Source organism: Porphyrobacter sp. TH134 (assembly GCF_002855495.1).
In the GTDB taxonomy this organism is placed as follows: Bacteria; Pseudomonadota; Alphaproteobacteria; order Sphingomonadales; family Sphingomonadaceae; genus Erythrobacter.
Genome location: NZ_PKRO01000021.1, coordinates 1 through 49,010, shown reverse-complemented (window position 1 = coordinate 49,010; position 49,010 = coordinate 1). Strand labels below are relative to the sequence as shown.

Here is a 49,010-nt window from a genome sequence, read left to right as displayed (position 1 = left end):
GGAGCCACAATCGTCTGCCTCTCTCGGATCAGGCGCTACGCCTGTCGTTCTACATCACCCTCGCCGCCAGCGCCCCTCCCGCGAAGCGGGTTCGTGCACCGACCCCATTGTGGTCGTAAGGCATTGATCGCAGACTACCTCCAGAGGAGGTGAGATATAATGTTGCCAATGCCTTGCTATACGCCCAGATCATATCGTGATTTGTTGACCCGAAGCCTTGCCTTGGCGGCGGGTGTAGAGAAGATCACACCGTTGCTCCCGGACAGATCGAAATATAGCGATAGCCGACCGCCATGCGTCAAATGGATATTTTTACCTAATCGCCGTGGCGACCTCAACGACTGGGAAAACAACGTACAACATTCCTATTGGAAGTTTCGTGAAATTTATGAGGAACTTCAACCTCATCACGAATTTCTTCGAATGGGTTATACCCATATGGGTGAAAAGTACGGCGAGGCATTTTGGCTTTGGGAGGATATCAGGCCAACCGTATCTTGGGTGAGTGAACGGTTGCCTTTGATCTACGTCATGGCGCATGCCTGTGACTGTAATCTTGAAGGGTGGACTTTCGAAGACGATCACGCGTGGGCATTTGGTCTTGCGGACGTGATAAATGAGGCTGGTTTTGACCCGGAATACACTCGGCCAGGGCAAATGAGTTGATCCGGTGTCACCGAGCGCCGCTGCTGTATGAAAGCGGATCAAGCTTGCCTGCTGGCTTGCTCGCAACGGGTGTTTCCAGCGAATGGCAACTTTCCACCCACTTTCGGTCATTACCGCCACCCCCGCTATCTCCCGAAAGCGGTCATAGCGCACTCCAACCCTACTCGTTCAGCACATTGATCGCCGCATGGACCCGCGCCTCAACCTCAGCACGCGGCAGGCCGGCCGGGATCATCTCGCCCACCTTGTAGGTGATCCGGCCCGGGCGTTTCACCACATGGTGATAGGCCGCCCCGCTGTTCACCGCGATGGGCACGACCGGCAGGCGGAGCAGTTTGTACAGGCCCGCGAAACCTGCCTGAAGCGGCGGGGCGGCGCCGTGTTTGACGCGGGTGCCTTCGGGGAAAATCACCAGCGGGCGCCCCTCTGCCACGCGCTGCTTCGCCAGCGCCAGCATCGCCCGCAGCGTTTTGGCCCCGTCCTCGCGCGCGACCGGGATCAGGCCGTAAACCAGCGCCGAATAGCCCCAGCCGGGGATGCGGAACAGTTCCTGTTTGGCAAAGACGGCCGGGTCGGTGAACAGGCGCGGGGTATCGATCGCCTCGAAGAAGGCCTCATGCTTGACCGCGATGAGCACCGGGCCTTCGGGCAGAGTGCCGTCAAGCACCACCTCGATGCCCAGCAAGTTGCGCACACACCACAAGTGCCAATCGCCCCACTTGGCCACCACTGTGCGCAGCCACGCCTTGCGGGCCGTGACCGCAACCACCGAGGCCGCCACCAGCAGCGCCGACCCGCCGTAGAACAGCACATAAAAAGCGAGCGAACGCAGCAGCGCCAGCAGCCAGGTCAAAGCTCTGCCAATCCTGCTGCGCGGCTGGCGATCAGCTTGTGATATTCGAGGAACAAGGTGCCCAGATCGGGCTGCGAGGGCACCGCATCACGGATCACAGTGACGTGGGCCGGCAGCGTCCGGTCAAGCTCGCCCGCTGCGCGGCGCATGTGCCAGTCGGTCGTCACCAGCCGGAGCGAGCGGACCTCGTTCTGCGCCACCCACTTGGCGGTTTCGGCGGCGTTGGTGCGGGTGTCGACGGCGGTGAAACCCAGCGACAGGCAGCATGCCATCGTGCGCTGGGAGACGCCGAATTCCGCCGCAAACTCGCCGGGGCGCACTTCGGGATCGACCCCGCTGACCAGCAGCTTGTCCGCCTGCCCGGCATCCAGCACCGCAAGTCCGCGCGCGATCCGGCCCGGACCGCCGGTGAGCACAATCACGGCGTCGGTTTTCGCGCTGTCGGCTGGCTGCGGCAGCGCGACGATGAACCACAGAAAGCCCAGCGCCCACGCGAGGAACAGCAAGGATATGGCGCGCCTGATCATCAGTCAGAGCCTAAAGCATGTCGCGCAAGGCAAGCGCAATGGTGATCCGCGCGGTCAGCCATGCCAGCAGCACGCCCGCCAGCGGAATCGCCCCGATTATCAGCCAATCCGCCAGCACCAGACCGCCGCCGCCCACCATGCCGCTCCCCAGCGCGGCAAACTGCTGGCCCAGCAGCCAGATCGCCGCCACCCCCAGCGCGCCGCCCAGTACCGCGCCTGCGGCCGCTTCGCGCAGCACGTCCCGCAGGAAAACCGCGGAGATTTGCCGGTCGCTCGCGCCCAGCAAGTGCATGATCTCCACCGTGTCGCGCGCGCCCGCAAAGGCATTGCGCGCGGCCAGCCACACCGCCGCCGCGGTGGCCAGCGCAACCAGTGCCACCAGCCCCAGCGCGAGCCATTGCAACGCGGCCAGCGCATCATTGACCGGACGCAGGAAATCGCCCTGGGCATCCACCCGCAGACCCGGCACCCTGGCCGCCAGCGCGGCCTCGATCCGCGCGACGTCGGCGGGCCCCGCAGTTTGGCCAAGCTCGACATCGATCAGCGCCGGGATCGGTACGTCTTCGCTGGCCGCCCCTTCGCCCAGCCAGGGCTCCAGCATCGCGGCCAGTTCAGCCTCAGGCACCAGCCGCACCGCCGCGACGCCTTCGATGCCAGTCAGCAGCTTGACCGCTGCCGCCGCCTTGCTGGCGCGCAGATCCGGGGCTGGCTCGATCACTTGCACGCTGATCGCGCTCGACAGGCCTGCGCTCGCACTGGTTGCCAGATTGCGCAGCGCAAGGCCGCCAGCTGCCGCGATCACGACCAGCGCGATCAGGATGGCGATGACCCACGGGATCGGCCCGGTCAGACGCGCTGGCGGCAACAGGCGCGCCGCCGCACGCCCGCGCGGACGCTCGGGCTGGCTCTCGTCTCCATCATTCTGCGGAGCGGCCGAAAGCGGGGGCGGCGTGGTCATCCCGGCCCACCTGCGGCTGGCCCCGATGGACGCGGCGGATAGCGCAGCGCCCCGGTGGGATCGGACAGCTGGCCCTTGTGCAGCCGCATGATGAGCGAATCCGGCACCTTCTTGAGCAGGTGGACATCGTGGGTTGCCACCACCACCGTGGTGCCGACCCGGTTGTTCAAGGCTTCAAACAACCGCAGCAGCTTCAGCGCCATATCGGGATCGACATTGCCGGTCGGCTCGTCGGCAATCAGCATCTTGGGCCGCCCGATCACCGCCCGGGCAATCGCGACGCGCTGCTGTTCGCCGCCCGACATCGTCGGCGGCACGGCATGGGCGCGGTGCGACAGGCCCACCCAATCCAGCATGTCGCCGACCGCCTTCAGCACCTTCTTCTCGTCGGTCCCGGCCAGCCGCAGCGGCAGCGCGACATTATCGAAGGCGGTGAGATAAGGCACCAGCCGGAAGTCCTGAAACACCACCCCCAACCGCCGCCGCAGCTCCGGCAACCGACTTTGCGGCATGGTGACCAGATCCTGCCCGAACATGCGGATCGCCCCGCGCGAGGGGCGCTGGGCGAGGTACAGCATCTTGAGCAGACTGGTCTTGCCCGCACCGCTCGCCCCGGTCAGGAAATAGAAGCTGCCGGGGTAAAGCGTGAAGCTGAGATTGCTCAAAACCTCGGGATCGGTGCCGTAGCGCAGCCCGACATTGTCGAATTTCACGTGTCCGGCAAGGGTGTCGCTCATCCCGCGCACCTATCAGGGGGGCAGGCCAGCGAAAAGCCGAAGATCGCAAACGGGCCTCAGAATGCCCGATTTACACCCCTCAATGTGGAAAACAGCAGGTAAATGGGCCGATAAGGCGTGCTTGCTCTTGTGCGCAAAGGCGCGAAGCCTATTCCAATCATGACATGATCATCGCTTGCCCAGCCTGCGGCACCCGTTACGCCGTGCCTGACGCTGCCGTCGGCAGTGAGGGCCGCACCGTGCGCTGCGCCAAGTGCAAGCATAGCTGGTTTCAGGATCCGCCCGAACAGGCAGCGCCGAACAACCCCGTGCCAGTCGCGCCCCGCCCATCGGCGCCGCCCCCGCCCCAGTCAACCCCGGCGCCGCAAGCCGCCCCTCCCCCGGGACCGGCGGTTGCGCCGGCGCAGACCGCAGCCGCTGTAACCCTGCCTGCCCCCCAGCCGGCACCCGTTTCCGAACCGCAGCAGGACGGGCCATCGGTCAGCCATTGGCGGGCGCCCGAAACCCGGGATGCAAGCGGGGATACGGACGACACGGCCGCAATCGCGGTGCGCAGCCTGCGGCGCGGTTTGAATCAGCAAGGTGGTGGTGCGGCTGAGCCAGCCGCCCCTCCGGCCGCGCTGCCAGACACTGGCCTGACCGCAGCGGCCGGTGACGGGCCGTTCGATGACGATGAACCGGGCGACGATGAGGCAGACGGGTCGCAATTCGATTATCGTGCGCCGTTCACCCGGCCGCGCAACACCCTCAAGATGTGGACGCTGGCCGCCGTGCTCTTTGCAGCGCTGGCAACCGGCACAGCTGTCGCCGTCAATTATTATGGCCTGCCCGAATGGTTGCCGCTGCAACGCCCGACCTTCGGCGTCGGCCAGCCGGGGCTCGAACTTGATTTCCCCAAGTCCGAGCAACGCAAGGAGCCGCTCGAAAACGGTGAAGTGATTTTCCGCGTGCGCGGCACCATCACCAATTCTGCCAGCACCAGCCTTGATGTGCCCAACCTGCTGGTTGTGTTCAGCGACCAGCGTGAACGCAATATCGGGGATTGGGTGGTGGTGCCCTCCAAGCGCCGCCTGGCTCCGGGCGAAACCGTCACAGTGACCGAGGCGATCGCCAATATTCCGGCGGGCGCGGCGATGGCGGACCTTGGCTGGGCCCCCCGATAAGCGGCATTCGCGCCGGCACGTCAAAGGGCTTGCGCCTGCGCAAACCCCTTGCTAGGGGCCCGCTCCTACCGCGGGGCGAGCCATTGGGCAGCCTCGGCAGAACCTGAGTGCGGTCGTGGCGGAATTGGTAGACGCGCAACGTTGAGGTCGTTGTGGGCGAAAGCCCGTGGAAGTTCGAGTCTTCTCGACCGCACCAGCTGGGCTTTGCAGAAACGGCCCCCCCGCGATGCCCGATGCAATGGGCCGCCAAACGTGCGGGGCCAGGTCGAGCGTGGGCATTACCGGCCATGGCCCGCCGTGTGATTGCAAGCCCCCATCCGGGCAACCGCCCATCGCCCTTCACCCAATTACGCAGGCCGCGTAGCACGCTTTATTAAGAGCCAGCGGTGCATGGCAGTTATCGTGCAGGAAGCCGCCCGCCTTCATTCAATCCGCCGTCTCGGCCTTGATGCGATCCCCGATCGTGACCTGTTTTCGCGCATTACCCTGCTTGCCAGCATGATGCTGGACTGCCCCATTTCGCTCTTGTCGGTGGTGGAACAGGATCGGCAGTGGTTTCTGGGGCGGACCGGGACGGATCTGCTGGAAACGCCGGTCGACGATTCGTTCTGTGCGATCTGCGTCATGAGCGACAAGCCCTTGCTGATCGATGATGCGGCGCTGCATCCCAATTTGCACAGCAACACGCTGGTTACCGGCGCGCCGTTCATCCGATCCTATCTCGGCGTGCCGATTCGCGCGGACGACGGTATGTTGCTGGGGGCGCTATGCGTCATCTCGCCCGAACCGAACGCCTTTTGCGCGGCGCAGATTGACCGGCTGGCGATCCTTGCAGAACTGGCCGAGCAAAGCCTGGCCCTGCACACCCGCACCCGGGCTCTCAGCCTTGCGAATGCCGCGCTTCAGCAATCGAGCCAGATTTTCAAGCAAGCCGAACGCGCGGTCAATGTCGGCAGCTGGTGGGCGGATATGGCGACGCGGCAGCTGCGCTGGTCGGATCAGGTCTATGCCATCACCGGGCTTGAGCCGGGCCATTCGATCAATGTGCGCGATGTCGTGCAGCTCTATCAGCCGGAAGACCGCGCCATGGTCAGCAAGGCGATGGACGACACCATCGAGGGCGGCAAGCCGTTCATGTTCGAAACCACGATCCACCGCCGTGATGGCGAACAGCGCCGCATCCGCGTGGTCGGCGAGCGGGTCGATGTCGACGGGCGGCCCGATTGCGTCGCCGGCATCATCCTCGACTGCACCGAGGAACACCTGCGCAATGTCGCATTGAAGCGGGCAGCCGAGCGCGATCAGTTGACCGGGCTGTATAACCGCGCCAGCTTCGACCGGCGACTGGCGGCAGCGATGCAGCGGGTGGAGACCCAGCCTGTCACCGTCGCCCTGATCGATCTCGACGGGTTCAAGGACGTCAATGATTCGCTCGGACATCTGGTCGGCGACCGGGTGCTGGAAACCATTGCCCAGCAACTGCACAAGAAGGCGACCAGCGGGGCCTTTCTGGCGCGCTGGGGCGGGGATGAGTTTGCGCTGCTGTTCCCCAGCAGCATGACCCTCGATGCGGTCGTCCGGTTCCTTGATGGCTTGCTGGCCGACCTTGGCGATATCCCGCCGCTTGGCGCTGCACTGCTGCGGATCGGCGCAACTTGCGGCGTGGCGCGCATGACGACATCCGCCAGCAGCGAAGAAATCATGCGCCGCGCTGACCTCGCCCTTTACCGCGGCAAGGAAGCCGGCCGGGGGGCGGTGGTGTGCTGGGATCGCCAGATGGAGGCCCGCCAATCCGAACGGCAAACCGCCATGGCCCAGCTGCGCGGCGCGCTGAATGCGGGCCGGGTGATGGCCGCCTATCAGCCGATCGTCGAGCTGGAAACCGGCCGGGTGGTGTCGGTCGAGGCGCTGCTGCGGCTGCGCAGCGAGGATGGCCAGATCATCACCGCAAGCGACGTGTTTTCCGCTCTGCTCGATCCGGAATTGTCGCTGCGGGTTTCGCGGGTGATGCTGGATGCGGTCGTCGCCGATGGCCCGGCGATCATGGCGCTGTTTGGCCCCGACACGCGGATCGGCCTCAACCTGTCGGAAGCCGACCTGAGACGCGGCGATTTTATCCGCCACCTGATCGACGTGATCGACGACAGCGCGCTCAGCCCCCGGCACATTACCATCGAAGTGACCGAAACCATGCTGATCGACGCGAGCGGGCAACTGCGCGCATCGCTCGACCTGCTCAATGAATGCGGTTTCACCATCTGTCTGGATGACTTCGGCACCGGGTTTTCCTCGCTCACGCACCTGCGGGCCTTCCCGATCCACAAGGTCAAGATCGAGCGCGATTTCATCGCGGCCATCGGTGAGGATCACCAGTCGCGGCTCATTATTCAAGCCATTGTCCAGATGGGTCACAGCCTGGGCTTGCGGGTGGTGGTCGAAGGGGTCGAGACAGAAGAGCAGGAGATTTTCCTGCGCGCCATCGCCTGCTGCCATGTGCAAGGCTATCGTTATGGCAAGCCGGCCTTGTTGCCCGACCTGAAGGCGCACTTTGCCGGAGACAACGCCGCTACGCGCCGCCGCGCGTGATTACCGCGGCAGCGGCGCTGCCTGCGGCACATCCCCGGCGTGGAAGATGAAGGTTGTGACAGCAGTGCCGCCGCCGATGTTGACGCGGTTTTCCTGCCGCGCCCACACATCGGTCAGGATCTGGGAATTGAGCCGGACCAGCACCTCGCCTTCGGGCGCGGGCGTTTCCTGATAGACCCACAGGCTGCCCCCCGTGATCTCGCTTCCGACATAATCGGGGGTGATGATCGCGCCATTGACCATCAGCAGGAACCGCCGCCTGACATAGCGGGCAAAGGCCTCGCGGCTGTCCTCGCTGCCGATGATATCGGGCGTGTGGATGTTGGGATTGCCGGTCCGCTGCACCACCAGCGCATGTTCGGCATCATGAACCGGCACCTGATGCGCGATCTCGATCATGCCGGTGCGCGCGTTAAAGCTGACCGTGCTGATCGTGAACTTCTGCTGGTGCGCGCTCGCCGTGCCAGCCCCGATCGGGGCCAGCACCAGCGCGAGGCACACCAACAGACGGCGCAGCATTACTTTTTCTTCTTGTCCGGTTCGGCCCCGGCAGCTTCGCCCATCAGATCGCGGCTGACGCGGCTCTTGCTGGCTTCGTCCTTGAAGGCTTCGACCCGGCTGGGGATGATGCGGCGCGGATAGTGGTTGTTTTCAAGGTCAGCATCGCCCGTTTCCCAATCGGGATCGACCATGACTTCGACCAGTTCCTTGCCCTTGGGATAGACCAGCAGCTTGGCCACCTCGCGGCTGTTGCGCCGCCAGATTTCGGCCGGGATGTTGAGCTTTTCCTTCGACCCGTCCTTGAAGGTCAGACCAAGGATGACCGGCATCACCAGCCCGCCCTTGTTGGTGAAGTTGAGGACGTAGTAATTGGCGTCCTCCTTCACCGCGCGGTCAAAGGCGGCGCGTTCCCACGGCAGCAGACCGTCGAGGAACTCGGTATAACCCTTGCGGTCCTTGGGGGTGACGGTGAATTCGTCATTCTTGTCGTAGAAATCGGTCACGCCGGGGTTTTCCAGCACCCAGATCGGCAGGCCCTGCTGCTGGTTGAAGCCGATGCCGACCGGATCGGGTTCCTCGGCACGTTCGGCCCGGCGGCGGGGCAGATCGATGTCGGGGTTCTTGCTGTCCATCTTGAGGCGGTAGATCGAATCAAGGCTGATATCGACGTGGTCGGTGGTGTAGAACCACCCGCGCCAGAACCAGTCGAGATCGGTGCCCGAAGCCTCTTCCATCGTGCGGAAGAAGTCGGCCGGGGTGGGCCGCTTGAACTTCCAGCGGCGGGCATATTCCTTCAGCGCAAAATCGAACCGTTCGCGCCCGATCACGGTATCGCGCAGCACGTGATAGGCGGCGGACGGCTTGCCATAGGCGTTGGAGCCGAGGTCGGTGACCGAATCCGACTGCGTCATGATCGGCTGCTGGTTGTTCGACACCATGTAGGGCACCAGATCGCGCGCCAGGCTGCGGGTCCAGGGCATGTTCGGATCCCATTCGTAGCCTGCGACCGAATCGAGGAAGGAGTTCAACCCCTCGTCCATCCAGGTCCACTGGCGTTCATCCGAGTTCACCGTCATCGGGAAATAGATGTGCCCGATCTCGTGGATCACCACGCCGACCAGGAACATCTTCTCAGCCAGCGAATAGGTGCGGCTGCCGTCCTTGTTGAGGGTGGTGCGGGGTCCGTTGAAGGTGATCATCGGATATTCCATCCCGCCGACCGGCCCGTTGACGGACTGCGCGGTGGGATAGGGATAATCGAAGCTGAAGCGCGAATAGACCTTCAGCGTGTGCACCACCGCAGCGGTGGAATACTTCTTCCACAAGTCGCCGCCTTCCTTGGGCCAGAAGCTCATGGCGAGCACGGTTTCGTTTTCCGCACCGGGCTGCTTCACGCCTTGCGCGTCCCACATGAACTTGCGGCTGGAACCCCAGGCAAAATCGCGCACGTTGGTGGCGGCAAACTTCCAGGTCTTCGTGCCCCTGGGATTGCCGGCTTCGGCAGCGGCGGCTTCCTGCGGGGTGACGATGAACACCGGCGCGTCCGCGTTCTTCGCAGTCTCAAGCCGCTGGCGCTGGGCGGCGGTCAGCACCTCGTCCGGATTCTGGATCGTGCCCGTGGCGGCGACGATGTGATCGCTCGGCACGGTCAGATCGACCGTGTAATCGCCGAATTCCAGCGTGAATTCACCGCGCCCCAGAAACTCCTTGTTGTGCCAGCCTTCGTAGTCCGAATAGACCACCATACGCGGGAACCACTGCGCGAGCAGGAAGATGTCGTTGCCGCCCTTGCGCGGATCATCGGGGAAATGCTCGTAACCCGACCGCGCGTTGACCGCGTCTTCCTCGACGATGTTGAACGCCCATTCGATCGCGAATTCGGTGGTCTGCCCGGGCGCCAGCGGCGCGGGCAGATCGATCCGCATCAGCGTGCCGACGATGGTGTGCGGCAGCTTGGCGCCGTCGATGCTGGTCACAGCGGAGATATCATAGCCGTAGGTGTTGTCGGCCATCGCCTGTTGGCGGCGCAGTTCATCGAAGGAAAGCTTGGTCGGCTCGCTCCCGCTCCCCAGCTGGACCTTGGGCCCGCGCCGGCCGGGACCACCGAAAGCATCGGTCAGTTCCGCCATCGAATCGGTCTTGAAGATGTTCTGATCGAGCTGCATCCACAACCACGGCAGCGCGTCGGGCGAGTTGTTGGTGTAACGCACCGTGGCGCGCGCGGTGATGCGGCGCTTGGTTTCGTCGAGCGTGGCGGTGATGTTGTAGTCGACTTTCTGCTGCCAATATTCATGCCCCGGCGCACCGCTGGCGTTGCGGTACGTGTTGGCGTCGGGCAGCACTTCATCGAGCTGGCGGAACTTGTCTTCGAAATTGCCCTTGGTCTGCTGGATGCCCTGAGCAGAGGCGGGGGCGGCGATGAACAGGGCGGCAATAAGCAGAACGAAACGCAAGGGCGCTCTCCGGCAAGAATGGCAGACCCGTGAGAGAGCGTAAAAGCGTGAGGCGCGCAAGCCGCTATACTGCCCATCGCGGCAATTTTGTTTCGTGCATGGCATCGCGGACACTTTCGCTTTATCGCGCTTCGCCATGACGCAGCCCGCCAAAGACACCGATGTCCACACCCTGCACGAAGCCGCCTGCGCCCGCGGCGAGGCGACCTATCGCGATCCTGCCACCGGCTACACCGTGTTCACCCGGCTCGCGCATCTCAAGCGCGGCAAGTGTTGCGGATCGGCCTGCCGCCATTGCCCTTATGGCCACGAAGCCGTAACCCCCCGCCGCTGACCAATCGGAGACCCTCCCCATGAAGACCCGTGCTGCCGTTGCCTTTGAAGCCAAAAAGCCGCTCGAAATCGTCGAGCTTGATCTTGAAGGGCCCAAGGCAGGCGAAGTGCTGGTCGAAATCATGGCGACCGGCATTTGCCACACCGATGCCTACACGCTCGACGGGCTGGACAGCGAAGGCATCTTCCCCAGCGTGCTCGGCCACGAAGGCGCAGGCATCGTCCGCGAGGTTGGCGCAGGCGTCACCAGCGTGAAGCCCGGCGATCACGTCATCCCGCTCTACACCCCCGAGTGTCGCCAGTGTAAGTCGTGCCTGTCGGGCAAGACCAACCTGTGCACCGCGATCCGCGCGACGCAAGGCAAGGGCCTGATGCCCGACGGCACCACGCGCTTCAGCTATAAGGGCCAGCCGATCTTCCACTACATGGGCTGCTCGACCTTTTCGAACTTCACCGTGCTGCCCGAAATCGCGGTCGCCAAGATCCGCGAAGACGCGCCGTTCCAGTCCGCCTGCTACATCGGTTGCGGTGTCACCACAGGTGTCGGCGCGGTGACCAACACCGCCAAGGTGCAGGTGGGTGACAATGTCGTGGTCTTCGGCCTCGGCGGGATCGGCCTCAACGTCATTCAAGGCGCACGGCTGGCCGGCGCGAACCTGATCGTGGGCGTCGACATCAACCCTGACCGCGAGGAATGGGGCCGCCGCTTCGGCATGACCCACTTCCTCAATTCCAAGGGGCTAAGCCGCGAGGAGACCGTCGCCAGGATCGTCGAGATGACCGATGGCGGCGCGGACTACACCTTTGATGCCACCGGCAACACCGAGGTGATGCGCACAGCGCTTGAAGCCTGCCACCGCGGCTGGGGCACCTCGATCATCATCGGGGTTGCCGAAGCGGGCAAGGAAATCGCCACCCGCCCGTTCCAGCTCGTCACGGGGCGCAACTGGCGCGGCACGGCCTTCGGCGGAGCCAAGGGCAGGACAGACGTGCCCAAGATCGTCGACATGTACATGACCGGCAAGATCCAGATCGACCCGATGATCACCCACGTCATGGGTCTGGAAGAGATCAACACCGCCTTCGATCTGATGCACGAAGGCACATCGATCCGCAGCGTCGTGGTGTTCTGACCACCTTCTTGCCCCGCGAGGCCTGTGGTTAACCGCGTGGTTACGCCAACCGGCTAAGGCTGGCGGGTGATGTACGAAAGCAGGATTGCAACGGGCGACCTCAGGGTCGCGGCAGTGGAAGGCTTCCCGCCGGAAATCAACACGCTTGCAGCCTGCAACCTTGCAGGACACAGCTTTCTGCGCGCAGCGTGGTATGCCGCCCGCGCCCCCCATCGCGGCCGGACGCTGCTGGTGCAACGTCAGGCCGACGGTGCGCTGCTTGCCGCGATTCCAACGGTCGCCTTTGGCCCGGCCATCGGCCGCGCGCGCAAGGTGCCCGGATCATACTGGCCTTTGCGCAGCCCGTTGATCGCACCTGACTGCGATGTTTTCGAACTGGCCCACGGGCTTGATCATTGCGCCGCGCGCTGCCTTGGCGGGGTGTGGCGGGTTGGCCCTGTGCGCGGCGATGATCCGGCGATCCGCCTGCTCGTCGCGGCGGCGCAGCTGGCCAACTGGACAGTGCTGGGACGCCCGGCCGGAACCAGCTGGGTGATCGATCTTGATGCCGCCCGCGCGGCTGGCTGGCCGCGGGCCTCTACCGCCAGGAAACTGCGCGCGGCGTGGCGCAAGCTTGAGGAAATCGGCACGCCGCGCTGGCGCTATGTGCGCGGGGCGCAGTGGGACACCGGCACGCTCGAAGCGATGGGCCGGATCGAGGCGCAAAGCTGGATCGCGCGCCGCACCAATGGCAGCGGGGCCAAGTTCATGACCCCGGCCCTGCGCGCATTGTGGAGCCATGCGCTGACCGACCCGGTGCTCGCCGACATGCTGTGCGCCACCATCCTGATGCTGGATGATCGCCCGGTCGCCTTCAGCTTTGATCTGGATAATGGCCCGGTGCAGTATGGGATCGCAGGCAGCTATGTTCAGGATCTCAGACACCTGAGCATTGGCAAGCTCGCCAATTACCGCGCCATCGAAGATGCGATTGCCGATGGCCAATCCGTGATGGACATGGGCGTGGGCGATACCGGCTACAAAGAGCAAATGGGCGCGGTAGCGGCCTACGACATGACCGATCTGCTGTTTGTCCGCAGCCGCTCTGCCGCCCATGTGCTGGCCCAGGCATGGGGCGAGATATGGCCCCCCTCTGCCGGAACCGAAGCATTCAAGCCGCACGAGATGGCCGGTGGCTGAGGCTGACCCCAACATCAAGCCCCCCTCGCTCGCCGCGCAGGTGCGCACGGCGGTGATCTGGCGGTCGGGCAGTCAGGTACTGACCCAGATCGTCTCTTGGGCTTCGACCCTGATCGTGATCCGCCTGCTCGCGCCGCAGGATTATGGCCTGTTCGCCATGGCGCAGGTGATGCTGATGCTGCTCAGCACCATGAACGGCTGGGGCCTCGCCTCGGCGCTGATCCGCGAGGAACATGTCAGCGAGGAGCGACTGCGCCAAACGCTGGGCATGCTGATCCTGCTCAATTGTGGTCTGGCCGTTACCCAGTTCATCGCTGCGCCGCTGGTGGCACTATGGTTCGAACAGCCGATGGTCACAAACCTGCTGCGGGTGCAATCGCTGTTATATCTTTCCGTGCCGTTCTGCGCGCTGCCCCATGCGATCCTGAGCCGCCGGATGGATTTCCGCCGCCCGGCACAGGTGCGCCTTGCCGCCGCGCTGGCCGGCGCGATCATGGCGCTGACGGGGGCACTTGCAGGCTGGGGGGTGTGGACGCTGGTCTTCGCGCCCATGGCGATGTTCTTCACCGATGCGGTCGGCATGACCTGGGCCGCGCGTTCCCCGATCCGCCCCAGCTTCCGCTTCAAGGGCGCAGGCCACATCGCAGGCTTTGGCGGAGTGATGACCGCAACGCAGCTGTTCTGGTTCGTCCAGAGCCAGGCCGATGTGATGATCGCCGGACGCGTGCTCGATCCGCATGATCTGGGCGTCTACACCACCGGGCTGTTTCTGGCGCAATTGCTGGCGGCCAAGTTCGTGCCGCCAATCAACGAGGTCGCCTATGCCGCCTATTCGCGCCAGCACAGCGAGGGGACGAGCGACTGGGGATCATCCGCTCTTATCGCCACGATCCGGCTGGTGATGCTGGTGGGCCTGCCTGCCTATGCCGGATTGGCCGTGGTCGCCCCGGTGCTGGTGCCGGTCTTGCTGGGGGAAAAGTGGATCGAAATCGTCCCGCTGCTGCCGATCCTTGCTGCGGCGATGGCGATGCTGACGCTGCAAATCCTGTTCGCGCCCGCCACCAATGCGCGCGGGCGGCCGGGGATCGCCTTGCGGGTGACAATGCTGGGCAGCGTTACCATGCCGCTGGGCTTTTTCATCGGTTCCCATTGGGGCGTAACCGGTTTTGCCTGGGGCTGGGTTGGCGGAATGGCGGTGCTGACCGGGGCGACGATTGTGCTGTCGCGCCGCGTGCTGGGCTTCAGCTATGCCGGGCTGGCGCGCGCCATCCTGCCGCCGCTTGCTGCGGCGCTGATGATGGCGGCAGGGGTAGCGCTGATGCTGCGGGCCTTGCCCGATATGCCGGACATCATCGCTTTGGCCTGCGCTGTGCTGCTTGGCGTTGCGCTGTACCTCGGGATGCTGCACCTCATCGCGCCCGATCGTCTGGCCGAAGCGCTGCGCTTCGTGCGCAACCGCGGGGAGCCTGACGCGCTTGCCGCCGAATGACCCTGCCCCTGCCAAAAGCGCGCGATTGACTTGGGGCCGGTGATGCGGTTGGGCCAGCATCATGACCATGGCCCGCCCCGCTCCCACCACGCGCTTCTATCCCGCCAACGGCATTGATCTGGCCGTGCATGAATGGGCGCCCGTCGCCGACAGCAAAAGTGGCGGAGCACCGCTGGTGTTCGCCCATGCCACCGGGTTTCACGGGCGGGTGTTCGATAGCATCATCGCAGCCTTCCCCGCCCATCCCGCCTATGCCATCGACCTGCGCGGACACGGCCAGTCGCGCGCCGGACCCATTGGCGACTGGCGCACAATGTCCAGCGATGTCGCTGATTTTCTGGGGCAAGCGGGCCTGACCGGCGCTGTCGGTATCGGCCATTCGATGGGCGCGCATACGCTGCTGCAAGTCGCCGCCGATGCGCCGGGGCGCTTTGCCCGGCTGGTGCTGTTCGATCCCGTCATCCTCGCACCGGAATTCTACGCCCCCGGCCAGCCGCTCTACACCGCCGAAAACCCCCACCCTGCGATCCGCCGCAAGCGCGATTTTGCCTCGCCCGAGGCGATGATCGAGCGCTTCCAGAGCCGCGATCCGTACAACCTGTTCGCGCCGCGCGTGTTTGCCGATTACTGCCGCTACGGTCTGACCAAGGCGGCCTCTGGCGCGGGGCTGGAACTGGCCTGCGCGCCTGAAGTGGAAGCCAGCGTCTATGCCTCAAGCCGCAGCAACGCGGGCATTCTGGACGCCGCCAAAACCGTGGACATTCCGGTGCTGGTGGTGCGGGCGCAGCACACGGATCTCAACGATTTCAAAAGCTCGCCGACCTGGCCGGAACTTGCCGCGCAGCTGCCGCAGGGGACCGACCTCTACCGGCCCGATATGACCCATTTCCACCCGTTCCAAGACCCCGCCGATGCCGCGCGGATCATTGCGGAATGGATCGAAATGTGACGATGTTCTGCAAATGTTTCACGTGAAACATTGCTTCCGCCTACCCGGCGGCGTCCAGTATATCCCTGATATCATTCTTTATCTGCGCAATTGACGCAGCATCCGCCTGTAGGAGATTGGCCCCGATCTGGCTGGCGAGCCCGCCGTAAAACGCCTTGAGGCTTGTGCCCAGCGGATGGTCCGCTGCGACCGACTGGGCCAGCCACACCATGATCGTCTGGGCCCGGATCAGCGCTTCTCGGGGAGGGGCAAGGCCGCGTTCCAGAACAATCAGGGCCTGGCCCAGGGCCGCCTGCGCCTCGTCAAGACAGATGCGGGTGAGATCAGCGCTGCCCGATGTCTCGATCCGCGCCTCCAGCGTGACGCGGCGATAGGCGGCGGCGGGATTTTGGCCAAGCATCTGCACTGCGGGCACCCCTTAATTGTCGCGCGCCGACCAGATGTCGACCTGCTGGCGGATAAAGGTCAGCGTCGATTGCGATGCTGCAACCTGGCGTTCGGACGCGGTGAACTGGCGGGTCAGCCGTTCGCGCAGCGCCTCCTGCTGCTCGGCAATCCGGGCGAGACGTTCGTCGCTGGCGGCCACCTGCGCCTCGAACCGCCGCAGCGAACTGCCGAGCGAGCCGGGATCAGTCACCACCGTGTTTTCGCGCGCGAACCGGTCAATCGTGCCGAACACGCCCGAAACGCCGGTGGTGAACATGGCGGCGACGGCATCGGGCGTCGTCTCGATCGCACGGTTCAGCCGCGCGGTATCGAGCCGGAAGGTGCCATCGCGGTTAAGCGCCACGCCAAGGTCAGCCAGCGTGCGCGGCTCGCCATCCACCGCGCCGGGCATCACCACCTGGCCCGCCAGCCGCGCCAGATCGCGGCGCAATTCGCGCGCGCCCGGATCATTGCCCAGCTCGCCGCCCAACGGGGCGGCCAGCTGGTTCACCTGCCCGGCAATATCATTCAGCGCAGCGACAAAATCACTCATCACCCCAGCAATTGCATCGGTGTTGTTGGCGAAGTTCAGGCTGGTGGGCGCGCCTGTGTTGGTGCCCGTCAGGTTGAGCGTGAAGCCGCCCGGCAGGCCGGTGACGCGGTTGGTGGGGCTGGTCATCGCCACGCCATCCAGCCGGAACGCCGCATCGCGCGCTGTGCCTTGCAACTGGCCGGCGTTGGTGGCCGGGGTCCAGCCAAGATAGCTCAGATCGCCCGGCGCCGCTGCCCCGCCCGCACCGGCCGTTTCGATCACAAAGCCATTGGCCGCGCCTTCGCGCCCCTTCATCACCAGCTGCGCGCCGCCCGTGCCGGTGGCGACATAGGCCTGCACCGCGCCGCCAGTGGCCGCGTTGATCTTGGCCGACAGGCTGGCGAGCGTATCGGTCGCGGTGACGGCGATATCGATGGCAGCGCGCGCGGTATCCGGGGCGAAGCTGGCGCCTGCCACTGTGCCGAACCGCAGCGTCATGGTGCCTTCGCCCACCAGCGCATCGCGGCTGGCGTAGCTGCGGCCCAGCAGGGTCTGGCCTTGGGCAAGCTGGGTGACTTCCAGCGCAAAATTGCCGCGCGGCGAAACCCCCGGCGGCACGCTGACGCGGGCGACGGCGGCATTGCCCAACTCGCCGCGCGGGGCCAGATCGCCGTTGCGGATCCGGTCGCCCAGCGCCGCGGCCAGCCCGGTCACGCTGGCGCGCAGCTGCCCGGCGGCGGAAATCTGCGCTTCAAGGCTGGTCTTGCGCGCGGCGATGCTATCGCGCTGCACGGCAAAGCTGGCCGCCGAAATGTCGCTCGCCAGCTTGATGAAGTCGACGCCGCTGCCTGCGCCAAGTGCCGAAATGATCGAGGAGCCGGAGGTGTTCATGCGCTGTAGGACGGGCGCTGGCGGACAAGTTTAAGCATGGTTTTCGGGCCTGCCATCACCATCGAACCGCAGCGCAGCGGGCACCTCCACCACCGGGCGGAGCGGGCGGGCCCCGCGTTTCAGCGCCATCACGAAAGCGACGAGCGAGGCGAGCGCGACATACAATTCCTCGCGCACCATCTGGTTCGGGCGCGTGGTGAAATAGACGGCGCGGGCAAGCTGCGGGTATTCCAGCACCGGCAGGCCGGTTTCCGCCGCGATTTCCCGCATGGCGAGCGCGGTTTCGCCGCGGCCCTTAGCCAGCAGCAGCGGCGCGGGCGCGCGGGCGGGATCATAGGTCAGCGCCACGGCAAAATGCAGCGGGTTGACGACGATGAACTGCGCTTCCTGCATCGCGCGTGCCACCCCGCCGCGCGCCAGATCGCGCTGGCGCTGGCGGCGGGCCGATTTCATCTCGGGCGAGCCTTCGGATTGCTTGTTTTCATCCCGCAGGTCCTGAAAGCTCATCATCAGCCGCTTGTCGCGTTGGAAGCGTTGCAGCGGGTAATCGATGGCGGCAATCACGGTGAGGCCGATCAGCAGCGCGCCGATCAGGCTGGTGAAGGCCTCCAGCGCCTGCCCCAGCTGCGCCTCCAGCGGCAGGGTGCCAAGGGCAAGCAATGGCGCGATGCGGCCCTTGCCCCAATACCACGCGATCCCGCCCAGCAGCGCCAGCTTGGCCAGCCCCTTGCCGAGTTCGATCAGACCCTGCCAGCCAAGGATGCGCTTGAAGCCCGACAGCGGATTGATGCGCGAAGCCTTGAAGCCCGCATTGGCCGCCACCCAGCGCCCATCCTGCCCCAGCAGCAATTGCGATGCGGCGGTGAGGCCAGCGGCGATCAGCCCCAGCGCCATCACCGGCGGCAGCGCAACGCTTGCCGCATCAAGCAGCACTGCGCCCGGCGCAAAACCATCCAGCGCCGCCCGGTCAAAGCGGAAACCCGCGCGCGCGATCTGGGCCATGCTGTCGTTAAGCCACGCCCCCAGCCCCCACAACGCCAGCGCGCCTGCCGCCGTGCCCGCCAGCGTGGCAAGCTCTTTCGAGCGCAGCACATCGCCCTTCTTGGCAGCGTCTTCCCGCCGCTTGGCGGTTGGCGCGAAGGTTTTTTCGCCCGGCGTTTCCTCGGCCATGTCAGCGCCCCTCGATCAGCATGGCGGAATGGTCGAGCGCGCTTTCGATCACGCCCTTGAACTGGTGGACCATCACGGGAAGCGCGATAATCAGTGCGGCGATGCCGGCCAGAACGCCCGCCGGAAGGCCAAGCGCAAAAAGGTTCAATGACGGCGCAGACCGCGCGATCAGACCCGTCACCACCTGCACCAGCAGCAACACCAGCACCACCGGCAGCGCGATGGCCGCCGCCGTGGCAAGGCCATAGCCCATGAACAGCACCACGCTTTGCGCGCGCCATGCCCCGAAGGCGAACTGGCCCGCAGGCAGCAAGCGGTAGCTTTCGATCAGCAGCTCAAACCACAGCAGATGCGCCCCGATGGCGTAGAACAGCAGGCTCAGCACCAGCCCGAAAAACGTGCCGAGCGCGCCCGATTGCGTGCCGCTGGCCGGATCAATCGAGGTGGCGATGGCAAGGCCCATGGTGCCCGAAATCTGCTCGGCCGCGATCAGGGGGATGGCGAAGGCGAGTTGCAGGACGAAGCCCAGCATCAGCCCCACCGCGATTTCCTGCACTACAGCCAGCACGGCGGCGAAGCTCAGCATGGCAGGCGGCGGGGCGAGCGGCACCCAGGCGGCGATGAAATAGCCCAGCGTCAGGCTTAGCAGGATGCGCACCGGCGCGGGCACCGCCGTGCCGCCCACCATCGGCGCGGCCATCAGCGCCGCCCCGCAGCGGACCGACAGGAACAGGATCTGCCACAGCTGCGCTTCAAGGCTGCCAAGGCCAGTATCGAGGACGTTCACGCCTGCCCCCTCACGCCGAAAGCCCGGCGACCTGCGCCATGATCTCGCGGGTAAAGTCGGTGAGCAAGCCCATCATCGCTGCGCCCAGCACCACAAAGACCAGCGCGGTGATCGCCAGCTTGGGAATGAAACTGAGCGTCTGTTCGTTGACCGATGTGGCGGCCTGGATGATCCCCACGACCAGACCCACCACCAGCGTCGCGATCAGCACGGGCCCGGCGATCAGTGCGGTCACCCACAGCGTCTGGTCTGCCAGCGCGAGCAGGGCAGCATCTTCGTTCATGTCGCAAAGCTCAGGGCAAGGCTGCCCATCAGCAGCGCCCAGCCATCAACCAGCACGAACAGCAAAAGCTTGAAGGGCAGCGAGATGATGGTGGGCGACAGCATCATCATGCCAAGGCTCATCAACACGCTGGCCACCACCAGGTCGATCACGAGGAAGGGCAGGAAAATCATGAAGCCGATCTGGAAGGCGGTTTCCAGCTCGCTGGTGACAAAGGCGGGCAGCAGGATCGAGAACGGCACCTCTGCGCCGCTTTTGAAGGTGCCGCCGCCGGCGATGTCGGTGAACATGATAAGGTTCGCCTCGCGGGTCTGGGCCAGCATGAAGGCGTGGAAGGCCTCGCCCGCCTTGCCGATGGCAGCATCCGCGCCGATAGTTCCGGCAGCATAGGGGGCAATCGCCTGCGCGTTCACGATGTCCAGCGTCGGGGCCATCACGAACAAGCTGAGGAACAGCGCCAATCCGGCCAGCACCTGCCCCGGCGGGGAGCCTTGCAGCCCCAGCGCCTGCCGCAGGATCGACAGCACCACCAGAATGCGCAAGAAACTGGTCATCATCAGCACCAGCGCAGGCAGGATGGTCAGCAGGCCCATCACCACCAGCAGCTGGAGCGACATGCTCAAGGGGCTGTCCTCACCCGCTTGCCCGTCGCCCAGCGCGCGTTCGATGGCCGTGCCGACCCCCGCTGTCACCGGATTGGGCGCAGGGGCGGCGGCCAGTGCCAGATCAGGCGCGGCAAAAAACATGGTTAATGCAAGCAGGCACATGAGGGCCGGACGCCAGTTGACAGGGCCTTGCATCACGCGCTCTCCGGCAGGGTCGCAGCAGGGGCCTCGCTCAGCCGGACCAGCCCGTGGCGCGTACAGCCGAGCAGGATCTCGCGATCATGAAAGCGCACCACCGCCAGTTTCATGCCGGGCGCGATCAGGCTGGTTTCCACCAGTTGCAGATGCCGCCCGCCCCCCTGCCTTGCCGCGCCGCCGTGCAGGCGCGTTTGCAGATACCGGGTCAGCCACAGGCTGCCCCAGATGAGGCCCGCCAGCAGCGGCAGCAGCAGCGCGAGGCGCAAGAGATATTCGAGCATCGCTCCGCCCGCCCGCTCAGAACAGATCGTCGAGCGCGGAGGTCAGCGGATCGACCGGGGGCGGGGGCGGCGGCGGAGCGGCAGCTTCAGGCGCGGCGGGCCCATCGGCCATCCCATCGCTGATCGGCGCGGGGGCAGCGGCAGGGGCAGAGGCAGGGGTGGGAACGGGGTCAGCGTAGGCGCTGACACCCGGCGCGCCCGGTTGCGGCGGCACGTCCTTGCCATCCTCACCCACCAGGCAGACGATCCGCAAGGCAAAGCGGCCCTTTTCCGCCACCACTTCGCCGCGCGCGATCACTCGGCCATTGGCGGTCACATCGAGCAATTCGTCCGTCAGCCGGTCGAGCGTGACGGTGCTGCCCTCCCCCAGCGTCAGCACATCACGCAGCGGCAGTTCGGTGCGGCCAAGTTCGACCGACAGGCGCACGGCCACATCGCCAAAGCGGGAAAAGGCAGCGGGTTGGTAAGCGGTCATGGTGCGACACCTTCGGCAAATGCGGGAACGGGAAGACGGGTCAGGCGGATCGCCATGCGATCCTCGCAGGTGCCGACACTGCCATGCGCCAGCGTGGTATCGCCCACCAGCAGCGGCACCTGACGGCCCATCACCAGCGGGATGGTATCGCCGGGGCTGAGCGTTTGCAGCCGGGCGAGCGACAGGTCGAATTGCGCCAGCACCACATGCAGCGGCAGCGGCATGTCGGCAAACGGCGCCGCCATCCCCGTGGCAGGCGGGCGCACCGCGCGTGCCCGCGCGCGGCGGCCGCCGCCGGGCAACACCCGGGCCATCCGGTCAGCGGCGATGGCGAGACTGGCGCGCCAGGTGCAGCCCTGCCGATTGGCGATGTCGAGTGTGAACAGCAGGGCCTCGGCCTCCAGCGAAAAGGGCTTCAACCGCGCGGCGCTTTCGCTGCGCACGATCACCTCGCCGCGCGTGGTCATGCCCGCAGGCGGCGGCATGTCGCCAAAGCTGGCGCGGGTGATGGCGCCCGCGATCATGGTCGCGGTCTCCTCGGCCAGCAGCGCAGCGGAACGCGGCAGCGCATCGGGCACCGCGCCGGTGATGCGCCCGTCCCCGCCAAAGCTGCGGTCGGTCAGCGCAATGGCGGTGGCAAAATCGAAGCTGAGCAGCGCGGTCTCCCCGCTCGCACCCACCCTGAGCAGGCTGTTGGCGGCAATCGGCCCGATCCGGCGCAGCGCATCTGCACCGCTGATCCGGTCGGGTTCGGCAATGCTGACATCCAGCCGGTCCCCCGACAAAAGCCCTGACAGATCATCGGCCAGCAGCCGCGCCAGATCGCGCCGCCACGCGGCCAGCAGGCTGGCGCTTTCTTCGGCGTTGATGCCGCGCCCGGCACCGTGGGCCGTCAGTTCAGAACAGTGCACCGCGGCCGCACGGACCGGCGCAAAGGCGTGCCCCATCCTCATTGGACCAGGAACCCGCGAAAGTGCACGGCATCAATCCCGCCAAAGCCTTCGTTTTCCTCCAGCACCTGATTGACGGCCTTGGTCAGGCGCATGCCGAGGCGTTTCTTGCCCTCGACATCGTAAACCTCGGCTTCGGTGCTGGCGGCCAGCTGGGCGAGAATGGCCGAACGGATCGCCAATTCGTGGGTCTTGACCCATTGCAGCACGCGCCCATCGCGGCGGGTGGAGACGGCCAGTTCGACCTGCACCAGCCCCGGCGAATCCGCGAGGTTGGAGGTGAAGCTGTCGGAAAAGCTGTAATAGGCCGTGCGGTATTTGCTGCCGCCTTCGCCGTAAACCGGGGCGGCGGCGTCCTTTTCCTTCTCGGCGCCGGGCAGCGCATAGGGATCGATCTCGGTCTTCAGCACCAGTTTGGGCTGATCGGGCTCGTCCTTGCCGGTTTCCCCGATCAGGCCCATCGCAAAGGCGCCGTAAGCCCCGCCCGCGCCCAGCCCCAGCAGCAACACCGCGCCCAGCGCGATCTTGATAACCCCGCCCTTGCCGGACTTGCCGCCGCCTTCACCTGCGGCATCGGACTTATCCTTACCCTTGGCCATGGTGTGTCAGTTCCCTGTGTTTCGTCGCGCCCCGCCCGCTGGTTGCGGTCAGGCGAACATGCCGCGTGATTGTTGGCCGGTCTGGCTGCCGTGGTCCTCCTCGCCCTCTGACCGCGCTGCCAGTGCGGCGGCGGTGGAGGTGCGGCGGTGGTCCGGCGCAGCCTCGCCGTCTCGTCCACCCGATTGGCCCAGGTATGGTGAAAGGCCTGCTTGCCCCCATTAGGGGAAGCCCCGTAGCGCTGCTCCGATGTCCCGTTTTGGCCCATGAATGCGCCGCTCTCGGCACTGGCCGAGGCGGCCGCGACGGCGCGCTCGGCCAGCGCGGCCTGAATGGCGGGGACAAAGCCGGGATCGCGGCTGGCCAGCACGGCGCGCCAATCGGCGGTGCCGGTGGCTTCCAGCCGCAGCGAGACATGGCCGAATTCGGCATGGCGCAGGGTCATTTCAGGCCGGGCCGACCGCAGCGCCTCACGCAGGTCGCCCACTTGCGCGATGGCGGTTTCCTGCTGCGGCGCGGGCGCGCGGGGGGCCTCGATCCGCTCGGGCATGGCGAGCGGGGGTGCAGGCGGGGGCGGGGCCACAGGAGTGCCGGGCGCGGGCGCGGCCGCTGCGGGCGCGGCAGACGCTGGCTCGGCAGGCAGCGCGGCCCCAGCGGGGGCCGGTGCAGGGGCCGCTTCTTCGGGGGCCGGTTCGGGGGCCACGCTGCCTTCGGGGGCAAGCACGGGCAAGGCGTTGGTGGGGCTGCGGACAGACGGTGTGGTCGCAGCCGCCAGCATCCGCGCCGCGGCGGTGCCTTGCGGCATGCCCGCAGCGGGCGGCATAGTGGGCGGCGGCGTGAGGGGCGGGGGCAGCGCGGCGACCAGCGCAGGTATTGGCGTTGGCGTTGGCGCCAGGGTTGGTATCAGTAGCGGCGTTGGTTCGGGCACTGGCGCCAAAACCGCCGCCAGCGCTGGATCGGGCGCGGCCTGATCGGTCAGCGGATCGGGCATGGCTGCCGCTGGCAGCTCCCCGGTTTCAGGGCCGCCTGTGACCGCAGCATTTGACAGCTCGGCATCGGCGCGCGTCATCATGTCGCTGGGCGGTTCGGGCGCGGAAAGGTCAGCGTGGCGGGTGACCGTGTGGGCGATCGGCAAATGAACAGGCAGGGGTAGGGGCACAGATACTGCCAGCGGCACGGCGGGCGGCAATTCTTCGCCCGGTTGCGCTGGTGATACCGGCAAGATCTTGCCGCCCGGCCCGGCATCAGGCCCAGCCAGCGGCAGCACATTCAGCCCGGCCAGCGGCAGCGCGCAGTCCGGCGCAGGGGATGATGGCATCGCCGCATCCAGCAACCCGGCAAAATCAATCCCTGTTGCCAGCGGCGTCCCCGGCGTCGGCGCCATCTGCGGCATTCCGCCGCCCGCGGCTTGGGATGGCAGCGCGGCAGACAGGTCGGGCATGAACGGGATCATCGCATCATCCTCAAAAACAGGCGGCGGATCAGCCGCCCGAACGGCTTTGCAACTTGCGTGCCAGCGGGATGGTGCGGGCCGCCTCGGCCCTTGCGCGGGCCGAGGCGTGGGCGGCGCGGGCTTCCGCGGTGCGTTCGGCCAGCCGCTTGGCCCGGGTTTCGGCCTGGGCGAGGCTATCGGCCTGCCACGCGCTTTGGCGCGACGCATCGCGGGCCGCATCCCCGGCGCTGGCGGCCAGCTGCGCCAGCCCCGCGGTAAAGCCCGCGCGGGCCTGCAAGGCGGCGCCCGTGGTCGCCCCGGCGCGCGGCGCGCTGGCGGCCACCAGCGCGCGGCTGCGCTGCGCCAGCGCCTGGTGGCGCGCTTCGGCATCCAGCGCTTCGGCCAGCGCGCGCAGCGCCTGCTTGCGCGCCACGTCGGCGATCAGGCTCTGGCGGCGCAGCAGCGCCAACCGCCGCGCTTCACGGGTCATTGCGGGCCATCAGCGCGGTCAGCGCCGCTTGGCTCGCCGCCAGCGCTTCGGCCTCGCCCCGCCGCTGCGTCAGGAAAGCGTCAATCGGCGCGGAGAGCGCCAGCGCCTCGTCCAGCAGCGCGTCGCCGCCGGCGCGGTAGGCCCCCATCATCACCAGATCGCGCCCCGCCTCGCGCGCCGCAATCAGCGCACGCAACCGCCGCGCGGCAGCGGCACAATCAGGCGGGACGATATCATCCATCACCCGGCTGAGGCTCGCGGGAATATCGATCGCCGGATAATGGCCGCGCTGCGCCAATTCGCGCGACAGGACGATGTGTCCATCCAGAATGGCGCGGGCCGTATCGACCACCGGGTCATTGGCATCGTCCCCATCGGCGAGCACGGTGTAGACCCCGGTCACCGCCCCGCCGGTGCGCGCGGAATTGCCTGCACGCTCAACAATGCGCGTCACCGCCGCCAGCGCCGAGGGCGGATAGCCCCGCGCCGCGCCCGGCTCCCCCAGCACCAGCGCCAGCTCGCGCGCGGCGTGCGCCACGCGGGTCAGGCTGTCGAGGATCAGCAGCACGCGCTTGCCCTGACCGCGGAAATATTCGGCAATCGCGCTGGCATATTGCGCGGCGCGCAGGCGCAGATTGGGGGCGTGATCGGCCGGCACCGCGACCACCACGATCCCGCCCCGCCGATGGCCTGCCATGTGCCGGTTCACAAAGTCGGACACCTCGCGCGCCCGCTCGCCGATCAGGGCGACCACGGTGACATCGGCGACCGCATGACCCGCGATGGTATCGACCAGCACGGATTTGCCGACCCCCGATCCCGCCATAATGCCCAGCCTTTGCCCGACGCCCATTGTGGCGAGGGCATTGATCGCCCGCACCCCGCAATCGAACGGCACTTCGACGCTCGCCCGTTCCAGCGCGCCTTCGCGCTTGCCTGCCAGCGGCCAGACGTGGGGCAGATCGAGCCGCGGGCCATCATCGATCGGATCGCCCAGCGCATCAACCGCGCGGCCCAGCAGCGCCTCACCCACGCGCACCTCGCCGGGGCTGCCCAGCGCGCGCACCCGGGCCTGCGGGCGCAGCAGCATCGTATCGCCCAGCAGCATCATCAGCGAGTGCCCCGCGCGAAAGCCGATCACTTCGGCAAGGCAGGGCGCGCCGGCATCATTTTCGATGAGGCCCAGCGAGCCAATCGGCAGCGGCAGGCCCGCAACTTCGATCAGGCCGCCATCGCAGGCCACCACGCGGCCTGTCAGCACCGGGCCGGACGCCACCGGAGCGGCCCGCATCCGCGCCAGATCAAGCTGCAATTCGGCGATCATCCGCGCACCGCCGCGGCGATCGCGCGGCGCCATTCCGCCGGGCCATCGCAGACCGAGCCATCGGCCCCTTCGATCAGCACCGTGCCGCGTTCCAGCGCCGCGTCGCCCACCACTCGCCAGCCTGCCAGCGCATCATCGCCCAGCACCGCCAGATCAACGGGATGGAGATGCAGCGTCAGGGCATCGGCCGCCCCGCCAATCCGCCGCGCCGCGCCGTGACAGCGCGCCAGCAGCGCGCCGCGGTCCAGCGCCGCCTCGCCCAGAACGCTCTCGCACAAGGCCATAACGGTGGCCGCAAGGTCATCGGCCAGCACGCCCAGCGCGGCTTCATCCAGCGCACGAAAGGTCAGCCGCAGCGCACGCTGGCGCGCGCCGTGGGCCTCAGCCTCAGCTATGGCAGCAGCGCGCCCTTCCGCCTGCCCCTCGGCAAAGGCAAGCGCTACCGCGGCAGCAGCCGGATCGGGTTCGGGTTCGGGTTCGGGATCGGGCACTGGCTCGGGGTCAGGCGGCGGCGGCGGCGCGGTCTCGCCAAATGGCAGCGCGGCGCGAAAGCCATCGCCCGCCATTGCGCCAGCATCCCGCCCCGCATCCAGCGCTGCGAGCCAATCCGGCGCGGCCAGATCGGCCCATGCGCGATCATCAGGGGCGGGCGCGGCCAGACGCGCCAGCCAATCAGACGAATTCGCCATTGCCATTCCCGATCACGATTTCGCCTGCTTCGGCCAGCCCGCGGGCAATCTCGACAATCGCCTTCTGCGCTGCGGCCACATCGGCCTTGGACAGGCGTCCGCGCAGGTCGATCTCGTCGCGCACGCCGTCCGCCGCGCGGCTCGACATGGCGGCAAAGAACGGCGCACGGTCGGGATCCTTGAGACCCTTCAACGCATCGACCAGCTTCTCGTTGTCGACATCGCGCAGCAGCCTGCCCATCGACATCGGATCGAGCGCGAACAGCATTTCGAAGGTGAACAGTTCTTCTTCGATCTTTTCGGCCAGCGGCGCATCGCGTTCGGCAATGGCGGGCAGCACGGTGTTGCGCAGCTCGCCCGCGGCCAGATTGATGAGGTTGGCCGCATCGCGCGGGCCGCCCAGCATCAGCGCGGCTGTGCCATAGGTTGCCGAAATGCGCTGGGTCAGCAGCGTATCGATCGTGGCTATGGCGGTGGCCGATATGGCCCCGCTTTTCGCCACGCGCTCGACCACCAGCGTTTGCAGTTCCAGCGGCAGCATGGCCAGCACCTCGGCGGCAGGCTCGGGCTCGATCAGCAGCAGCAGCGCGGCGATCACCTGCGGGTGTTCATCCAGGATCAGCCGCACCAGCACGCCCGGCGCCAACCATTGCGCCAGCGCCAGACTGCGCGGCGCGGCATCAGGCTCGATCCGCTGCATCATGCTGTCGGCCCGCGCCGGGCCCAGCGCCTTGTCGAGCAGATTGCGCACCCGGTCGGTGCGCCCGCGCTGGGGCAGCAGCTCGCGCGCGGCCTCACCCGCAAAATCGGCGAGCGCTTCGGCCATGTGCGGCTGATCGATCTCACCCAGTGCCATCATCGCCGCACCGAGTTTTTCAAGCTCGGCCGGGCTGAGGCGCGCCAGCAGACTGGTCGCTTCGGCATCGTCGAGCAGCATCAGGAACACTGCGGCGCGGTCGGCCCGGCTCAGCAGCGCGGTGCCGGCTTCGGTGATGGGGAGCTCGGCGCTCATGCGGCACCGGCTTCGGCGGGACGCGTTTCAGGCGCTTCGAGCATCCGCTGGAGCGCTTCGACCGCGCGGTCGGGCTGGCTGGCGGCGAGCCGCCGGGCCAGTTCCACCTGACGCGGCAAATCGCCAAGCGGGGTGCCGATGTCCTGCGCGGCCGCATCGCTGGCCAGCTCTTCGGCTTGGGTATTCTCGCCCTCGGCGCCGTCTGCTGCCACGGCATCACCAGCGGCGGCGGAGGCAGGCGGCGCGGCCTTGCCCTTCCACTTGCCAATCAGCGGACGCACCGCCAGCAGCAGCACCAGCAGCACGGCCAGCAGCGCGGTGCCATAGCGCACCAGCATCGCGAACCACGGCTGTTCATAGAAAGCGGGCGGTTCCAGATCGGTCGGTTCAAACTTGCTGGCCACCACCTGCACCATGTCGCCGCGCTGGGGATTGGCCCCTACGGCCGCACTGACCAGCGCCTGCAATTGCTGCGCGGTCATGGGCGCTGCGGCTTTGAGCGCGGCATCGCTGACGGCGACCGCAACCGACAGCTTCTTGAGACTGCCCGGCCCGGCGGTGGTGACGGCAACCTCGCGCCCCAATTCGTAGCTGCGGTCGGTCGCGGTTTCGGTGTCGGTTGCAGCGGCGGCGGGCGGCGCGGGAGGCTGCGGCGCGCCGTCGACCAGCTGCGCCTGGGGCGGCGGCGTGTTGGCGGGCACACCCGGCACCCCGCCCACCGGCCCTGCGCCCGTGCGGGTCGCCTCGCGCGCGCTCTCGGTGCGCACCACGCCTTCTTTCTCGTAGGTTTCGCGGGCCGAGGTCACTTCGCTGCGATCAAGTTCGACCTGCACCTGCGCGCTGAAATTGCCCTCGCCCAGCAAGGGCAGCAGCAGCGCATCAAGCTGCTCGCTCAGCTTGGCCTCGTGCTCGCGTTGCAGGGTCAGCCCCTCGCCTTCCTGCGAACGCGGGTCGGATAGCAAGCGGCCGTTCTGATCGACCACCCGCACCGCATCCGCCGTCAGCCCCGGCACCGATCCTGCGACCAGATTGACGATGGCGGAAACCTGATCGGGCGACAGGCTGCGCCCGCTGACCAGCCGCACCATCACCGATGCGCTTGGCGCATTATTTTCGCGCACGAACACCGATCGTTCCGGCGTGGCGAGGTGGACGCGCACGCTTTCGATCCCGTCGATCTCGCGGATGGTCAGTGTCAGCTCGCGTTCGCGCGCCAGTCGTAGGCGTTCGCCCTCCAGCGTGCGCGAGGTGCCTAGCGGCATCGCATCAAGCATCGCTTCAGCCCCTTCGGGCGCGGCGATCCCGGCATCGCTGGCGACCAGCATCTTGGCGCGGTAGACATCCCCTTCGGCCACCGACAGCGCGCCGGTGGAATTGTCGATGGCGTATTCGATCCCGCCCGCTTCCAGCACCTCGACCACCTTGGCGCGATCGGCATCGGTGAGGCTGGTGTAGAGCACCCGGTCAGGGCCGGACGATATCGCCAGCCACAGCCCAGCCGCCGCTGCCAGTGCGCCGACCCCGGCAAGCGCCGGGAGCGCGCGGGCGAGTGCCGGCTGGCTGACAAAGCCGGCAACCTGCGGCGGCAGCATGGTGCGCCAGCCGCCCGCACCTTGGGCGGTGGCAGGATCAAGCGGCAGGCCCGCCGGATTGGCAGGCACGGGCAGAGCGTCAGCCATCTATCAGCCCCCCATCCGCATGATGTCTTGATAAGCGTTGAGCAGCTTGTTGCGCACTTGCAGCGTGGCCTCGAAGGCAACGCCCGCTTCCTGCCGGGCCAGCATCACCTGCGCGATGTCGGTCACGGCGCCGCGTTCATAGGCGACCTGCATTTGCGACGAATGTTCCTGCACGGCGCTGACCTGCTTCAAGGCCGTGTGCAGCGTATCGGCGAAGCCTGATCCGGGTGCCTGCGCGGGAGCAAAGGCGCGGCCTGCCTCGCTCGCCGCGCGCACATCGCGCAAGGCGGCGCTGCGGGCGAGCACCTGGCTGCGCAGCGCCATCACGTCCTCGATGCCGAAACTGGCGCGCCCAATGCCGCTCACCCCGCTCATGCTGCACCTTCCACAGCCAGCATCCCGGCACCGCGCATCGAGGCGAGGCGGTAGCGCAGCGTGCGTTCCGAAATGCCCAGGCTGCGCGCGGTCGCGGCGCGGTTGTTGCCGTGGCGCGCGAGGGTATCAAGGATCGCGCGCGCTTCAGACGCGAAGGCGACATCGGACAGCGAGCGTTGATTGGCGGCCTCGGCCAGCGGCAGGGCCGCAGGGTCAGGCACGGCGCGCACGGCGGTATCAAAGATGATGTGGTCAGACGCGATGGCCCGCGCCTCGCCTGCCAATAGCAGCGCGCGGCGGATGACATTTTCCAGCTCGCGGACATTGCCCGGCCAGGCGTGGCTCTCCAGCAGGGCGAGCGCATCGGCGGCGATCCAGCCCGGCTGCGGCGCGTGGCGCAGCAGCATCGCAAAGGCGAGCGGGGCAATATCGCCGGGCCGGTCGCGCAAGGCGGGCAGGGTGAGGGGGAACACGTTGAGGCGGTAGAGCAGATCCTCGCGGAAGCGCCCGGCCTCGACCTCGGCGGCCAGATGGCGGTTGGTCGCTGCCACCACCCGCACATCGACCTTCAAGGGCTTGGTCGCGCCCAGCGGCAAAACCTCGCCTTCCTGAAGCGTGCGCAGCATCTTGGATTGCAGGGCCAGCGGCAGTTCGCCGATCTCGTCGAGCAGCAGCGTGCCGCCATCGGCCGCGCGGAACAGACCTTCGGCCGCTTCAGCCGCGCCGGTAAAGGCGCCCTTCTTGTGGCCGAACAACAGCGCTTCCAGCATCGCTTCGGGCATCGCGGCGCAATTGACGGCGACAAAGGGGCCATCGGCACGCGCCGACAGGCGGTGGACGAAACGCGCCAGCACTTCCTTGCCGGTGCCGGTCGGGCCTTCCAGCAGCACCGGGATTTCGCTGGCCGCGATCCGTTCGGCCAGCGTCAGCAGCGCCAGCGATTGCGGATCGCCCGCCACCGGCCAGCCGCCATGCGCCGCCGCCGCGAGCAACGCCGCGCGCGCTTCGGGCAGCGCCGCGGGATCATAGGCAAGCGCGATCCGGTTCGCCCCGGACAGCGCAAGGGACGGGACCGCCGCATGGTCCAGCGCAATCGCCACCTTGCCGCTGCGCGCAATGGCCGCAGCAATCGGCTGGCGCAGGTCATCACCCAGCACAATCCGGTCGCGCTGCCACGGCCCGCCCATCAGCGGCACAGTCATGCCGATCAGAATGTCGTGCATCGCGGCCTTGTGCGGCTGCGCGGCTGCGCGGTGCACCGCATCTCTTGCCCGTTCCATCATGCTAGCCCCTGTGCCGTTGGTGGAGGTTGGTCTCGGCAATCCTCTGCCGCAATCAGGCTGGACAGGTGGCAAATTTAAGCCCCCGTAGCTTCCCCTAGAACGCCAGCGGCGAACACGTAGAGCGCGGTGGCGACGTGCCGCGAACGGGGGCGCTCCATTGATCTAACACAATGATAAAAGGGAATTATTTTTCTTGCTTAAACTTCCCGGCAGCCAGCCGCTCTAATCGCCAGCAGCGACGGGCTTGTTCGTCCTGCCTGACCATCCGGGAGTTTCGACCAATGAACGTTATCGGTACCAACATCTCGGCGCTCCGCGCCACCAACGCCAGCGTCTCGGCCGGCAAAATGCTCGGCACGTCCATGCAGCGTCTGTCGACCGGCAGCCGGATCAACAGCGCCGCTGACGACGCCGCCGGCCTTGCGATTGCCGCCTCCTTCACCTCGCAGATCCGCGGCATGTCGCAGGGCGTGCGTAACGCGAACGACGGCATCAGCCTCGCCCAGACGGCAGAAGGCGCGCTGGACGAAGTCACCAACATGCTCCAGCGGATGCGCGAACTGGCCGTGCAGAGCGAGAACGGCACCTATTCGACTGACGACCTTGCCAATATCACTGTGGAACAGGACGCCCTTGCCGCGCAGATCACGTCGGTGCTTCAGAACACGCAGTTCAACGGTATCAACCTGTTCGATGGCTCGGGCGGCACGGCTGGCACCGTGTCCATTCAGGCAGGCGCAACAGCCAATGACGTCGTCGAGATTGAATTGCCGGATCTCGAAGGTGCGACCGAAATCACCACCGTCATCGATATTACCAATGGCACCTTGAATACCACTGCCCCCACCCTTGCCAACTTTGATGACGCCATCGGTGCCGTCACCACCGCCCGCGCCGGTCTGGGTGCGGTGCAGAACCGGCTCCAGTCGGCGGTGAACAACCTCACCAACGTCTCGACCAACCTGACCGACGCGCGTTCGCGGATCATGGACACCGATTATTCGGCGGAAACCACCGCGCTCGCCAAGGCGCAGATCCTCGGCCAGGCCTCCACCGCGATGCTGGCGCAGGCCAACCAGTCGCAACAGAACGTCCTGTCGCTGCTGCGTTAATCCCTACGCCCCCGTTCCCGTGGGCCGCCTTCCGCCCCTTGGAGGCGGCCTGCAGAGCCCGGAACCGCAAGGTTCCGGGCTTTTGCCGTAGAAAAGAAGGCACGAACCAACGCGCCGTTGTGAAAAGAATCGCGCCAGCGTGCGCATCCCATGTCCGCTTTTGTGATCATTTGCGGTTTTCTCCACGAAAGGAAAAAGCCATGCGGATGCTGACACTCACACTTGTTCTGGCCGGACTTGCGGCCTGCGGTTCGGAAACCGGCGCAGATACGGGGGCAGATGGCGCTCCAGACCCGGCGGGCACCAGCACCGCCGGCAGCGTAACCGCGGCCGCTCTGACCAGCGAAACAACCCCCGCCACCCGGGCCGAAGTTGAAGAAGCCTGGAAATGCCGCGGTCTTGTTTCGGCCGCAGCGGCTGCCCAGAAAATCATGCCCGCCGGCGATGTGCCTGCCAAGATCATGGAAATCACCCCGGCCATTGTGGGCTACTGGGATGACCGGGCCGGCCGCCTGAAAGCGCCTGACATGGCCGACGCGGATGTCGATGCTTTGGTGGTATCCTCAACCCGGGTGCTGGCCACCCGCGAGGCGCTGGAGCGCGAATTGCCGGTCATCAGCGCCTGTATCGATAAGCAAAAGGCGGGCTAACACCCCGCTTTATTGCAGGGTGGTGATTTCCTCGCTGCCGTCGGTGCGCCCGTAAAACTGCATCAACTGCACCAGCAATTCGCACCGGTCGGTCAGGGTTTCGGCCTCCAGCAGCGCCTGCTTGCTGGCCGGATCGAACGGAGCAATCTGCGAAACGCCGTTGATGAGCGAGCGATCATCCAGCCGTTCGACCGAATCCCAGTCGACGCTGTAACCCTGCATATCGGCAAAGCGCCGCGCCTCACGCTCGAACCCGCCGCGCTGGGCGTGGGAGAGGGTTTCGTCCTCGTCCTCGGCATAGACCTCGGCTTCGATCTGGCGGAAAGCGGTGGCGACATCCAGCTCGCGCACCAGCCGGAACCGGGCCGTGCCTTCCAAGATGATGTTATAGCGCCCATCCTCCATCGCCTGCACTTCGCCGATCTTGCCGATACAGCCGACCTTGTACAGCGGCGCGCCTTCGACCGGGCTTTGCGGCTGGATCATCGCGATCTGGCGGTCGCGAATCAACGCATCGCTCACCAGCGCGCGGTACCGCGGCTCAAACAGGTGGAGCGGCAGCTGCATCCCGGGAAACAGCACGGCGCCGGTCAGCGGAAAGATGGAAAGGCGGCGGGTCATGGTGTTGGCGGTCATCCAAACAATACGCGCGAAAGGCGGCGGCGGACGCCGACCACCCATTCGTCTTCAAGGCCAGTCGCCTCGAAAATCTTGAGCAGCTTGGCCCGCGCCGCGCCTTCGTTCCATTCGCGATCCGCAGCGATCATGGTGAGCAGCGTGTCGGCGGCATCATCGCGTTGGCCGGCGGCAAAAGCGGCTTCGGCAAAGGCGAATTGCGCGTCCATATCCTCGGGCGCGGCAGCAGCGGCGGCGCGCAGGGCGGCAAGCTCGCCATCGTCGACGCGGGTACCGGCCAGTTCCAACGCGCTGCGGGCAGGCGCAATGGCGGGATCGGTGGCGAGGCGCGGATCGCTGTCGATCACTTCCATCACCTGCTTGGCCTGATCGATTTCGCCCAATTGCACCAACGCGCGCACGAGGCCTGCGTGGGCAGGGGCATTGTCCTGCGCGAATTCGGTGATCTGCGCAAAGATGCCCGCCGCGCGCTGCGGGTCGCCGGCTGCCAGCGCTTCGTCACCCAGCTTGATGAACTGCGCGAGCTCTTCAGGCGACGGGCCCCGGGCTGCGCCGCCAGCCGCGTCGTCGGCCGCCCCGGCTGCAATCGGCAGCTGGCTGAGCAACTGATCGAGCATCGCTTTCAATTGCGATTCGGTCCGGGCGCTGGTGAGATCGGCGACCGGTTGCCCCTGAAACATGGCATAAACCGTCGGGATCGAGCGCACCTGAAACTGCGCGGCGATGAACTGTTCCTCGTCGACATTCAGCTTGGCAAGGACGACGCCCTTGCCCGCATAGTCTGCCGCGACCTTTTCCAGCACCGGGGTCAGCGCCTTGCATGGCCCGCACCATTCGGCCCAGAAATCAAGGATCACGAGCTTGGATTGCGACGGTTCGACCACGTCCTTGCGGAAACGGTCAACCGCCTTTTGTTCGTCGATGCTCAGTCCCATGCTGGCCAAGATAGATGCTCCTGCTGTGTCGCCGCGCGCCGCAACGCCTTTGCCTGTCATGTGGGGCTTTGTGCAAGGATGTGAAGCGCCCAAATGTGCTGGCGGCTATGGAACAGGCGATCAAGTCCCAATCGCACCAATTTAGCGCTTGCAGGTGTGGCAAGGCGCTGCTAATCGCGCCGCCTCTCCGGCAGGAACCACGCCATCGCAGGTTTCTGTCAGCGCCAGTGAGCGGGCGTAGCTCAGGGGTAGAGCACAACCTTGCCAAGGTTGGGGTCGAGGGTTCGAATCCCTTCGCCCGCTCCATTTTTCCTACAATATTCAGCAGTTGGCGGGCGGCGCAAGCCGCCCGGACGCGTTGATCTGCGCCAACCGCTTCCGCCTGTTGGTCTTCCTGATGGAGTTGTCGCTTGTCCCCGACTTGCGGGCGCAGGTGGTGCCGTATCGATCGCAAGGCGCAGCATAGCCGGATTGATGCCGATAAACCGGCTCGGGCGCGGGAGAAAGCCTGCCCCTCCCGGATCTTGCATGATACCTAGCCATTCAGCTAAGTATCTTGACGGCGCCAGCGTCGCGCCATTAGATAGCCACATGGCTAACCTTGATTCCATCTTCCACGGCCTTGCCGATCCCACGCGGCGCGCGGTGATCGCCCGCCTAGCGTCAGGCCCCGCACCTGTATCGGAGCTGGCCGCGCCGCACGCGATGGCCCTGCCCAGCTTCATGAAGCACCTGAAAGTGCTTGAGGCGGGTGGGTGGATCGAGTCCGGCAAGCGCGGGCGCGTGCGGACGTGCCGGCTCAGGCCTGAAGCTGCCAAGGCCGCCGAAGGCTGGCTCGGCCAGCAACGCTCACTCTGGGAGGGGCGCCTTGACCGCCTCGATGCCTTTCTCGCCACCATCAATGAAAAGGAACACCGCAATGACATCTGAAGCCGGGCCCGGTGCAACCCTCGACCCCATGCTCGACCTCGTGCTGGAACGCATGGTCAAGGCCACCCCGGCGCAGTTGTGGCGGGCATGGACCGACCCTGCGCTGCTCACGCAATGGTTCGCACCGCAACCATGGCAGGCACCCCGCGCTGCGATCGACCCGCGCCCCGGCGGCATCTTCTCGGTTGTCATGGCCTCACCCGAGGGCGACGAGATGGACGAGACGCCGGGATGCGTGCTTCTGGCGGAGCCGGAAAAGCGGCTGGTCTGGACCGATGCTCTCGGCCCCGGGTTCCGGCCCAATCCGGAAAGCTTCATGGCCGTCGACATCACCATGACCGCGGCAGAAAGCGGCACATGGTACAGGATCATCGTCCGCCACCGGTCAGACGCCGATCGCCGCAAGCACGAGGAGATGGGTTTTCACGATGGCTGGGGCACGTGCCTCAACCAGCTCGAAGTCCTGGCAGGGGGGTTATCGTGACAGACCTGACAGGAAGTCTCAATCAGCGGCCCCGCCGGCAGACGGCAGGATAGCGCAATTGCGCTGGCGAACGCGGCGGGGCGCAAGTCCTGAACTTTGGGCCTACGAAAGAGCCTTTGGGAAGCCACCCCGCGGGCGGACCGGAAATGCCTGAGCATATCGGCTCGCCTCGCTTGCTGGCAGACCGGATCGCCATGGACGCGCGGCAAAAGGCGCGTCCGCTTGTCGTTGCGATTGACGGCAGGAGCGGAGCGGGCAAATCGACTCTCGCCGCAGCGCTGGCCTGCGATCTGGATGCCGCCGTGATCGAAGGGGACGATTTCTATGCGGGAGGGACAGCGCTTCGTGATGACAGCCCGGCGTCGCGTGCATCGGCCTGCATCGACTCGTCTGCGCAGCGGGCTGTGATCGAAGCCCTGCTTGCCGGAAAAGAGGCGCGCTGGCACCCGTTCGACTGGGATGCCTTCGACGGCTCGCGGAGCGCTCTTGCGTCACGGCTGAGGCCGCGTGCGGTGATTCTGCTGGAAGGCACCTATTCCGCCCGCCCGGACCTGGCTGATCTGCTCGATCTGCGTATTCTCATGACTGTTAGCGACGTTGAGCGCGAGGCCCGGCTGCTGGCGCGCGAAGGCAGCATCGGTGCGTGGGAGCGGCAATGGCACGAGGCGGAAGAGCATTACTTTACGGCCATCATGCCCGCCGACCGCTTCGAGATCATCATGTCCGGATAAAGCCGCCGCCACCGGTTCAGGTGCACATCAGCCTTGCAATCCGCCCGGCGCTATCGGGCGTCGCCGGATTGAAGACCAGCATGCCCAGGTCGGATCGCCCCTCAACGGCAAACATCGAGAATTCGAGTTCGATCAGCCCCAGTTCCGGGTGCCGCAGACGTTTCCTTCCGTCGGCATGGTCAGCCACCGCATTCTCGCGCCACAGGCTCTTAAACTCGGGGCTGATACGACACAGCTCGTCAACGAAGGCCGTGATTTCTGCGGTCGCCCCGGCGCGGGCTGCATCGGCCCGAAAGGCGCCCACGACATAACGCGCGATACTCCACCAATCCTCCTGCGCCGCCATGCTGGCAGAGTTGGTGAAGATCAGACGCAGGACATTGCGTTCCTCGCGCGGGAGCTTGCCGTAATCGGTGAGCAGCCGGGTCGCCGCCGTGTTCCAGGCGATCACGTCCCATGTGGCCGTCCTGATGATCGCCGGGCTGTTCGGCAGCGCGTCGAGCACCCGTTGCAGCCGCGGCGTGACATGATCGGGCCGGGAATAGGTCACCGCCGGTGGCCGCCCGAGCGCAAGCAGAAACAGGTGCTCACGCTCGGGAGCGGTCAGCATCAGTCCATTGGCGAGACGGTCGAGCACATCGGCGGACGGCGCCCCGCCCCTCCCCTGTTCGAGCCAGGTGTACCAGGTCGGTGAGATATTGGCGCGCTGCGCCACTTCCTCCCGGCGCAGGCCCGGCGTGCGTCGTCGCCCACCGAAGCCGAATGACGCCGGATCCATCCGTGTGCGCCGGTCCCTGAGAAAAGCGCCGAGCGGTGTGGTTGTGCTGCTGCTTTCGGGCATCGGGATCCTGTCAGCCATTATAACATGATAAAGTCACTACTTTAACAGGGTATTCTCTATGCCAAAAAGGGCCTCGCAACTATCGTGAAAGGCGCCTGATGCGTGTATTTTTGACAGGCGCGACCGGCTTCGTCGGCTCGCGCATCATTCCTGAACTTCTGACCGCGGGGCACGAGGTTGTGGGGCTGACACGCTCCGAAAGCGGCAGGCGCCAACTCGAGGCCGCTGGTGTCCGCCCGCATTTGGGGGCGATCGAGGATCTGGAGAGCCTCCGGACAGGGGCAGCGCAGGCTGACGCGGTCATCCACACCGCCTTTGACCATGATTTTGCGAACTATGCGGCCAACTGCGAAAAGGATCACCGCGTAATCACCGCGCTTGGCGCGGCGTTGCAGGGCTCTGACCGGCCGCTCATTGTTACTTCGGCCACCGTGGTCGGTGACAGCGAGGATGGCGAGCCGGCGCTGGAAACCGTGTTCAACGCCGCCGCGCCCATCCCCCGCGTCGCGACCGAGATTGCCGCAAGGTCGGTTCTCGCCTCGGGCGTCGATGTGCGGATCATCCGGCTTTCCCAGGTGCATGATCCGGTCAGGCAGGGCCTCATCAGCTTCTACGTCGACCACGCCCGCGCGTCAGGCTTCGCCGGTTATGTCGGCGCAGGCGATGATCGCTGGGCGGCGGCGCATGTCAGCGATGTCGGGCGGATGTTTGCCGCAGTGCTGGAGCGAGGGTCGCGAGGCGAGACCTATCATGCCGTGGGCGAGCCGGGCGTCCCTTTCCGGAAGATCGCCGAAGCAGTCGCCGCCGGTCTCGATCTTCCGCTGGTCTCCCTCTCACCGGCCGAGGCCGAAGCCCATTTCGGCTGGCTGGCGATGTTCATTGGCCGCAATGGTGCAGCGTCGAACGACTGGACGAGAGCAAGGCTTGGCTGGGAGCCGAAGGGCCCGGGCCTGATCGCGGATTTGCAGGCCATGGATTACGGGCGAGCGTCTCCTGCCCCTTGACGGACGCGGCAAGCGAGGCGGCCCGCCGTGTTCATTCCCGCATGACTTCGAGGAAGGCGCGGAACGCCGCGGTCGGCTGTCGTCTGCTCGGGTAATAAAGGTAATTGGCGGGAAGCGGGGGCGCCTGTCCCGGCAGTACCTCGACAAGATCGCCCGATTTCAGGAACGGCTCGGCCTGTGATCGCAACAGACAGCCGATCCCGAGGCCGGCGACAACGGCGTCACGCATGAGATCGACATCGTTGGTCGCAAATGAACCCTGCACCGATTTCTCGATGCGCTGGCCCTCGTGCTCGAATTCCCAGCGGTGCACCACGCCTGAGGATGTGTGGCGATAGACGACGCAGCGATGATTGCCGAGATCATCCGGGCCGTCAGGCATGCCATGCGACGCGAGATAGGCCGCCGAGGCGACGAAGATCAGGGGCATCGGCTCGCTGATCCGCAGCGCAATCATGTCCTGCTGGAGCTTGCCCTCGTGGCGGATCCCGCAATCGAAGCGCTCGGCGACGATATCGACCATGCCGTCATTGACGACGAGCTCGACTGTCACCCCGGGAGCAATGGCGGCGAGGCGCGAAAGGCGCGGCATGACAACGTAGACCGCGGCCGGGCGGTGTGCATTGATCCGGATGCTGCCCGCAGGCTCATTCCGGCCAGCATCCAGCACGCCCAGCACCTGTTCAACTGAAGCCAGTGCCGGCTGCAGGCTGGCGAGCAGCGTCTCGCCCGCTGCCGTCGGAGAGACCGAGCGGGTCGTGCGATCAAGCAGCCTGATACCGAGCCGCGTCTCGAGGTTCCGCATGGCATGGCTCAGGGCAGAAGGCGAAACGCCAAGCCGGATGGCTGCCTTTGCGAAGCTTCCGGATTCAGCGATCCCGGCGAATACCGAGAGCCCTGCCCATATGTCCTTGTCCATTCATGAATTCCGTTCAGCAACCCATGCGGCAATCAGTACCTGATATCATGCTGATTCCAAAGCTAGATGGTCCCCGCAAAACAAGAGGGCCTGTCATGAACCTGCGCACATACCGGCCGCTCGGCCAATCGGGACTGCTCGTCAGTCCGCTTGCCTTGGGGACAATGACCTTCGGCACCCCCCGTTGGGGCCTCGACGAAACCGGCAGCCGCGCAATCATGGAAAAATACAATGAACTGGGCGGCAACTTCATCGACACCGCCGACGTCTATGCCGGTGGTCAGTCCGAGGAGATCATCGGTTCCTTCATCGCTGAAAGAGGTTTGCGGGAGGAGATCGTTCTCGCAACCAAATCAGGGTTCTCGAACGGTCGGGGTCTGCTGGCAGGGGGAAATGGAGCAAAGCACGTCAATGCCTCGATCAATGCATCGCTGAAGCGTCTGCGAACCGATTTTATCGACCTGTATTGGATCCATGTCTGGGACGGGATCACCCCGGCTGACGAGCTTTTGCAGACGATGGCGGACCTCGTCCGCGCGGGCAAAGTGCGGTACTGGGGAATCTCCAATACGCCCGCCTGGTATGCAGCACGGCTTGCGACCCTTGCATCGGTTCGGGGCCTGCCCGCGCCGGTCGGCCTGCAATATTTCTATTCCCTTGCGGACCGCAGCGTGGAGAGCGAGCACCTTCCCCTCGCACAGGCTTTCGGCATGGGATTTATGCCATGGAGCCCGCTCGCCTATGGTCTGCTCACCGGCAAATATGATCGTGCGGCTGTCGAGGCGGCGGGTCCGCGTGTGAACGGCGTTCCCAATGCCGGCGGCCGGGAAGAACAGCAACGTCCGGACAAAGACAAGCGGCTTGATGGTGACAACCCGTTCGGCGACATGCTTTTTACAGACCGGAACTGGCGCATCGCGGACGAGGTAAAGCGTATCGCTGCCGAGGCGGGACAGACGCCCGCACGCGTGGCCCTCGCCTGGGTCATCGGCAGACCCGGTGTTACCTCGACGCTGATGGGTGTCAGCCGGCCCGGGCAGGTGACCGAAAATGCTGATGCCCTTGGTTTCACGCTCTCCGAAGAGCACCGCGCTGCCCTCGACAGCGTGAGCGCGGCGGGCGAGAGCATGCTGTACAGCCTCTCGCGGCCGCCTGCGCGCAACCAAGTCGTTTTCGGGGGTGCCGATGTCAGAAGCGCAAGCTGAGGTGCCCGGTACGAGGCAGAGCGCGATCAGCAGTGCTGCGCCGGCCATACAAGCTGCGGCTGGGTCTTCAGCGGCGGCATAATCACGAAGGAATGTTGCGGATCTGGGAGGGCTTGGAGGCGAAAATCCGCCCCCCGGATCCTATCTGGCCGCAGTTGTTCGCAATGCCTTGCCCAGCGCGGCAAGTTCGGCATTGAGGGCGGCCAGTGCAGCGCGATTGAGGCCTGTCGCCTTGAGAACCTCGGCCGGAACGCAACCGAGGGCCGTCTTTGCCAGACTGGAACCAGCCTGCGTCAGGCCAAGCCGCACAACCCGTTCATCCTGTTTGTCGCGCGTGCGGGTGACCAGTCCGGCCGCCTCGAGCCGCTTGATGAGCGGGGTCAGGGTGTTCGATTCGAGATGCAGTCTCTCGCCGAGCTCGCTGACAGTCTGCCCCTGCTTGCCGCTCAGCGCCACCAGCGCGAGATATTGCGGATAGGTGATGCCATAGGGATCGAGCAGCGGCTTGTAGACGCGGTTGAATGCCAGTCCCGCCGCATAGACCGAAAAGCACAGGAACGCATCGAGCGGTTCGTCCATGGGGGTGAAAGCGGGAGTCTGGGTCATGGATTCAATATAAATCGCACACGATTTAATCGCAAGGATTGACAGAACGCGGCTCCGGGCTATTTATATCGTACGCGATTTAATCGTTACCGATATGAAATGGAGCCACGCCATGACCAAGTCGATCCTGCTGACCACCTTCGCCTCCAGCGCAATGCTGACCCTGTCGCCTGTCCCCGCTTTTGCCGAGACGCTGGAACCATCTGCCGCAGCCTTTGCCGAAGCTGCCGCTGCCGGGCGGCCGATTTATGATCTGTCCTATCCCGATGCCCGCGCCGTGCTTGCAAGCGTGCAGGCTGACAAGGTGGGCGCTTCGGCTCCCACCACCACGCAGGACCTGGTCTGGAACGTCGGCCCGACCGGCAAGGTGCGGATTCGCATTGTCCGGCCCGCCGATGCCGAAGCCGCGTTGCCCGCTGTGCTTTACTACCATGGCGGCGGGTGGGTCATGGGCGACCGCAACACACATGATCACCTGATCCGAGAGCTGGCGGTGCAGACCCGTGCCGCAGTCGTTTTCGTCGAATACGACAACGCTCCCGAGGTCCGCTATCCGGTGAATAACGAACAAGCCTATGCCGCGCTCGAATATGTTTCGGCGAACGGCGCGGCGCTGGGCATTGATCCCGCACGGCTGGCGGTGGCGGGTGACAGCGCGGGGGGCAACATGGCCATCGCCGTCACGATGATGGCCAAGGACCGTGCCGGCCCCACCATCAGCCACCAGTTGCTGTTCTATCCGGTCACCGATGATGTCTCCGACAATGCGTCCTACCGCGCCTTTGGCGACGGCCCGTTCCTGACCCGCAAGGCGATGGACTACTTCCTCGAAGCGAACTTCCCCGCAGAAAATCGCGAGGATGTGCTGGCCTTCCCGCTGCGCGCTTCAAGACAGCAGCTTTCGGGCCTGCCTGCGGCGACCATCATCGTGGCGGAGAACGATCTGCTGCGTGACGAGGGCGAGGCCTATGGCCGACGCCTGATCGAAGCCGGCGTGCCGGTCGCAACCACCCGCTTCAACGGAACGATGCATGATTTCGTGATGCTCAACGCGCTGGCCGCAAGCGAACCGGCCCGCGCCGCTATCGCACAGGGGGCAGCACGTCTTCGTGATGCCTTCGGCAACTGACATCCCCCACCCGCTCACACAAGGAACTAAGCTATGACGAAGATCCTCTACACCACCCGCGCCACCGCGACCGGAGGCCGCGATGGCCGCGCGCGCACCGATGACGGAACGTTTGAAGTGGCGCTGGCAACGCCGAGGGAACTTGGCGGCAACGGCCAAGGCAACAATCCCGAACAGCTGTTTGCCGCTGGCTTTGCCGCCTGTTTCCTCAGCGCGATGAAGTTCGTGGGCACGCAGGGCAAACATGCCAAGGTTCCGGCCGATGCCAGCGTCAGCGCCACGGTGGGGATCGGCCCGCGCGCCGACAAGGGATTTGGCCTTGCCGTCACGCTCGCGATCGTGCTGCCGGGGCTGAGCGCGGCTGAGGCGCAGGCGCTCGTCGCTGAAGCCGATACCGTGTGCCCTTATTCGCATGCCGTGCGCGGGAACATCGCCGTCAGCCTCGACGTGTCGACCCCGGCCTGATCGCCATAGCCCTAGTGCCCGGTCAGCTGAGCGGCTGGCCGGGCTCTCGATATAATCCTGTCCGCGCTCGCACCCGCTTGCATCCCTCTTTGGCGAAGACCCTGCGCAGCAGGATCGGAATGCATCGGTCAGGGAAGCAGAAAACCCGCCACCTTACGAATATTTTTGCGAATGATCCGCATTTACATGGATGGGGCTTTTGGCTAGCAGTCCGCCCATGAACGGCGTCCTCTCCAACAGATTCTGTCTGCACGCGGTTGGTGCGATCGCAACCATCGGGTCAGGCGGTGCTTTTCGGCGTGCTTTTGCAGAGCGGCAGCCGACATGAGCCGCGGAACCATCAAGGCTTGGGTCTGGGTGCACAAGTGGTCCAGCCTCGTGTGCACTGCCTTTCTGCTAATGCTGTGCATTACCGGACTGCCGCTGATTTTTCATGACGAGATCGACTGGCTTGCCGAAGAGCAGCCTGTATTCGGCATGCCCGATGTTGGCTCATCAGGTAATGCCGAAGGACTGATGCCGCTTGACGCGATGTTGGCCCGCGCGCTGGCGAACCGGCCGGGCGAAGTGCCGCTCTACATGGCGTTCGACAATGACCAGCCCGCAATGACGATCACCACCGGCCCCAGGCCTGATTCGCCGGAGACGGAGATGACGATCCAGTCCTTCGACCGTTCGACCGGCGAGCTGATCGGGGCGATATCGGAGGATAGCGCCCAAGGTGTGGACGCGGTGATGCACTTCATCCTGCAACTGCACACCGATATGTTTCTGGGCCTGCCGGGAATGCTTTTTCTGGGCGCAATGGGCGCAGCGTTCGTGACAGCGCTGGTATCGGGCGTGGTGCTTTACGTCCCGTTCATGCGCAAGCTGGCCTTTGGCACGCTGCGCATTTCGCGCAGCCGCCGCACGAAGTGGCTCGACTATCACAATCTCCTGGGCATCGTCGGGCTTGCCTGGATGTTGGTGGTGGGGCTAACAGGCGTGATAAACGCGCTCGCGGTTCCGATAGAAAAAAGCTGGAAAACCACTGAACTGGCGGCGATGACCCAGGCCTATGCCGGACGCGAACCGCTCGACCCGGCGCGCTATGGCTCACTCGACACGGCCATGGCCGCAGCGCGCGCAGCCCTGCCTGGCAACAATCCGCAATTCATTGCCTTTCCGGGCGGCACATTCAGTTCCAACTATCACTACGCCGTGTTCTTTCAGGGTGACACGGCCCTGACCGAGCGGTTGCTGACCCCGGCCCTTATCGATGCGGAAACGGGCGAGTTTACCGCCGCCCGTCCGATGCCGTGGTATTATCAGGCGCTCTCGCTTTCACGTCCGCTGCATTTCGGCGATTACGGCGGCCTGCCCCTGAAGCTGTTGTGGGCGGCGCTGACACTGTTCACCATCCATGTACTGGGCACAGGCCTCTATCTGTGGCTGGCCAAGCGCCGCGCCGGCGCGGCTACGCTCGCGCCAGAGTTTGCCGGGGCATCACTTGCAGAGCCCGCCGAATGAGGCGTCCGCGCCCGACCTCTGCCATTCTCGCATGGCCGCTGGCGATCTTCACCGCCGGTCTGGCGGGCCTGACCATCGCGCTGACCGGAGACGGATGGCGAGACGCAGCGGCATGGACCGTACTCGCCGCACCGCTTGCAACCGTGATCTGGGCGATGGCCCGGCGCCGGACCTGACCCTCGCCAACCTGCATTCACAAGGATCATCGACCGTGACCACCCTTCCCTATCGCCGGCGCCTGCTGCTTGCCACGTCGCTTGGCCTTACTGGGCTTGGCCTTACCGGGCTTGCCATCCCGGCCGCCGCGCAGGAGCGCGGCGAGGATACAAATGTCATCGTCGTTACCGCCCAGCGCGCCAACCAGTCCGGGGTCGAACAGCAAGGCAGCGCGGGGGTACTGGGCAACAAGGACGCTGCCGACGTGCCCTTCAGCATCCGAAGCTATAACGAGGCGCTGATTCTCAACCAGCAGCCCCAGACGCTGGGGCAGGTGCTGGAAAACGACCCGACGATCCGCACCACCACCGGCTTCGGCATCGCCGGCGAATTGTTCGTGATCCGCGGCTTCGCGCTCGCAGGCGACGATATTGGCTATGACGGGCTTTACGGCATCATGCCGCGCCAGTTGGTCGCACCCGAACTTTACCAGTCTGTGCAGGTTCTCAACGGCGCGAGTGCCTTTCTCAACGGTGCGGCGCCGGGGGGGACCGGGATCGGCGGCAGCGTCAATCTGGTTCCCAAGCGCGCGGGTGAGAATGATCTCAACCGGGCGACGGTGGGCTTTACCGCGCCCGAGCATATCGGTGGCAGCTTCGACATCGCGCGCCGGATGGGCGCGAACGGCGAGTGGGGCATTCGCGTGAATGGCACGGCACGCAGCGGTGATGTGGCGATCGACGACGAGTTCCGGAGCGCCTATGTGCTGGGCGCGGGCATAGACTACAATTCGGGGCCGCTTCGGGCCTCGCTCGATCTCGCTTACCAGCGCGTCAAGGTGTCGCACTTCCGGCCCAAGCTGCAGATCAATTCCGTGTCAGCAATTCCCGCTGCGCCCGACGCCGAAACCAATTTCGGCCAGCCCTGGCAGTTCACAACGCTGCGCGACATCTTCGGGCAGGCGCGCATCGAGTATGACATCGCCAAAGACGTGATGGCGTATGCCGCGTTCGGCGCGCGCGACGGTGCTGAAGAGGGCATCTACAGCACGCCTGGTCTCGTCAACGCGGCGACCGGCGAGATGACGGTTGGCAGTTCCTTCATCCCGCGCACCGACAACAACGAGGCGGCCACGGCGGGAGTCCGCGCGAAATTCGCGACAAGCAACATAACCCACGAGGTGAACGCAGGCGGTTCGATCAACTGGCTGGTCAACCGCAATGCCTTCGAATTCTTCGCGCTTTCGGCCCAAAGCAACAATCTCTATGCGCCGGTAGAGGTCACGCCTTCCAGCACAGTGACCTTTGCATCTGGCGATCTCGACAATCCCCGCCCTGCGGGCCGCACGCGGCTTACGAGCGGATTCATCTCGGACACACTCGGCTTCTGGGATGATCGCATTTTCCTGACCGCTGGGCTCCGGGTGCAATCAATCAATGTCAGGTCCTTTTCTAACGAGACCGGCGCTCTGACCAACGCGTATGACGAGGACAAGATCACCCCGGTGTTCGGCCTTGTGGTCAAGCCGGCGGCAGGCCTTTCGCTGTACGCCAACCGGATCGAAGCACTGGTACAGGGCGATGTCGCACCCGTGAGCGGTCCGAACCCCGCTGGCGGGGCGGACCTTCCCGTCACGAATGCTGGCGAGATCCTGCCGCCCTTCGTTTCCGAGCAATATGAAATCGGCGGCAAACTGGCGCTGGGCGGTATCGACATGAGCCTTGCCCTGTTCCAGATCGACCGGGAGACTGCGATCCTGCGATCCGCCCCGGATCAGGCGGGCGCGCTCGAATTCGGGCCATTTGGAATCCAGCGCAATCGCGGGGTGGAATTCACTATTGCCGGTGAGCTGTCCCAAGGTCTGCGGTTGATTGCGGGTGGCTCGGTCATCGATGCCAAGCTGCGGCGCACCCAGAACGGCGTCAACGAAGGCAATCAGGCCGTCGGCGTGCCGGAATATCTGCTCAACGCCAATCTCGAATGGGATGTGCCCTTCATTCCAGCGCTGACGCTTACGGGCCGCGTCGTCCACACCGGCGATCAGGCCGCGAACATCGGCAACACGCTCTTCCTTGAGGATTGGACGCGCGTTGATCTGGGACTTCGATATGTGGCGGTGGTGGCTGATCGCCCGCTAACCTTACGGGCAACGCTCGATAATGTGGCAGATGCCGATTATTGGGCCTCTGCCTTCGACAGCTTTCGTCCGGACCTTCAACTGGGCGCGCCGCGGACCTTCAAGGCATCACTGACTTACGATTTCTGAGTCCTCCGGGACAGATGGCATGTCATCGGCACAGAAGGTAATGCCCGTAAGCATTTTACGCTGCCGATGCGGCGCACCTCGACCTTCTGGGGCGACACGATAGGCGTGACTTGACGGTGGTGACTTGTATGCCCGCCGTGACAGCAGCGGCGCGGGTGCGGCTGGGTGCCCGTTGTAAACGCTGCAAAGGTCAATGACCCGTCCAGCTTGGCGTCGTGCAGACCCCGGCCAGCAGGCCGTTCAGCGCCTCGTCCGACCATGTCTCGATCGCCAGCAAAGCCTCGTAAGGATCGCCGGGAAGATTGAGCACCGCGGCAAACGCGGGCTCAGTCTTCAGGCCACTGCGTCGCTGTTCCATGATAAGGGTGCGGAGCGTGGCTCCGCCCAGCGATAGCAGCCGCTGTTCGATGCGAAAGTGGCGCCAGCCGATCTGGTTGCGCACGGGCTGCACGCCCCCGAAAACTTCAAACACCCAGCCCTCGGCGCTGAATTGCGCGATCACCGGGCGGTCACCCGCTTTCCGTTGCCGGGCCGAGAAATCCGAATATTCGCCAAAAGCCGTCCATATGGCGCAAACGAAGCGTACCGGATCGGGCGCGTGGCACAGTACATCGATGTCGCTGTCAGCGAGATCAAGCTCCAGCGGCGGCGTGCCTGCAACATGGGGATCGAACTGCGACAGCGCGGACAAAACCCCAACCCTGCCGAGCGCATCCAGATAATGCGGCTTGCTCATATCAGCAGGATAACCAGATCAAATCGGTTCGCCCAGATTTGTGTCTCAGTTTTCGTTGCGGAATCAGGCGCAGCAGAGCGGAACACTGAGTTTCGCGGCAGATCATCCATCTGCGCGAAGGGCAGCGGCGAGCATGCGGGCGAGGCGGGCAATGTGGTGCCTGTCGGATCGACCACCCAGAACAGCCATGCGCCAGTAAAGCGGTGCCGCGACGAGATCGGCTGCTGTTTCGCGGTCCACTGAAGGCGGCAACTCGCCTCTTGCTATGGCGCGATCGAGCAAGCCATTGATCCGCTCGCGTCTTGCGCGCTGGAATGGCCGTATGGCAGCTTCCAGCGCTGGCGTGCGCTCAATCTCCGCATGGAGATCCGTGATGATCCGCCTGATCAGGGGATGCCGCAGCACCCGGCGAAGCGCGAGCAAAACAGCTTCCAGATCACCCTCGAGCGACCCTTGGTCGCCGACATCGGTTATCGTCAGCCCGGCACGCGACAGAAGGTCGCCGGCCATCGCAAACTTCTCGGGCCAACGCCGATAGAGCGCAGCCTTGCCGACCCCGGCCGAGCGGGCGACACGCTCGAGGCTCAGGCCGGAATAACCGGCGCGCGCCCACTCCTCGAAGAACGCGCGGGTCAGCGCATCCGTGACATCGGCACGCATGACAGCCGCGCCGCTTGGCGAACGGCTTCTGGATGCGACATCGTCGGAACGGTTGCGTTCCATCGAAAATCCCCTATCTATGGACGGAACGCAATCGTTCCGACGAATCGGAGATAGATCATGAGTGAAGATATTCAAAGCTTCTCGGCCATGCTTCGCAGCGCTCTCGGTGACAGGATCGACCCGGGCGCTTGTTCCTTTACCGATATGCTGGCCGAACACGCGGTGATGGAATTCCCCTATGCGCCGCCCGGCTTGCCTGTCCGTCTTGATGGCCGGGATGCCATCGCCCGCCATCTGGAAATGGCGGCGAGCCTGATTGCCTTCGACCGGATGGGTGAGCCGGACGTTCACCCGTCGACCGATCCCGGCATGGTCATCCTCGAGTTCGAAGGGTTCGGTCACGGCGTTGCGACAGGCGATCCCTATGATCAACGCTATATCTCGGTGATCCGCACCCAAGGCGGTCGTATCGTTCACTACCGCGATTACTGGAACCCGATCGCTGTGCTGCGCGCCACGAAAGGTGCCGCGTTCGTCGATGCGCTGACGGGCGGGGATGCGGACCATGCATGACCGGATCCTGATAACCGGCGGCACCGGCAAGACGGGGCAGCTTGTCGCCAGCCAGCTGGCACTTCGGGGCGTTGAGGTGCGGATCGCGGCACGAAACCCTCTATCGCCCGATCAGCTTCGCTTCGAATGGAATGACCCGGCGACCCACATCGATGCGCTCGAGGGAGTTGGCGCCGTCTATCTCGTCGCTCCGACCGACCAGACCGAGCATCTGTCCGTCATGCGTCCGTTTCTTGAACGGGCGGTTTCGCAGGTTCCCGGGCGCCTGGTGCTGCTGAGCGCCTCCTCACTTGAGGAAGGCGGCCCCATGATGGGAGAGGTTCATGCGTGGCTAAGTGCCCATGCGCCCCTGTGGACTGTCAACGGCGGAGTAAAAGTCGGCCATTGGGCGGCGCAAAATCAGGCCACTTGATCCGCGCCTTGGCGAGCGCTGGGAGGGCGTAGCCCGAGCGGG

General features: G+C 65.5%; 53 protein-coding genes and 2 tRNA genes. 24 read left to right on the top strand and 31 right to left on the bottom strand.

Annotated features, from left to right (window positions below):
* Positions 1-204: 204 nt before the first annotated feature.
* The gene (locus tag C0V72_RS16235) at positions 205-666 is read left to right on the top strand and encodes a hypothetical protein (protein ID WP_143704569.1); all 462 of its coding nucleotides are present in this window, start codon (positions 205-207) and stop codon (positions 664-666) included.
* A 160-nt stretch (positions 667-826) separates the two neighbouring features.
* Here the strand turns inward: C0V72_RS16235 and C0V72_RS10370 are convergent, their stop codons facing one another.
* The 4 genes from C0V72_RS10370 to ftsE are packed head-to-tail and all read right to left on the bottom strand — an operon-like array spanning position 827 to position 3,741.
* Entirely contained in the window at positions 827-1,519 is a 693-nt protein-coding gene (locus C0V72_RS10370; RefSeq protein ID WP_233999892.1) for a lysophospholipid acyltransferase family protein, read from the bottom strand.
* Positions 1,516-2,046: a YdcF family protein gene (locus C0V72_RS10365; protein WP_101794056.1), complete on the bottom strand. Its 531-nt coding sequence runs from the start codon at positions 2,044-2,046 to the stop codon at positions 1,516-1,518. Before C0V72_RS10365 ends, C0V72_RS10370 begins: the two co-directional genes overlap by 4 nt.
* Before the next feature lie 10 nt (positions 2,047-2,056).
* Entirely contained in the window at positions 2,057-3,004 is a 948-nt protein-coding gene (locus C0V72_RS10360; protein ID WP_143704568.1) for a cell division protein FtsX, read from the bottom strand.
* Positions 3,001-3,741: a cell division ATP-binding protein FtsE gene (ftsE, locus tag C0V72_RS10355; protein ID WP_101794055.1), complete on the bottom strand. Its 741-nt coding sequence runs from the start codon at positions 3,739-3,741 to the stop codon at positions 3,001-3,003. Before ftsE ends, C0V72_RS10360 begins: the two co-directional genes overlap by 4 nt.
* 164 nt (positions 3,742-3,905) lie before the next feature.
* Between ftsE and C0V72_RS10350 the strand changes: the two genes are divergently transcribed.
* The 3 genes from C0V72_RS10350 (at position 3,906) to C0V72_RS10340 (ending at position 7,490) form a co-directional block, all read left to right on the top strand.
* Positions 3,906-4,904, top strand: coding sequence for a zinc-ribbon domain-containing protein (locus C0V72_RS10350; protein ID WP_101794054.1), 999 nt, complete (start codon positions 3,906-3,908; stop codon positions 4,902-4,904).
* A 109-nt stretch (positions 4,905-5,013) separates the two neighbouring features.
* Positions 5,014-5,100 (top strand) — tRNA-Leu (locus C0V72_RS10345).
* 194 nt (positions 5,101-5,294) lie between these two features.
* A complete protein-coding gene (locus tag C0V72_RS10340; RefSeq protein ID WP_101794053.1) occupies positions 5,295-7,490 on the top strand; it encodes a putative bifunctional diguanylate cyclase/phosphodiesterase in 2,196 nt (731 codons plus the stop codon).
* Here C0V72_RS10340 and C0V72_RS10335 read toward each other — a convergent pair whose 3' ends face one another.
* Both C0V72_RS10335 and C0V72_RS10330 read right to left on the bottom strand, forming a co-directional pair.
* Complete coding sequence (locus C0V72_RS10335; protein ID WP_101794052.1) at positions 7,491-8,009, bottom strand: DUF6702 family protein; 519 nt, start codon at positions 8,007-8,009, stop codon at positions 7,491-7,493. It lies immediately after the preceding gene.
* Positions 8,009-10,444, bottom strand: a complete 2,436-nt coding sequence (locus tag C0V72_RS10330; protein WP_101794051.1) for a M1 family metallopeptidase — start codon at positions 10,442-10,444, stop codon at positions 8,009-8,011. Before C0V72_RS10330 ends, C0V72_RS10335 begins: the two co-directional genes overlap by 1 nt.
* Before the next feature lie 136 nt (positions 10,445-10,580).
* Between C0V72_RS10330 and C0V72_RS10325 the strand changes: the two genes are divergently transcribed.
* From C0V72_RS10325 to C0V72_RS10305, 5 genes are all read left to right on the top strand, one after another.
* Entirely contained in the window at positions 10,581-10,778 is a 198-nt protein-coding gene (locus tag C0V72_RS10325) for a DUF5522 domain-containing protein (protein ID WP_101794050.1), read from the top strand.
* A 19-nt stretch (positions 10,779-10,797) separates the two neighbouring features.
* Entirely contained in the window at positions 10,798-11,910 is a 1,113-nt protein-coding gene (locus C0V72_RS10320; protein ID WP_101794049.1) for an S-(hydroxymethyl)glutathione dehydrogenase/class III alcohol dehydrogenase, read from the top strand.
* Between the two features lie 69 nt (positions 11,911-11,979).
* The gene (locus C0V72_RS10315) at positions 11,980-13,089 is read left to right on the top strand and encodes a GNAT family N-acetyltransferase (RefSeq protein ID WP_101794048.1); all 1,110 of its coding nucleotides are present in this window, start codon (positions 11,980-11,982) and stop codon (positions 13,087-13,089) included.
* Positions 13,082-14,578: a lipopolysaccharide biosynthesis protein gene (locus C0V72_RS10310; RefSeq protein ID WP_233999890.1), complete on the top strand. Its 1,497-nt coding sequence runs from the start codon at positions 13,082-13,084 to the stop codon at positions 14,576-14,578. The genes C0V72_RS10315 and C0V72_RS10310 overlap by 8 nt, the downstream gene beginning before the upstream one ends.
* Positions 14,579-14,639: 61 nt before the next feature.
* Entirely contained in the window at positions 14,640-15,527 is an 888-nt protein-coding gene (locus tag C0V72_RS10305; protein WP_101794046.1) for an alpha/beta fold hydrolase, read from the top strand.
* Between the two features lie 40 nt (positions 15,528-15,567).
* Here C0V72_RS10305 and C0V72_RS10300 read toward each other — a convergent pair whose 3' ends face one another.
* From C0V72_RS10300 to C0V72_RS10215, 18 genes are read right to left on the bottom strand one after another with little or no spacing between them, the layout of a single operon-like run.
* Positions 15,568-15,933: a flagellar protein FliS gene (locus C0V72_RS10300; RefSeq protein WP_143704567.1), complete on the bottom strand. Its 366-nt coding sequence runs from the start codon at positions 15,931-15,933 to the stop codon at positions 15,568-15,570.
* Positions 15,934-15,945: 12 nt separating this feature from the next.
* Entirely contained in the window at positions 15,946-17,376 is a 1,431-nt protein-coding gene (gene fliD, locus C0V72_RS10295) for a flagellar filament capping protein FliD (RefSeq protein WP_101794044.1), read from the bottom strand.
* 30 nt (positions 17,377-17,406) lie between these two features.
* Complete coding sequence (locus tag C0V72_RS10290; RefSeq protein WP_101794043.1) at positions 17,407-18,546, bottom strand: EscU/YscU/HrcU family type III secretion system export apparatus switch protein; 1,140 nt, start codon at positions 18,544-18,546, stop codon at positions 17,407-17,409.
* A gap of 1 nt (position 18,547) precedes the next feature.
* Positions 18,548-19,333 (bottom strand): flagellar biosynthetic protein FliR, encoded by a 786-nt coding sequence (locus C0V72_RS10285; protein WP_101794042.1) that lies wholly within the window; start codon positions 19,331-19,333, stop codon positions 18,548-18,550.
* Positions 19,334-19,343: 10 nt separating this feature from the next.
* Positions 19,344-19,616 (bottom strand): flagellar biosynthetic protein FliQ, encoded by a 273-nt coding sequence (locus tag C0V72_RS10280; RefSeq protein ID WP_101794041.1) that lies wholly within the window; start codon positions 19,614-19,616, stop codon positions 19,344-19,346.
* The gene (fliP, locus tag C0V72_RS10275) at positions 19,613-20,383 is read right to left on the bottom strand and encodes a flagellar type III secretion system pore protein FliP (RefSeq protein ID WP_101794040.1); all 771 of its coding nucleotides are present in this window, start codon (positions 20,381-20,383) and stop codon (positions 19,613-19,615) included. The genes C0V72_RS10280 and fliP overlap by 4 nt, the downstream gene beginning before the upstream one ends.
* A 32-nt stretch (positions 20,384-20,415) precedes the next feature.
* Complete coding sequence (locus tag C0V72_RS10270) at positions 20,416-20,700, bottom strand: flagellar biosynthetic protein FliO (RefSeq protein ID WP_101794039.1); 285 nt, start codon at positions 20,698-20,700, stop codon at positions 20,416-20,418.
* Between the two features lie 16 nt (positions 20,701-20,716).
* Complete coding sequence (locus C0V72_RS10265) at positions 20,717-21,175, bottom strand: FliM/FliN family flagellar motor switch protein (protein WP_101794038.1); 459 nt, start codon at positions 21,173-21,175, stop codon at positions 20,717-20,719.
* Complete coding sequence (locus C0V72_RS10260) at positions 21,172-22,086, bottom strand: flagellar motor switch protein FliM (protein WP_172438990.1); 915 nt, start codon at positions 22,084-22,086, stop codon at positions 21,172-21,174. The genes C0V72_RS10265 and C0V72_RS10260 overlap by 4 nt, the downstream gene beginning before the upstream one ends.
* Positions 22,087-22,124: 38 nt before the next feature.
* Positions 22,125-22,643 (bottom strand): flagellar basal body-associated FliL family protein, encoded by a 519-nt coding sequence (locus tag C0V72_RS10255; RefSeq protein ID WP_442792581.1) that lies wholly within the window; start codon positions 22,641-22,643, stop codon positions 22,125-22,127.
* A complete protein-coding gene (locus C0V72_RS16735) occupies positions 22,577-24,175 on the bottom strand; it encodes a hypothetical protein (RefSeq protein WP_267893432.1) in 1,599 nt (532 codons plus the stop codon). Before C0V72_RS16735 ends, C0V72_RS10255 begins: the two co-directional genes overlap by 67 nt.
* A 28-nt stretch (positions 24,176-24,203) precedes the next feature.
* Entirely contained in the window at positions 24,204-24,644 is a 441-nt protein-coding gene (locus C0V72_RS10245) for a hypothetical protein (RefSeq protein ID WP_101794034.1), read from the bottom strand.
* A complete protein-coding gene (locus C0V72_RS10240; RefSeq protein WP_442792580.1) occupies positions 24,634-26,001 on the bottom strand; it encodes a FliI/YscN family ATPase in 1,368 nt (455 codons plus the stop codon). The genes C0V72_RS10245 and C0V72_RS10240 overlap by 11 nt, the downstream gene beginning before the upstream one ends.
* The gene (locus tag C0V72_RS10235) at positions 25,965-26,657 is read right to left on the bottom strand and encodes a FliH/SctL family protein (protein WP_101794033.1); all 693 of its coding nucleotides are present in this window, start codon (positions 26,655-26,657) and stop codon (positions 25,965-25,967) included. Before C0V72_RS10235 ends, C0V72_RS10240 begins: the two co-directional genes overlap by 37 nt.
* A complete protein-coding gene (gene fliG, locus C0V72_RS10230; RefSeq protein ID WP_101794032.1) occupies positions 26,641-27,669 on the bottom strand; it encodes a flagellar motor switch protein FliG in 1,029 nt (342 codons plus the stop codon). Before fliG ends, C0V72_RS10235 begins: the two co-directional genes overlap by 17 nt.
* Positions 27,666-29,348, bottom strand: a complete 1,683-nt coding sequence (gene fliF / locus C0V72_RS10225) for a flagellar basal-body MS-ring/collar protein FliF (protein WP_233999888.1) — start codon at positions 29,346-29,348, stop codon at positions 27,666-27,668. Before fliF ends, fliG begins: the two co-directional genes overlap by 4 nt.
* A 3-nt stretch (positions 29,349-29,351) precedes the next feature.
* Positions 29,352-29,723: a flagellar hook-basal body complex protein FliE gene (fliE, locus tag C0V72_RS10220; protein WP_101794031.1), complete on the bottom strand. Its 372-nt coding sequence runs from the start codon at positions 29,721-29,723 to the stop codon at positions 29,352-29,354.
* Complete coding sequence (locus C0V72_RS10215) at positions 29,720-31,003, bottom strand: sigma-54 interaction domain-containing protein (protein WP_233999887.1); 1,284 nt, start codon at positions 31,001-31,003, stop codon at positions 29,720-29,722. The genes fliE and C0V72_RS10215 overlap by 4 nt, the downstream gene beginning before the upstream one ends.
* A 284-nt stretch (positions 31,004-31,287) precedes the next feature.
* Between C0V72_RS10215 and C0V72_RS10210 the strand changes: the two genes are divergently transcribed.
* Both C0V72_RS10210 and C0V72_RS10205 read left to right on the top strand, forming a co-directional pair.
* Positions 31,288-32,118: a flagellin N-terminal helical domain-containing protein gene (locus C0V72_RS10210; RefSeq protein ID WP_101794030.1), complete on the top strand. Its 831-nt coding sequence runs from the start codon at positions 31,288-31,290 to the stop codon at positions 32,116-32,118.
* 200 nt (positions 32,119-32,318) lie between these two features.
* Positions 32,319-32,768, top strand: a complete 450-nt coding sequence (locus C0V72_RS10205) for a hypothetical protein (RefSeq protein ID WP_101794029.1) — start codon at positions 32,319-32,321, stop codon at positions 32,766-32,768.
* 9 nt (positions 32,769-32,777) lie between these two features.
* Here C0V72_RS10205 and C0V72_RS10200 read toward each other — a convergent pair whose 3' ends face one another.
* Positions 32,778-33,404, bottom strand: a complete 627-nt coding sequence (locus C0V72_RS10200) for an LON peptidase substrate-binding domain-containing protein (RefSeq protein ID WP_442792579.1) — start codon at positions 33,402-33,404, stop codon at positions 32,778-32,780.
* Positions 33,401-34,339: a tetratricopeptide repeat protein gene (locus C0V72_RS10195; protein ID WP_101794061.1), complete on the bottom strand. Its 939-nt coding sequence runs from the start codon at positions 34,337-34,339 to the stop codon at positions 33,401-33,403. The genes C0V72_RS10200 and C0V72_RS10195 overlap by 4 nt, the downstream gene beginning before the upstream one ends.
* A gap of 231 nt (positions 34,340-34,570) precedes the next feature.
* On the opposite strand from C0V72_RS10195, the gene C0V72_RS10190 reads away from it, so the two are divergent.
* From C0V72_RS10190 to C0V72_RS10175, 4 genes are all read left to right on the top strand, one after another.
* A tRNA-Gly gene (locus tag C0V72_RS10190) sits at positions 34,571-34,645 on the top strand.
* Between the two features lie 285 nt (positions 34,646-34,930).
* Entirely contained in the window at positions 34,931-35,269 is a 339-nt protein-coding gene (locus C0V72_RS10185) for an ArsR/SmtB family transcription factor (protein ID WP_101794028.1), read from the top strand.
* Complete coding sequence (locus C0V72_RS10180) at positions 35,259-35,753, top strand: SRPBCC family protein (RefSeq protein ID WP_101794027.1); 495 nt, start codon at positions 35,259-35,261, stop codon at positions 35,751-35,753. Before C0V72_RS10185 ends, C0V72_RS10180 begins: the two co-directional genes overlap by 11 nt.
* A gap of 146 nt (positions 35,754-35,899) precedes the next feature.
* Positions 35,900-36,484: a uridine kinase family protein gene (locus C0V72_RS10175; RefSeq protein WP_101794026.1), complete on the top strand. Its 585-nt coding sequence runs from the start codon at positions 35,900-35,902 to the stop codon at positions 36,482-36,484.
* Between the two features lie 16 nt (positions 36,485-36,500).
* Here C0V72_RS10175 and C0V72_RS10170 read toward each other — a convergent pair whose 3' ends face one another.
* Positions 36,501-37,343 (bottom strand): helix-turn-helix transcriptional regulator, encoded by an 843-nt coding sequence (locus C0V72_RS10170; protein WP_233999886.1) that lies wholly within the window; start codon positions 37,341-37,343, stop codon positions 36,501-36,503.
* 80 nt (positions 37,344-37,423) lie between these two features.
* Between C0V72_RS10170 and C0V72_RS10165 the strand changes: the two genes are divergently transcribed.
* On the top strand, positions 37,424-38,329 hold the full coding sequence (locus C0V72_RS10165) for an SDR family oxidoreductase (protein ID WP_101794025.1): 906 nt from the start codon (positions 37,424-37,426) through the stop codon (positions 38,327-38,329).
* A gap of 31 nt (positions 38,330-38,360) precedes the next feature.
* Here C0V72_RS10165 and C0V72_RS10160 read toward each other — a convergent pair whose 3' ends face one another.
* Positions 38,361-39,248 (bottom strand): LysR family transcriptional regulator, encoded by an 888-nt coding sequence (locus C0V72_RS10160; RefSeq protein WP_101794024.1) that lies wholly within the window; start codon positions 39,246-39,248, stop codon positions 38,361-38,363.
* Between the two features lie 95 nt (positions 39,249-39,343).
* On the opposite strand from C0V72_RS10160, the gene C0V72_RS10155 reads away from it, so the two are divergent.
* A complete protein-coding gene (locus C0V72_RS10155) occupies positions 39,344-40,453 on the top strand; it encodes an aldo/keto reductase (protein WP_101794023.1) in 1,110 nt (369 codons plus the stop codon).
* Between the two features lie 141 nt (positions 40,454-40,594).
* Here the strand turns inward: C0V72_RS10155 and C0V72_RS10150 are convergent, their stop codons facing one another.
* Entirely contained in the window at positions 40,595-41,059 is a 465-nt protein-coding gene (locus tag C0V72_RS10150; RefSeq protein WP_101794022.1) for a MarR family winged helix-turn-helix transcriptional regulator, read from the bottom strand.
* 112 nt (positions 41,060-41,171) lie between these two features.
* On the opposite strand from C0V72_RS10150, the gene C0V72_RS10145 reads away from it, so the two are divergent.
* From C0V72_RS10145 to C0V72_RS10125, 5 genes are all read left to right on the top strand, one after another.
* Positions 41,172-42,188 carry an alpha/beta hydrolase gene (locus C0V72_RS10145; protein ID WP_101794021.1) on the top strand — a complete coding sequence of 339 codons (1,017 nt, stop codon included), beginning with the start codon at positions 41,172-41,174 and terminating at the stop codon, positions 42,186-42,188.
* 33 nt (positions 42,189-42,221) lie between these two features.
* A complete protein-coding gene (locus C0V72_RS10140) occupies positions 42,222-42,653 on the top strand; it encodes an organic hydroperoxide resistance protein (RefSeq protein ID WP_101794020.1) in 432 nt (143 codons plus the stop codon).
* A 324-nt stretch (positions 42,654-42,977) separates the two neighbouring features.
* On the top strand, positions 42,978-44,162 hold the full coding sequence (locus C0V72_RS10135; protein WP_101794019.1) for a PepSY-associated TM helix domain-containing protein: 1,185 nt from the start codon (positions 42,978-42,980) through the stop codon (positions 44,160-44,162).
* Positions 44,159-44,338 (top strand): hypothetical protein, encoded by a 180-nt coding sequence (locus tag C0V72_RS10130; RefSeq protein WP_101794018.1) that lies wholly within the window; start codon positions 44,159-44,161, stop codon positions 44,336-44,338. Before C0V72_RS10135 ends, C0V72_RS10130 begins: the two co-directional genes overlap by 4 nt.
* 35 nt (positions 44,339-44,373) lie before the next feature.
* On the top strand, positions 44,374-46,584 hold the full coding sequence (locus C0V72_RS10125) for a TonB-dependent receptor (protein ID WP_233999893.1): 2,211 nt from the start codon (positions 44,374-44,376) through the stop codon (positions 46,582-46,584).
* Positions 46,585-46,774: 190 nt separating this feature from the next.
* Here C0V72_RS10125 and C0V72_RS10120 read toward each other — a convergent pair whose 3' ends face one another.
* Complete coding sequence (locus C0V72_RS10120; RefSeq protein ID WP_101794016.1) at positions 46,775-47,320, bottom strand: DUF4269 domain-containing protein; 546 nt, start codon at positions 47,318-47,320, stop codon at positions 46,775-46,777.
* A 102-nt stretch (positions 47,321-47,422) separates the two neighbouring features.
* Entirely contained in the window at positions 47,423-48,043 is a 621-nt protein-coding gene (locus C0V72_RS10115) for a TetR/AcrR family transcriptional regulator (protein ID WP_233999885.1), read from the bottom strand.
* A 57-nt stretch (positions 48,044-48,100) separates the two neighbouring features.
* On the opposite strand from C0V72_RS10115, the gene C0V72_RS10110 reads away from it, so the two are divergent.
* The gene (locus C0V72_RS10110) at positions 48,101-48,556 is read left to right on the top strand and encodes a nuclear transport factor 2 family protein (RefSeq protein ID WP_233999884.1); all 456 of its coding nucleotides are present in this window, start codon (positions 48,101-48,103) and stop codon (positions 48,554-48,556) included.
* Positions 48,549-48,968 (top strand): SDR family oxidoreductase, encoded by a 420-nt coding sequence (locus tag C0V72_RS10105; protein ID WP_143704566.1) that lies wholly within the window; start codon positions 48,549-48,551, stop codon positions 48,966-48,968. The genes C0V72_RS10110 and C0V72_RS10105 overlap by 8 nt, the downstream gene beginning before the upstream one ends.
* The last annotated feature ends 42 nt before the right edge of the window (positions 48,969-49,010 follow it).

Bases quoted from the DNA above. Each gene is read 5' to 3' on its own strand.
- C0V72_RS10365 (WP_101794056.1), bottom strand. From the start codon at position 2,046: ATGATCAGGCGCGCCATATCCTTGCTGTTCCTCGCGTGGGCGCTGGGC.
- C0V72_RS10360 (WP_143704568.1), bottom strand. From the start codon at position 3,004: ATGACCACGCCGCCCCCGCTTTCGGCCGCTCCGCAGAATGATGGAGAC.
- ftsE (WP_101794055.1), bottom strand. From the start codon at position 3,741: ATGAGCGACACCCTTGCCGGACACGTGAAATTCGACAATGTCGGGCTG.
- C0V72_RS10350 (WP_101794054.1), top strand. From the start codon at position 3,906: ATGATCATCGCTTGCCCAGCCTGCGGCACCCGTTACGCCGTGCCTGAC.
- C0V72_RS10340 (WP_101794053.1), top strand. From the start codon at position 5,295: ATGGCAGTTATCGTGCAGGAAGCCGCCCGCCTTCATTCAATCCGCCGT.
- C0V72_RS10335 (WP_101794052.1), bottom strand. From the start codon at position 8,009: ATGCTGCGCCGTCTGTTGGTGTGCCTCGCGCTGGTGCTGGCCCCGATC.
- C0V72_RS10325 (WP_101794050.1), top strand. From the start codon at position 10,581: ATGACGCAGCCCGCCAAAGACACCGATGTCCACACCCTGCACGAAGCC.
- C0V72_RS10320 (WP_101794049.1), top strand. From the start codon at position 10,798: ATGAAGACCCGTGCTGCCGTTGCCTTTGAAGCCAAAAAGCCGCTCGAA.
- C0V72_RS10315 (WP_101794048.1), top strand. From the start codon at position 11,980: ATGTACGAAAGCAGGATTGCAACGGGCGACCTCAGGGTCGCGGCAGTG.
- C0V72_RS10305 (WP_101794046.1), top strand. From the start codon at position 14,640: ATGACCATGGCCCGCCCCGCTCCCACCACGCGCTTCTATCCCGCCAAC.
- fliD (WP_101794044.1), bottom strand. From the start codon at position 17,376: ATGAACACCTCCGGCTCCTCGATCATTTCGGCACTTGGCGCAGGCAGC.
- C0V72_RS10290 (WP_101794043.1), bottom strand. From the start codon at position 18,546: ATGGCCGAGGAAACGCCGGGCGAAAAAACCTTCGCGCCAACCGCCAAG.
- C0V72_RS10280 (WP_101794041.1), bottom strand. From the start codon at position 19,616: ATGAACGAAGATGCTGCCCTGCTCGCGCTGGCAGACCAGACGCTGTGG.
- fliP (WP_101794040.1), bottom strand. From the start codon at position 20,383: ATGTGCCTGCTTGCATTAACCATGTTTTTTGCCGCGCCTGATCTGGCA.
- C0V72_RS10270 (WP_101794039.1), bottom strand. From the start codon at position 20,700: ATGCTCGAATATCTCTTGCGCCTCGCGCTGCTGCTGCCGCTGCTGGCG.
- C0V72_RS10265 (WP_101794038.1), bottom strand. From the start codon at position 21,175: ATGACCGCTTACCAACCCGCTGCCTTTTCCCGCTTTGGCGATGTGGCC.
- C0V72_RS16735 (WP_267893432.1), bottom strand. From the start codon at position 24,175: ATGATCCCGTTCATGCCCGACCTGTCTGCCGCGCTGCCATCCCAAGCC.
- C0V72_RS10245 (WP_101794034.1), bottom strand. From the start codon at position 24,644: ATGACCCGTGAAGCGCGGCGGTTGGCGCTGCTGCGCCGCCAGAGCCTG.
- C0V72_RS10240 (WP_442792580.1), bottom strand. From the start codon at position 26,001: ATGGCGCCGCGCGATCGCCGCGGCGGTGCGCGGATGATCGCCGAATTG.
- C0V72_RS10235 (WP_101794033.1), bottom strand. From the start codon at position 26,657: ATGGCGAATTCGTCTGATTGGCTGGCGCGTCTGGCCGCGCCCGCCCCT.
- fliG (WP_101794032.1), bottom strand. From the start codon at position 27,669: ATGAGCGCCGAGCTCCCCATCACCGAAGCCGGCACCGCGCTGCTGAGC.
- fliF (WP_233999888.1), bottom strand. From the start codon at position 29,348: ATGGCTGACGCTCTGCCCGTGCCTGCCAATCCGGCGGGCCTGCCGCTT.
- fliE (WP_101794031.1), bottom strand. From the start codon at position 29,723: ATGAGCGGGGTGAGCGGCATTGGGCGCGCCAGTTTCGGCATCGAGGAC.
- C0V72_RS10215 (WP_233999887.1), bottom strand. From the start codon at position 31,003: ATGGAACGGGCAAGAGATGCGGTGCACCGCGCAGCCGCGCAGCCGCAC.
- C0V72_RS10210 (WP_101794030.1), top strand. From the start codon at position 31,288: ATGAACGTTATCGGTACCAACATCTCGGCGCTCCGCGCCACCAACGCC.
- C0V72_RS10205 (WP_101794029.1), top strand. From the start codon at position 32,319: ATGCGGATGCTGACACTCACACTTGTTCTGGCCGGACTTGCGGCCTGC.
- C0V72_RS10200 (WP_442792579.1), bottom strand. From the start codon at position 33,404: ATGACCGCCAACACCATGACCCGCCGCCTTTCCATCTTTCCGCTGACC.
- C0V72_RS10195 (WP_101794061.1), bottom strand. From the start codon at position 34,339: ATGGGACTGAGCATCGACGAACAAAAGGCGGTTGACCGTTTCCGCAAG.
- C0V72_RS10185 (WP_101794028.1), top strand. From the start codon at position 34,931: ATGGCTAACCTTGATTCCATCTTCCACGGCCTTGCCGATCCCACGCGG.
- C0V72_RS10180 (WP_101794027.1), top strand. From the start codon at position 35,259: ATGACATCTGAAGCCGGGCCCGGTGCAACCCTCGACCCCATGCTCGAC.
- C0V72_RS10175 (WP_101794026.1), top strand. From the start codon at position 35,900: ATGCCTGAGCATATCGGCTCGCCTCGCTTGCTGGCAGACCGGATCGCC.
- C0V72_RS10170 (WP_233999886.1), bottom strand. From the start codon at position 37,343: ATGGCTGACAGGATCCCGATGCCCGAAAGCAGCAGCACAACCACACCG.
- C0V72_RS10165 (WP_101794025.1), top strand. From the start codon at position 37,424: ATGCGTGTATTTTTGACAGGCGCGACCGGCTTCGTCGGCTCGCGCATC.
- C0V72_RS10160 (WP_101794024.1), bottom strand. From the start codon at position 39,248: ATGGACAAGGACATATGGGCAGGGCTCTCGGTATTCGCCGGGATCGCT.
- C0V72_RS10155 (WP_101794023.1), top strand. From the start codon at position 39,344: ATGAACCTGCGCACATACCGGCCGCTCGGCCAATCGGGACTGCTCGTC.
- C0V72_RS10150 (WP_101794022.1), bottom strand. From the start codon at position 41,059: ATGACCCAGACTCCCGCTTTCACCCCCATGGACGAACCGCTCGATGCG.
- C0V72_RS10145 (WP_101794021.1), top strand. From the start codon at position 41,172: ATGACCAAGTCGATCCTGCTGACCACCTTCGCCTCCAGCGCAATGCTG.
- C0V72_RS10140 (WP_101794020.1), top strand. From the start codon at position 42,222: ATGACGAAGATCCTCTACACCACCCGCGCCACCGCGACCGGAGGCCGC.
- C0V72_RS10135 (WP_101794019.1), top strand. From the start codon at position 42,978: ATGAGCCGCGGAACCATCAAGGCTTGGGTCTGGGTGCACAAGTGGTCC.
- C0V72_RS10130 (WP_101794018.1), top strand. From the start codon at position 44,159: ATGAGGCGTCCGCGCCCGACCTCTGCCATTCTCGCATGGCCGCTGGCG.
- C0V72_RS10120 (WP_101794016.1), bottom strand. From the start codon at position 47,320: ATGAGCAAGCCGCATTATCTGGATGCGCTCGGCAGGGTTGGGGTTTTG.
- C0V72_RS10115 (WP_233999885.1), bottom strand. From the start codon at position 48,043: ATGGAACGCAACCGTTCCGACGATGTCGCATCCAGAAGCCGTTCGCCA.
- C0V72_RS10110 (WP_233999884.1), top strand. From the start codon at position 48,101: ATGAGTGAAGATATTCAAAGCTTCTCGGCCATGCTTCGCAGCGCTCTC.
- C0V72_RS10105 (WP_143704566.1), top strand. From the start codon at position 48,549: ATGCATGACCGGATCCTGATAACCGGCGGCACCGGCAAGACGGGGCAG.